The organism is Clostridium sp. BSD9I1, assembly GCF_900185645.1.
In the GTDB taxonomy this organism is placed as follows: Bacteria; Bacillota; Clostridia; order Clostridiales; family Clostridiaceae; genus Clostridium_AK.
The window spans coordinates 288,357-344,486 of the sequence record NZ_FYAM01000011.1 but is presented as its reverse complement, the minus strand read 5'-3'; the positions used below and the strand labels follow the sequence as shown (position 1 = coordinate 344,486).

The following is a 56,130-nucleotide window of genomic DNA, read 5'->3' as shown; positions in this document are numbered from 1 at the left end:
TGCCTACCTTTGTGTTACATGGAAATTTGGTGCATTTTGCTGCACATAAAAATCATATAGGATTTTATCCAGGGCCAAGCGGAATCGAGGTATTTAAAAATGAATTGTCGCAATATAAAACATCCAAAGGGGCAGCACAGTTTCCGCTAGGAAAGCCCATGCCTTATGAACTAGTAAGCAAAATAGTTAAATTTAGAGCTAATGAAAATATAAAGCAAGCAGAAGAGAAATTAAAAAAGAAGAAATAACTTCATTAAAAAATATTTATACTTATGTAAAGCGGAGGAGATATATAAATGGAAAATGTAAATAAGTTAATTGATAAGCAGTTACCGCATATAACAACCAATACAGTAGTTTTAATAATTATGGCTATTATTGCTTTTTATATTTTGATGAAAGTGATAAGCGGCGTAATAAAAATAATAGCACTAATAGCCGTTTGTTGGTTTGTATTAATGACAGTTCAAAGTACAAACATTATAAGTATTCCTATAGTGAAACAAGCTTACGTTAAAATAGAAAAAATAATTCCTTCAAAAGAATTGTGGACAAAAGCTTCTGATTATATTGAAGATGCAGGCAAACTAAAGAAAGCTATTGAAGATTTAAAGTAAGTGCCACCCACATGGCAAGTGGCAAGTAGTGTGCAAATAACAATTATACACTGCTTGTAATTAAATAATATTTTAGAAAAGACATCTGCCTATAGGTAGATGTCTTTTCTAAATTATGATTAATGATGACAGTCGTGATGATTACAACTATTGTTTACGGAAAACTCTCCTAATTTATTGCTCTTTAATAGCTCAATGTTCTTTAAAACAGTTTCACTCATAACTTTATAAGCTTTAATTCCTTGATTATTTAGTTTCATCAATGCCCCTGCACCAATTCCACCAACTAAGATAGCATCAACGTTTTCTCCTCCAAGTGCCTTTAGAGGTTGACACATTCCGTGAGAATGGTTCAAGTCTCCATTTTGAATTACCTTAATTTCTTCGTTTTCTAAATCATAGATTAAGAAAAATGGAGCAGTACCAAAGTGATTAAACGCAATACTCTCAAGTCCCTTATTTTCTTCAATAGGAATACATACTTTCATATTAATTTCTCCTTTTAATCTTTATTTTTTTGACAACATCTATTTCTATCTGATTTGCATGTTGCTCTACATTCATTAGGTATATTTATACCTAGCTTACAACCTTCCATTGTATGATCATCATTTATATTTTCAATAAAATCTACTAATTTTAAAAGTACAGGCTCTTGTATATTGTAATGAACATAATAACCAACTTTAACTCCAACAATAATACCTACATCTTTTAAAACCTTAATATGCTGAGATACTGCTGCTTCGGAAACATTTAAATGTTTTGAAAGTCCTTTGGCACATATTCTTCTTTTAGAAAGTATAATTAATATTTTTAGTCTAGTTTCATCTCCAAGAGCTTTAAATATCTGTACTGTTTGTTCCATTATTTCCTCCATTGTTTAATTAAGTATTTGCTTAACTAAATGATATTATACTTATTTGAAAGTGTCAAGTAAAAATTTTACTTTTTTTGTGGGGCCAGACCCCTGGGGGAAATTGTAAGCATTATTTTAAATAATTTTAATTAAAATGAACCTTTTACAAGGTATAATACTCGTATATATGAAAGAGGTGAGGAAGTGGAAACTATTAGGCTTATCAAAAGGGCAAAGCAGGGAGATAAGGATGCACTTATCAAACTTATAATGGATAAAAGAGAAGAATACTACAAGCTTGCTTATGTATATATGAAAAATAAAGAAGATGCATTAGATTCTATGGAAGATATGATTGTAATTTTATATAAAAATATTCACAAGTTAAAAAAAGAAGAAGCTTTTTATAGCTGGAGTAAAACTATTTTAGTGAATTGCTGTAAAAATTCCTTGAGAAAAAGCAGCAAGATAATTTATTTAGAGGATATGAAAGAAGAAGTACAATATGATAATGGACATAACGATGCTGTAGAGAATAAAGAGCAGCAGATAATTATAGAAGAGCATATGTCAAAGTTAAAAGAAAAACATCAAGAAGTCATAAGGCTTAGGTATTTTTTAGACTTAGACTATAATACCATTGCAAATATATTGAAGATTCCCATTGGGACAGTAAAATCGCGTATATCCATTGGACTTAAAAAGCTAAAAGAAAGTTTAGGAGGTGAAGAGGTTTGAATAAGATAGAAGAAATACTTAAAGATAAAAAGCTTCAAATAGAAGAGCTAGAAGTACCTAATGAATTAGAAGAAAGACTAAGAGGAGCTTTAGATAAAGTAGAGATAAAAAGGGAAAATAAATCTAAGCTTATAGTAAAAATAGCCTCTTTAATTATTGCAGTTTTACTAATAGGCTACAATGGTGACACCCTAGCATTTTACGGTAAAAAGCTAATAGGTTTTGATGAAGTTATGACCGATACTCTAAAAGATCTTAATGACATGGGAAAGGGACAGATGATAGATAAAAGCTATACTTTCAAAAATGGAGTTAAGGTCACTCTAGATGGAATAATGCTAGATGATAATCAGCTTTTAATGTTTTATACCATAAAAGATCCAAAAGGAAATGTAGATAAGATAGATATAGAGCATAACCCATATATAAAGGGACTTATAGGAACCTATCATATGGGCAGCGGAGAAGGCAGACGAAATGAAGAAAATACTGAAATAAAGTGGAAGGCACAGTATGATACGCCTTATTTCTTTGAAAAAACCTTGGACTGGAGGTTTACATTAGCAGAGGGAAATGAAAGAGAAAATGGAGAAATTAAATTTGTCTTAGACAGAAACAAGGCTATGGGCAGCAGCTTAAAGAAAACTTTAAATAAAAGCATTAAAATAGATCAAGGAGAAATAGACTTTCACTCTATTGTAGCATCTCCAACCACAACTTATATAAATGGAGAAATTCAAAGCCTATTTGAACTTGCTAAAGATGAACTTTTAGGGGAAGGTTTTAGACCGGCAGAGCTAGATATAAGACTTATAGCCAATGGGGAAGAAGTACAGATGCAAAGTGCAGGTATGAGTACAGACATGAAGGGAATAACATTTAACAATAATTTTGATGCCTTACCAAAGGAACTTAAAACTCTGCAAATTAAGCTTGTAAGTTTTGGATCAAATAGCAAGGTAGATAAAAAAATAGAACTTTCTAAAGAGAAAAATGATAAGGTAGTTCAAATTTTAGGGCAAAATGTAAAGATAAATGATGTATATGACAAGGATGGGAAGACCTATGTTACAATTACCACAGAAGAGGATGTAGTACTGTCAGAAGTGTACATGATAATTGATGAAAAAAGAGTACAGCTTAAAGAAACATCTCAAGGTAATCGTGATAAGAAGACCGATGGAACTATTAGTTATACTAGAACATTATGCTTTGAAGGAAGCGGAGATAAATTAACATTAGAAGTAAAAGGTATTAAATATAATAAGATTTATAATAAAGCCATAGATATATACAAATAGTGCCACCCACATGGCAAGTGGCAAGTTAAAAGGCATCTGCGAAATTGCAGGTGCTTTTTCTTATGTGTAGTTATTGTATTTATGAAACATGTTTTTGAAAATAGGTTATAAAAAAATATGATACAGTTGGGAAAGTATAAAATTTAAAAACATCTATAAGATAAGTATAAAAAATACTTATTGACAATTAGAATTATAATTATTAAACTATATATAGTTAGAATTCTAAGTAAGGAATTACAGGAGGGAATTATAATGACTAATTCTAGTAGTTCATTAGAAAATCCATATTCTCAGTTAATTAGGAGCATTGCACTAAAAATAAAATTTAGTGCGGACAAAAAAGTAAATAAATTAGGATTAAATTCCCAACAGGGTCGTATGATAGGTTATATATATGAACATCAGGATAGCGGCATCATTCAAAAGGATTTGGCAGATGCTTTTCAGCGTACAGGAGCAAGTACTACAAGTATGCTTCAAGGATTAGAGAAAAAAGAATACATAGAACGAAGAATTCCTAAGGGCAATGAAAGACAGAAAAACATATATGTACTGCCTAAAGGTGTAGCTTTGATAGAAGATTTTAATAAATCATTTGCCGAAGTTGAAAAAAGTATTACTGCTAATTTGACTGGAGAAGAAAAAGATACTTTATTAGCTTTATTAATAAAAGTAAATAACAGCCTATAATTTTTTTACATAATATGGTGACATATAATAAGTTATACCAATATAGTTAGAATTCTAATTATATCAAGTCTAATATTAGTCTTTTTAAGGGAGGATAAAATATGGAACAAACATTAACAAACGAATATTATTTAGAAAGTGCTCCAATTACAAAGGCAATTGCTCATCTATCTATTCCTATGATGGTTGGTATGTCTGTAGGTACAATATATAATGTTATTAACGCGTTTTTTATTGGACTACTACACAATACTGAAATGTTAACTGCTGTTACTTTAGGTTTGCCGATTTTTACAATACTAATGGCTTTTGGAAATATGTTAGGAGCTGGAGGCGGGACATTTATAACACGCCTTATTGCAAAGCAGGAGATAGAAAATGCTAAAAAGATAGCAGGATACACTTTTTATAGTAGTATTATAGTAGGAATTTTAATTGCTATAATTGCTCTATTCACACTTACTCCTATTGTTAAGATTATGGGGGCAGATACTTCTACTATTATTGATTTTACAAAACGCTATTCCTTAACTATGTTTCTTGGTGGATTTTCAATTGTACTTAACTTTGCTTTGGAGCAAGTTGTGCGAGCTGAAGGAGCGTCAAGGGAATCCATGTATGGAATGTTTATCAGTACAGTTTTAAGCCTTTTCTTTGACATTCTGTTTATATTAGTGCTGAAATTTAATGTTGTAGGGGTAGCACTGTCAATGATTTTGGGTAATATAGGTTCATGTATCTACTATGTTTATTACTTAGAAACAAAAAGTGAACATTTAAAAGGATTTATTAGGTATTTTAGTATATCTCTAAAAGATAAAATGGAGATTTATAAAATTGGAGTTTCTGAATTGATACTAACCATTTTTCTTATTATTACAACTCTTCTTTTGAATAATTTTTCAATTGGATATGGGGATAGTGTAGTAGCTGGTTTTGGTATAGCCTTAAGAATTGTGCAGATACCAGAATTTCTTTCAATGGGTCTGTCATTAGGTATTATCCCATTAATAGCATATAATTTTTCTAATAAAAATATCAAAAGGCTGCAAGAGGGTATCAAACAATCAGCCTTATGGATTTTGGGACTGTCAGGTGTCTTTATTACTTTAGTTTATATTTTCAGAAATACGATAATACGTCTGTTCTCTAATGATCCCTCGGTGTTGAGTATTGGAGTATATATTATGCTAGCTATGCTTATTTCTGCACTGTTTAACGGATTTACCACATTATTCACAGGAATTTTTCAAGCCTCAGGTCAAGGGATACCTTCTATAATTATGTCTGTTACACAAGGTATTCTTTTTATTCCTGTTATAATTATATTGCATAACTTCTTTGGATTGCATGGTATTATATGGTCCATGACTGTTACTGAAATCATTACTTGTATAATGGGAGCAGTGCTGTATATTATATTCAATTATAAAATTACAAAGCTGCAATTGAAACAAGTTAATATTTAAGAAAGAATGGAACTATTCATTTCATTTTGAAGAGAGAATGAATTATATTAGAGAAATGTTTAATCTGCCAGAAAACATTCTCCCATACTCAATTATTCCAGTGGGATACCCGAAGGAAAAAAATAAATTTATAGATAGATATGATGATAACAAAGTTCATTATGAGAGATGGTAAACTAAAGGTCTTAATTGAAGAATAGTGCCACCCACATGGCAAGTGGCAAGTTAAAAAGGCATCTGCAACATTGCAGGTGCTTTTTTAATTAAAACTTACTATTTTTCCCAGGGGTCTGGCCCTATCGTAAGTTTAAGTTTTAAAATGGAAAATACAAACATATTATAAATTAGTTATTATGTTTAAATTGAAAGGTATAAATCCCTATGAAGAATATTAATATAAAGAAGCTCTTTAAAAGTAAACGCACCGGAAATATTATGATTTTAATATTTTCAATTTTACTAGTGTATTCACTCATGTCATTATATTTTACGAAGCATTTCTTTTTTAATACAGTAATAAATGGAGTAGATATGTCGTTAAAATCACATAGTGATGCAGATGATATAATTAAAGGTTATGTCAAAGATTATAAGCTACAATTAATAGAGAGAAAGAATGAAATTGAAGAAATAAAAGGAAAAGATATAGGAATTGAGTACAATGAAAAAAATAGTATTTCTAAAGTTTATTATAATCAAAGCTCATTTAAATGGATAATTTCAGTATTAAAGGATGAAAAATATTATGTAGATGATTTGTTTATTTTTAATAAAGATGATTTAGAAAATAAAATAAATGAATTAAATTGTTTAAATAAAGAGATTATAGAACCCAAAAATGTAAGCTTTAAATATTTAAAGGATTCTTATGAAGTGATTGAAGAGGTATATGGAAATAAGATAAATAAGGATAAATTAAAGAATGATATAGAAATGAGTATATTAAAAGGAGAAACAAAATTAGATTTAAACGAAAATCTTTGTTACGAAAATCCAAAGTACACTTTAAAATCTGACAAAACCTTTGAAACTAAAAGTTTACTAGATAAGCATGTACAAAGCAAAATCACATATATATTTGGAAGTGAAAACGAAATATTAGATGGGAATATAATAAGTCAGTGGCTTAGTGTTGATGAAAATTTAGAAGTAGTAATAAATGAAAACGCAGTTACAGAATATGTGTTGGGAATGAGTAAAAAATATGATACAGTTGGAGTAACAAGAAATTTTAAAACCTCTACAGGTAAAGTAGTAGAAGTTAAAGGTGGAATTTATGGGTGGAAAATCAATCCACATGCTGAGACAAAAGCGATATTAGAAACCATAAAACTTGGTATAGCAGTTGAAAGAGAACCTATATATGGTCAAAAGGCTGTATCTAGGGATAAGAATGATATTGGTAATACTTATGTAGAAATTAATATAACAAGACAGCATTTGTGGTTTTATAAAAATGGAAGACTTATAACTCAAGGCGCTGTAGTAACAGGGAATCCCAATAGAGGTAATTCCACTAAGCTTGGAACTTATATGCTTAATTACAAACAAAAGGGGTCAACTTTAAGAGGACAAAATTATGAAGCTGAAGTAACTTATTGGATGCCTTTTTTCGGAAATATAGGAATACATGATGCAAGCTGGAGATATTCCTTTGGAGGAGAAATATATAAGAGAAATGGAACCCATGGATGTGTAAATGCCCCATTATATTTAGCTAAAACAATTTTTGATAACATAGAAGATGGTACTCCTATTATTTGTTATGAGGAATAGTGCCACCCACATGGCAAGTGGCAAGTTAAAAAAGCATCTGCAAAATCGCAGGTGCTTTTTATAATTTCAATTTTTTACAAGGGCCCTGGCCCCGTAATTAGTAGCGGTGGTTTTCTTCAGCAGCATCTGCATCTGCTTTAGTTTCATGAACTGTACCACGTGGATGCTGAGGTGGTGCATAAATAGAATATAATTTAATTGGCTTATTTCCTGTATTGATTAGATTGTGCCATGTGCCAGCAGGTATAATGAAAGCAAAATCATCATAGACTCTTGCTTGAAAATTCAAATTATCCTTTCTGCTACCCATTTTAACAATTCCTTGACCTTCTTCAATACGTATGAATTGATCAAGATCAGGATGCATTTCTAGTCCTATTTCTCCTCCAACATCGATGCTCATTAATGTAAGTTGTAGATGAGTTCCTGTCCATAAAGCGGTACGGAAGTTATCATTTTGTTTAGTTGCCTCTTCAATATTAATAACAAAGGGTTTTGGCCCATAATCCTTTAATTTAAGTAAATCATCATCCTCTGGTTCATTAGAAAAGCCTGGGTTGTAGATTGGTTGGCTATTACAGTAAGGACATTGGGTCATTTGATTACCATTTCTCATATTATAGGGGTTATACCTTGCTGCATTCATGTAATAAGGACAAGCATACATTTTACAAAAGTCACACATATTTAAAATTCCTTTCATAAGCTTTTAACATTTATATTATATGCACTATGTTTAGAAAATGTGCTTTTTTTATGGTGTAATCAGCCAAGTGACAGGTGAGAGATTGTTATCCAGTGTTTTATCAAGAATAATCATCCCCAAAAACAAATAAGATATAAGGTAATTGTGAATAGAGGGATATATGAAGGGGAACTTATTTTCATCAGCAATTAGAAACGCTATAGTAGAACGCGTAGACGAATAAAGTAAATAAATTGTTAACAAGTTTCATTATTTAATGTATACTTAATAAGTCTGTTGTCAAATTATGAGCTAATTTGGCAAAATTATTTTTTAAGGGGGAAACTATGAAAATAAACAATGAACTAATTAAAGACAATGCTAACTTAAGAATGGATGCAAGAAATCAGCTCAGAGGTAGATGGGGCACAGCGGTATTATTATGCTTTATATTGTCCATTATAACTTCATTGTTGGCAATTCCTTATACAGGAGCAATACTAAACTTCTTATTATTAGGACCACTAGTACTTGGTCTTAGCTCATGTTTTTTAAAAATAGTTAGGAATGAAGTTTTAAAAATTGAAAACATGTTTGATGGATTCAAAAACTTTGGCTCTGGATTTTTATTACAACTATTAATGTCTTTATTTATATTTCTTTGGACATTACTTTTTATAATACCTGGAATAATTGCTATCTATAGATATTCAATGGCTTTTTATATATTAAGTGATAATCCTGAGATTGGTGCAATGGCTGCATTAGATAGAAGTAAAGAAATGATGAAAGGTTTTAAGTGGAAGTTATTTTGTATGTATCTTAGTTTTATAGGATGGGCTTTACTATGTGTACTTACAGCAGGCATTGGTTTATTATGGTTAATACCCTACATTAACACTTCTATTGCGAATTTTTATGAAAATCTAAAAGAGTCTATGAGACCAGACCTTGAAATAGGAGAAATAAAGGCTTTAACTGAATAGGTATAAAAAGCATCTGTAAAATTGCAGGTGCTTCTTCTTTGAAATTTTTTCCAAAGGTGTGGCCTCTTAATAAATATATATGGTAAAATAATACATAAATGGTTTTGATAAGAGGGTGAAGGCTATAAATATTAATGATTTATTTATAAAGAGTGGGTTTGAACCTAATAAGGCTCAAGAAGAGGCTATAAAAGATATTAAGGGACCATTATATATAGTTGCAGGTCCTGGTTCAGGTAAAACTAGAGTGTTGCTGTGGAGATGTGTAAATTTAATTGTATTTCATGATATTAAGCCAGAAGAAATATTTTTAAGTACATTTACAGAAAAGGCTGCCAAGCAGCTTAAAGCTGGCTTAATTTCACTACTGGCATTAGCTACAGCTGAAACAGGAAAGCATTACGACATTTCTGATATGTATGTAGGAACAGTACATTCTCTATGTCAAAGATTTATTTTAGATAAAAGGTTTAAAAATGCTTTAAAGAAAAAGTTACCTACTCTAATGCAGGAAATAGATCAATATTTTTATATCAGCAGTAACAAGTTTTTAGGTGAAGCTATAACAACATTAGGATTGCCTGAAACATATAAAGAAGATATAAGAGAGTATATGAACCTTAAATCTACTTCGAAAAATGAAATAGTGAATTGTTTAATGTCTGTGTTTAATAGATTTTCAGAAGAATGTATAGATGCAGATGAAATTATAAGTAATAAAAAATCTGATAAAACCCTTTCAATGCTGGGAAAGTTATATAAGTTTTATCTTGAAAGCCTATATATACAACCCAGGAAAACTATAGATTTATCTCTGCTTCAGCAATATGGTTATGAGGTTCTATGTGTAAGTAGAAATAGCGGAAGTATATTTAAACACATCATTATAGATGAATATCAAGATACCAATAATATTCAAGAAAAAATATTCTTTAAGCTCTCAAAGAATTTTAAAAATATTTGTGTTGTTGGAGACGATGATCAATCCCTTTATAGATTTAGAGGGGCCACCGTTGAAAACTTTGTTCAATTCCATACTAGATGTAAAACATACATTGGTGTTGAGCCTAAGAAGATAAAATTAAACATTAATTATAGGTCTAGAAAGAAGATAGTTGAGTATTACACAAGTTTTATAGAAAAAGAAAACTGGGAAAATGAATTTATTAAAGGGCGATATTACAGAAATGTGGACAAGAATATAAAGGCTAACAGCAGTGATAATGGAGCTGCTGTTGTAACTACTGTAGGGGACAGGCCTCTTGGGGTATATAAGGAAATAGTTAAAAAAGTAAAAGAAATGATAGATAAGAAAATAGTTTCAGACCCATCCGATGTGGCAGTGTTATTTACCTATTTAAAAGGCAATGAAAATGCAGCAAAATTTAAGGCAGTCTTTGAACAGGCTGGTATAAAAGTTTATGCACCTCGCGCAGGGAGATTTTTGGATAATCCAGAACCAATTCATATGTTTGGATTAATGATTTATTTATTTGGAGTACCTGAGGTAGATGAGGAATTTAACAAAGGAAAGCAGAAGGAATTTAACGATTGGATACAAAAATGTTACTTTTCAGCAGAAGATATGATTGGTGAAGATTATAAGCTTAGAAACTTTATTGATGAAACAATTATTGAGCTGGATGATTTAAAAAGGGATTATGTTGAGATATGTAAACATATGGGCAAACTGAATATTTCCTTTGATGAGCTAGTAGGCAAGAAAAGTTTTGCTGAATTTAAGTACGGGATAACAGGTAAATTATCTGAAGCAGGGAAAAGGGAAATAAATAAAAAATCCTTGGAGAAAATTATAGATAAAAAGCTTAATGAAGGGAGTAAATTAACCTATAGATGGTTAGTTAATAGGATAAATTCTTTGGATTGGAACTTAATGGACTTATTTTATAGGTTATGCGGTTTTTACAGGTTTAAAAAGATTTTTGATAATGCTGAAGAGGGAATTGATGAAGGCCCTATTTATAATTTATCTAATATAACTAAATATATTCAATTCTTTACTCAAAATAATAATTTTGGATTAATTACGGGACAAGCATTACAGGAAGAAGCCTTTATAAAAGTATTTATAATGTCTTATATAGGAGCACTGTATAAAAGAGAAGAAGGAGATTACGAAATTAAGGATGAACCCATACCAAAGGGGAGGGTATCATTTTTAACTATACATCAATCAAAGGGATTAGAGTTTCCAGTGGTTATTTTAGGCGCAGTACCCCCAGTAAAAAATACTAAAAATAGATTGGAAACCATAGTAAGGCCTTATTTGCATGGGGAGTATGAACCATTAGACAAAATATCTTCCTTTGATAAAATGAGATCGTATTATGTTGCATTATCTAGAGCAGAAAACTTACTTGTAATACCAAACTTTAGAGGCAGGGGTCAAAACATGCATCCATATTTTAAGGAGGATATTTTAAGCATGGAATTGCCATTAATAGAAAGCTTAAATGTGAATTCAATACCTAAAGCTAAAAAGAAAAAGGATGAAGTTGTAAAAGTCTATTCCTACACCTCTGATTATTTGGCCTATAATGAGTGCCCGCGAAAATATATGATTTATAAAAAATACAACTTTGTTCCTGCGAGAAATACCACAACTTTCTTTGGAAATTTGTTGAATAAGACTTTAGAAGATATTCATAAGCATTATATAGAATTAAGTCATAATGGAGAAGAAACTAAAGAAACTAGCGAGGTAACAGTGAAGGAAATTGAGAATGAATTTTCTTTAGTCAATAGCGGCTAGGGACTATAAAGTAAGGGGGAAACTTATAGCATGAATATGGACAAGCTAAGGGAATTGTTTGAAGATAATTTTGAAGAGCTAAAATTTGAAACAGGGCGTTCTATAAATTCAAATATGAAAGAGTTTGCATGGCAGCAGGTTAAGTTATATTATGAAAAGTTAGGGGAAGTAGCTAAGGACATAACAGAAGCAGAGATTAAGCTTACACTGCCAGAGCAAGTAACACCAAAGGGTAAAAAGTACACCATAGAAGGCACTGTAAGTGTTGGGGAAAAAGAAGATAAAATAACTATGTATCAAATAAAATCCCATAGCTGCGATGAGGTTGAGAAGAATAGAGAATTGTACAGAGGGCAATTAAACTTGTATGCTCATATGTGGAAGAAGCTAAAGGGTACTGAAATAGACAATATGGCCATAATAGCAACTGCATCACCTGCAGAGCTTAGAGAGGCAATAAATAAAGGTGATGAGGTTTTGGTAAAGGCATTAATAGATAGCTGGAATCCAGTAGTAAACTTAGATTTTGATGATACAGAAGGGGAAAAGCAAATACAAAGCTTTGGTGAAACCGTTGATAAAATTGAGGAGAGGCAATTTAAGGCACCATCCTTAGCAAAATTAAAAGAGATAAAGCAAGGACAAAAGGCACCTTTTGGAACAGCTGTATGTAGACATTGCGATGCAAGATATTCATGCAGGGCATATGAGAAAAGTGCCACCCACATGGCAAGTGGCAAGTGAGGGAGGAATCTGTAGAGTATTGCAGCCTCTCTTTTGTTGAAATATCGCTTTTAAACCTAAAACCTCTCCATTTTAAATGTTAAAACTTAAGTATTATAAATATAGCTCATAAATGATATAATTAAGGTGAGATTTAAGTTAAATTGCATAGTAAATGAATAAGTTCAATCTAAAGTCTTGGATTGGTTTAGTGCAGATTTAAATATGCTTTAATAGTTGTTATAAATAATAAAGAAAATATGGAGGATTTAAAATGGGATTATTTAGCGGAATGATGGGAAATGCATCTAAGTGTGATGCAGCAGATGTAGAGAAGGAATATGGACATTTATTAGCTGAAAATGAAAGCGTTGATAAAGCTTATAAACTTATAAGAGACATGATTATCTTTACAAACAGAAGATTGATATTCATCGATGTGCAAGGTGCTACTGGCAAGAAGGTGGAATACCATTCAATACCATATAGCAAAATAAATCATTTTAGTGTGGAAACAGCAGGACACTTTGATTTAGATGCAGAGCTAAAGATATGGGTATCAGGAATGGCACAGCCAATTGAGAAAAAGTTTAATAAAACATTAGACATATATGAAGTTCAAGCAGAGTTAGCAGAGCATGTTAGCTAAGTCAATTATAAATGGAATTAATCATTTTAAGACAATTACAGCCCACAAAATACTAGTAACGAAATATTGTTTTAAAGTTGGGCTGTATAAGCAAGGCCTTCTTCATGATTTATCAAAATACTCCTGGATAGAGTTTTCTGCAGGAGTAAAATACTATATGGGGAATATGAGCCCTAATGGTATACAAAAGATGAAAGAAGGATATTCTAGAGCATGGCTTCATCATAAGGGAAGAAACAAACATCATTTTGAGTATTGGCTTGACTATGGAATAAAAATTACTGATGGATTAGTTGGAATGAAGATTCCAGTGAGCTATGTAGTGGAAATGTTTATAGATAGGATGAGTGCTTCAAAGAATTATCAAAAGCAGCAGTATACAGATAGGGCAGCCCTTGAGTATTATAATAGAGGGAAGGATTATTGTATCATACATAAGGAATCTAGGGAGTTATTAGAACTTCTGCTAAATAAACTGGCGAATGAAGGGGAAGAGGCAACCTTAGCTTTTATTAAAAATGAGATTTTATAGTGCCACCCACATGGCAAGTGGCAAGTTGCAAGGTTACAGTTAGAATATGACATTAATTATAACAAACTCATGAATGTAAAGAAGGGTGAGCATGTTTTTTCCCTTGACATCAAAAATAAAATTTAGTACAATTTCATAAACTTAATATTTTAAATAAAACTAAAGTTTCGTATAACCCCAATAATATGGTTTGGGGGTCTCTACTAGGAACCTATAATTCCTAATTACGAAGAAAATATATATTTTTTTGACATATATTTTCTTTGTGATTAGGAGTTTTTTTATAAATATATAATTAGGAGGATACTATGAGTTTTGAGAATTTGCCTAAAATTGAACTTCACTGTCATTTAGATGGAAGTCTTAGACCAGAAACAATAATTGATATAGCAAAGAAAGAGGGAATTGATATTCCTTCCTTTGATAGGAGCGAGATTAAAGGGCAGATTACTGCGCCACTAAAATGCACCTCTCTTAATGATTATTTAAAAGCATTTGCAATTCCCAATTTAGTAATGCAGTCAAAGGAAAGCTTAAGGAGAGTTACTTTTGAACTTTTTGAAGATGCGGCAGCGGAAAACGTGAAATATATGGAGGTAAGATTTGCTCCTGTGCTTCATATGTTAAAGGGATTAGAAATAGAGGAAATAATACAAAGTGTTATAGATGGGATTAGAGATGCAGAACAGAAATATGATATAAAAGGAAATGTAATATTATGCTGCATGAGACATATGTCTGCAGATAAAGCTTTTGAAGTAGTTGAAAAAGGTAAGGAGTTCCTAGGAAAAGGAGTCGTTGCAATAGATTTAGCTGGGGGAGAAGAAGAGGGATTTAGCAGAAAGTTTGTGGAACCAATAGCCTTAGCTAGAAAATATGGATATAGAGTAACAATACATGCAGGGGAAACTGGAATAGGTAAAAATGTATTAGAAGCAGTTGAACTTTTAGGAGCAGAAAGAATTGGGCATGGAGTATTTATAAAAGATTGCCCTGAAGCATATAGGATTGTCAAAGAAAAAAATATTGCCCTTGAGATATGCTTAGCAAGTAATGTGCAAACAAAAGCAGTTAATAGCTTTAGAGAGCACCCAATATATGATTTTTACAAGGATGGAATAAAAGTAACATTAAGCACAGATAACAGAACTGTATCAGATACAAATATGACCAAGGAATTTGAGATAGCATTTAAGGAATTTAATATTAGTTATGAAGATTACAAACAAATTTACTATAACAGTGTTGAAGCAAGTTTTGCTGATTTAGAAACAAAAGAAAGATTGAGGAAATTGATATAGTGCCACCCACATGGCAAGTGGCAAGTTGATACCTTGAGAAAGCATGGGTTTTATAGCCCGTGCTTATTTTTTTATTAACCTATGTAAGTTCATTGCATAAATTGCATAATATTGACACATATAACCATATTTTGTGGTAAAATCGAATGGTGAGTATAAAATATCTGCAAAATATTTAAAAGCTAGAGAGTTAGGGTAAAAACATGAAAATATTTAATTAACCCTATAGCTTTTTTTATAATTTACTATAGGAGGATAACTTACTAATGAAATCTATTCTTTTAGTTGAAGACGATATTAACCAGCGACTAAATCTTAAGAAGATGCTGCAAGAAATAGATTGTGATTTGAAGATTTATGAAGCCCAAGATAAAGATGAGGCCTTAGAAATTTTAAATAATGAGAATATAGAATTGTTTTTCATAGATATTTCATTGAAAAATTCTTCAGGATTGGATCTTGCATTAGAACTTAGAAAGATACCTAAATATGAGCTTAGTTGGATTGTTTTTTTAACTACTCATGTTCAATATATGTTTCAGGCTTTTAAGGAAATTCATTGTTATGATTATATTATAAAGCCTTATGAAAAGGATGAAGTAATTAAATTAACGAAAAAACTTATATCAGGTACATATATAAATAATATAGCTATAAATGAAAGAAAATATGTAGTTTTTGAAATCAACAAAGGAATTAGTACAAGATTATATATAGATGAGATTATCTTTATTGAGATGAGTCTTAGGACATGCATTGTACATACTAAACAAGGAAAATATGAAATAAAAAGATTAACTTTAAAAAAAGCATTAGAGTTAATTGACTCTGATGATATTATACAGTGCCATAAGTCCTTTGCAGTAAACATTAATCATATAAATGGAATTGAAAGTATATCAAGCAGATTGAGTAACATTCATTTTGATAATTATGATAAAACAGCTCTTTTGGGGTATATGTTTAAAAATATAGTTGAGGAAAGATTTAATTCAATTCAATAGGTATTACTAGATTTGAATTAAAGTTAAAAGGAGGAATAGAATAAATGTATATAGCTAAAGAGTTTATTACTACAGCCATTGAGTTAAGCGCTTTTATGATATTGTGGAAAAAGTTTAGATTAAAAGAAGAAAAAACTTTTTTAAAAGATATAATCATAATATTAATAAGCTCATTTGTAGTGGCTGTAACAAGTGACATGAAAATTTATTATAATATGATATTTAGTTTTTTAGTCTATGTTTCTTTAGTTTCATATTTTTATCGTAAAAAATTTACTGCTGCATTTTTAGAATTTTGTTTGTTTTTAACAGCAATAATGATATTACAATTAATTTCTATGTTTACTTTAAATATTCTAAGTTTAAATAAGTATTTAGAACCATTTTTATTCAATTTATGTGCAAATTTTATTGTGCTCATTATTGCGATAGTTATATATTATTTAGTTCCAGATAAAATTAATATTGCAAGAATAGATTCTAGAATTGTTTATTATTTTATAATTAATCTTGCTATATATATAGCAGCTTTTAAAATAATTTGGAATTATGATAAGAATATTATTTTAGATAATATAGTTGTAATCATTTCAATACATGCGGGACTATTTGTTTTAAATTTAATTTTATATTATTACATAATAAAGATGAATGAAGAAAAAAAGGCTATGCTTATACAAAATACATATAATCCTATCATAAACAACATTATAGAAGAAGTTAAAAGTAAGCAGCATGATTTTAAAAATCACCTAAATACTATAAATGGATTAGTAGAGTTAACAGATGAAAAAGGGGTAAAGGCTTGTGTAAAAGACTATATAAAGTCATTAAATTATTCTACTAAAAGCATGGAAGATATTTTATATATTAATAATCCCATATTAGGGGCTATAATATACAACAAATTATGCAAAGCTGAAAATACTAATATTGATTTTTTATATTTTGTGGACAATAATTTAAAAGAATTAAATATAAATGATTATGAGCTTTCAGAAGTATTAAATAACCTTTTAGATAATGCCTTTGAAGCTGTTGATAACAATAATAGGGAGGTTATATTAAGGATAACAAATGAGGATGGTAAATATATTATAGAAATTAGAAATAAGGGAACAACGATAAAACCTGAAAATATTTCTAAAATATTTAAAAGAGGTTTTTCAACTAAAGAAGGTAAAAATCGAGGATATGGACTGCATAACGTAAAAAAAATAGTTGAACACATTGGAGGGGAAATTCAACTATTTTTTGAAGATGATTATACAATTTTTAAAGTATTAATCTAATAAACTTTCAGGTATATCAGGCTCACCTATGTAACCCATAGAAGCTGTAGTAGCTATAATTTTTGATAAAGATATTAAAAATAATCCAAGGGCTTGTACCATTAATTTCTTTTTAGTTTTCATTGATTTACTCCTTTCTCATTTGTATTAGCTGCATTACTTGCAATATTATTGTAATAAAGCCGCAGTTTAAATAACTTATATCTTTTATATAAAATAATAAAATACATATCCAGAATATCGTAAAGAAGGTGGAGATAATCTTTAAAATAGACCTTCTTTTTTTATTTTTGATAGGTCTTCTTTGATTTGGATAAGGTGATTTTAATGCAACTATAAAAATGCTTAACAATCCAGCTATATAATAAATTGAAATATTGATTTTAGGTAAAATTGGAGCAATCAAGCAAGTACCTAAAAAAAGTAATGTGGAGCATAATAAACATTTAATTGTAGTATTACAGTGATAACCACCTGAAAAAATTCTGATAGAAAAGAAAATCATAACTGAAAATAAAAAATAGTTTACTTTCCCAAGTATCAAAAATAAAAGTAGTAGTGCAGCTGTTTTAAATAATTCATTAAAAATAGCTTGCAGAGAGTAATTTATTTTTTCTAAATCATCAGTACTTTTAATATCACTATTTTTTTCTATATAAGAAGTTATTTTATATGTAAATTCATTTATCATTTGTCATTCACCTATTAATATCATTATTTGAAAAATAACATAAATGTTAGCATATATCAATAGAAATGGCACGAAACGTCAAAAAATGAGCATGAAAAGAAGTTTAAATAAACTTGTTAATGTGCTCATTTATTGTTTTATTTAGTATTTTTATAATTTTTAACCCATTCATATAATGGATCAATACCGTTTTTATAATCTTCTAAAGTTTCGTCTATACGCACTTCTGGAATAGTCACTCCAAACTGTGTCAAGTCAGCTGGCTCAACAGAACAAGATAAACTTATCTTACTATTTGGAAGAGAAAAAAAGTTGTTACTATAAAATTTTAAAGATTGTCCAGGTTTTTCACCTAAAACAATTACTTCATCCGGATAGGCAGCCTTTAAATGAACTGCATTTTTAATAGCAGCTGAGAAAGTACCTGGACCAGTAAATATAAATATTTTAACTTTAGGTATATATGGACGTAAATGGTCAGTATATAACTCCTCAAGCAAATACTCTTTACCACCTGAATTCTTTCTTAAATCAATTATAAATTTATCAAATTCATTATTATATGCGGTTTCACATAACTTAGTGCCAACCTCCCCAAACTTAAGTTCTTTAAAGTTCTTTATTCCGCGAGGTTTAGCTGTCATCTCATTGTGACAAGTATTATACTGAAAATACAATATTTTGTCCTCTTTAACATAACGATACCAGTAATTGGGGTTATCTATCTCCTTTTTATACTCTAGACTAACTGATTTTTCAGGTGACAAATCTCTTAGTTTAATTAGGTTTTCATATGATAAATCTTTAACAGGATAAATATCAATACTTTGCTCCTTGTCATTACCTTTAAAAGTAAAAGTAGCTTTTTGTTTATCTGCTATTCCATAATATTTTAATACATAGTAACAGGATATTATAGCTGAATTATCATGTCCTAAACCTTGTTCATTTTCATAAGAAGATAGTTTATTTATTTTATTTAATATATTTTCCACAGAAATATCATTGATTTTTACAAGTTCCATTCCTAAAACAGATTTGAATTTTTCGTCTGCTGCTATAACTATTAATTTATCTTTAAACCATTTAAAATTCAACGGATATCTTTTTACGTATAAATTAGCCGTATCTAAACTAGTATGCAAATCTCCTAAGGTTGCTAAAACTTCTTGTAATCTTATCTCTATCTCATAATCCTTTAAGTTAGGAACATCTTTTTTTAATGTGTTAATTGATTTATCAAAAGATTCCTTTGATGTTTTTAAATACATATTAGGATGATTTTTATTTAAAGTTACTACAACATAATCAATGTCTTCTATCCATTTCTTTGTTTTTATATTTTGGTATATTATTTCATAAGTAAAAGTGACTAAAATACATAATATAACTACAATAAAAAATCTTCTTTGTTTTATAATATTCATTAATTTGCTCCTTAAATTTAATCTATTCATAATCTATTTTATATACTAAAAAGATAAATACAAACTTAATGGCATGAAACGTCAAAAAATGAGCATGAAAAGAATTTTTATTCCGTTTATGCCCAAATTTTTACGTTTCGTGCCAAATGGATTAACATTTTTGCTTATATATGCTAATTTAATTATGTACAAGGCTATAATTTAAATATAAAAGAAGTTGTATTTGAGTAATTTCAGGCAAGAGGTAAACATATGAGATCGCTTAAAGCAATTAAATTTGCAACTAAATATACTATTACGTTTTTTTTATCAATTTATATATCTTATGTTGTGGGTAAAAGAGTAGATAAGTTCTTAGGAAAATACAATTTACCAAAACCTATTCATAATATTTTATTTGTTATTTTTCTTATAATTTATATAATCTTAGTAGGTTACATATTAAAACCCATATAGTTCTAAATATTTTAGATTCCATTAGAATTCTTATATATAATATCTAATAAGAAGTATCTTCATTTTAACTCCTTACAGTGTAAAGCATGTGATCACATGTTAAAAAATATAATATAATCTAAAACGCTAATAATTAAAATGAAGAAGAATAAATCAAAGGAAGGAAGTGTTAGAAAGGAAAGTAGGGTATTAAGGTTTTTATTAATGGGATAAACTAAAATAATATAAAATGCGGTAAATAAAAGCTAATCTAAGTTTAGATTAGCTTTTATTTATAGGCAAATTGTGAACCATACACTAGCCCCAAACTTATTAAATTATTCCGTTTATGCTCAAATTTTTACGTTTCGTGCCAAATGGATTAACATTTTTATTTGTATATGTTAATTTAATCATGTCAGCAATAGTATTCACAAGGAGTGAGTAATGGTTGTGAGAAAATATTTTATTTGAGGGGAATTAATATGTCAAAGAAATTGATAATGATTATTTTTAGCTTATTTATTCTTGTATTCTTTGTAGGATGTAATAATGCAGAGATTGAAGTTAAGTCAAAAGGTGGATTAAAAATTTATAACTGGAGTTCAGCATTAGGGAGTGTTAATCAAAATAATTTGTATAAGACAAAGTATTCTTATTCTATTAATCTAATTAATGAAGATGAAAAAACTATTTTTATAAAATCTGTACAACCGTCAGTTAACGAGATAATAAAGAATAAAATAATGAGCAAAGAAATGATTGTCGACGTAAATAAAAATTTAAGACCTAATGAAATAATTAAAATTAATGGAGAAATAATTATTGATACCAAAGGGTTGGGGAAATCAGATATAGTAGCACTTGACCCACTTATTACAAATATAGATGTTTCAACAGAGGAAGCTGTAAGTCTAAAAGAACGGATCTTAATCAAACTACTATTAAGGGGTTCTCATCCTGGGAATCAATGGTAGAATAGGATGTGAAGAAGTAATAAGGGAGATAGACTATGAATAACAAAATTCAATACATACGAAAATAAATTAGTTTATATTGGAGGAATTGATTAATGAATAATGAAAAATTCATTCGGAGGTGGGAGAAAACTAGACAAAAGGGTGATGGGAGATATGTATTAACTAATGGAATAGCCATGGGTATAGGCATGTGTATAGGTGCTATAATTAATAGATTAATAATCCATAAAAACTCATTTGATTTCTATATGTATTTTGAATATTTTATAGCAGGTTTTATAGGTGGAATAATTTCAGCAATTATAAGCTGGTCCAAAAATGAAAAAAGATATAATGAGTTAGTGAATAGTAATTTAGACAAGTAGTAATTCTATTAAAAATAGAGTGGGGACTATTGTGCAAAATATAGGTATTATAGTTGAAAAGATCAAATTAGTTTGCAATATATTTAGGTTTACTCCAATTAAAGGCATAATAGTATTAAATTATGAATTAGCTTATATTTAATAAAAGGGTGTAAGGAAATGAAGATAAAAAAAAGAGTGCATGTAGCTAAATTATGTATAGCAGTAATAATTATTGGATTTGTAATATGTTTATTCAATAGAATTGGATATGTACCTATTATAGGAAATATGATTGCCGAAAAAAAGTTAAGTGAATACTCCAGTGTAGTAAAGGAAAGTGATCAGAAGGTTGAAACGGAGTATGATTTGTATAATAATAAATATCAGTCCATTAGCGGAAACCTTAGCTATAGACTACAAGATGATACAATTTATGATGAAGAAGCTGCTAAACAGGTGAATTCAGCAGCAAAAGAACAATATACCAGAATAAAGGAAGAGTTTTCAGAAAATCTGAAATTTCCTTCTGGAATTAGTGTTTGGACAGAACTCAATGCAGACGATTATTCAATAAAATGTCAAAGACTTTATCTTTTGGGTATCTATAATGTGGAAAGTATATCAGAAGAAGAGAGTCAAAATATGCCTGCAACTATTGCACAGGAGTTCATAAATCTTATGGGTAAAAATTATAATTTTACAGGAATACAACTCATTTACTTCGATAAAAATGGTGGCTACACAATTGAAATTTCTGCTGATACTTTTAAGAAGTTAGAATATCAGGATATGCTCAAGAAAACAAGAAAGATGCAAGAAAAAGAACTTTCAGAAGATTATTTTGAGTGGTTAGGTGAATAATATTTAGCATGAATGGAAACATCGAATAAAACCAAATTTTTAAAATTGCTTTGGTAGCAGTGAATTATTATGAAATGAAGGTGGAAGTTATTAAAGAAAACTCTTTTTTAAAAGTACATCTTAAAAAAATTTACTTTATCATCATAACATTACTTGCTTTAGCGTTGTGCCTAATATCTAAAAGTGCTTGTGCAATACTTTTTATCGTGTCATTTACAGATGATGCTATATATATTATAAGTCCCGATTATACTAAAAAAATATACGAAAAAGATTTGTATATAAAAGCAGCTTTACTAGGGACATTGTTGGGATTTATAGTAGAAAATAAGGAGGCTTTTTCTAGTTATTTTATTTCGTAAGATTTTTTAAGGATGCAATAATAGTAAATTTTTATAAAGAAGAAAATGCAGATATAAGGAGATTTTTATGGGACTTGAGCATGAATTTTTTTTAGTAACATACGATGAGTATGAAGAAATTGGGTATGACGGATATCATTTTTTAAATAGAGGTTTAAATAATGTTGTATTAATTCATGATGATATAATTGAATATATACAGGATACTTTGAACTGGATACCGTCAATTAATCCAGCAATGAATTATGAAAAGGGATTTGGATTAAACAATTATGGAATCACATTGTTTGATAAAGAAGGAGCGGAAGTTATTCTAAGTTTAGCAGGGGCATGGGCTGACTTATTTTCAAGGGGTCCATCTACTTTAAAACTTACTGGAAATTACTGTTTTACAGGAAGTGATACGTATATGCCAGAAGGAAGCTATGAAATAATTGAAATATCTAGAGATAAGCTTGTTGAGAGGCTTAGACAATTACAATTGTTTTCAGAGAGGGTTATATCTAATAAATACCTCATTCTTCATTATGGTATATAGGAGTTATAAGATTAGGAAATAACTTTTATATTTTGCAGATTAAAATTAGAGTATTACAAAATAAATATCATGGGGGAGTATGATCTTGAGAGAAAGTGATGATAGAAAAAATATAACGGATGGCATATGATTCATTAACTATTTTTAGTTGATGATGTACTATACAAAAGAAAGGTAGAAGTTATGGAAATATCAACTCAGCAAGAAGGAATATCTATAAAAGAAAGTATAAAACTATTTTTCAAAATCAATATATTATTAGTACTATTTGAAATTGCTTTTAATATAGTACTAATATTTTTTTGGGGTGCATTATCTGTATATTCTGAAGATAAAAATGTGAATGTAATTATTTTATATATCAGAGGATTAGTTAGCATACTATCATATGTTTGGGTTATTAGAAAAATAATTAAGGAAATTAATCTAAAAGAAAACTTCAAATTAAAAATTCAATACAAGCCCAAATTAAAGGAATATATGTATATAATTTTAGCGGTAATAGGATTTAGGATTGTTTATGAAAATACCTTAGGATTATTAATGTCAAATATTCCAATGAGTCCATGGCTGGAAAGTGCTTTAGAAAATGCTGTTAATGAAAATATTAGCTATTCTATCCCGTTGTTTATTATTTCAGTTATTGTGGTTGCCCCAGTTTTTGAGGAAATAATTTATAGAGGAATAATATTAGAACAACTATATAAGAGATATGGAAGTTTAAAGGCTATAAGTATTTCCTCACTGTTATTTGCAATAATGCATTTAAATATTCACCAAGGAGTAAATGGGCTTTTCTTAGGAATAATATTGGGATTTATATATATCAAAACCAATTCATTATTACTTAGTATGTTTTTACATTTTGCAAATAATTTCCTGGTGATAATATCAATATATCTTCCGTTTTTAGATGCTGACAGCCTTAAATTTAACATAGTTGAGCTAGTATGCGGAGTATTGCTGCTATTAGTTGCATACAAATTTTTTAATAATATAAAAATGGACGAAGGTAGAAAATTCAATTTGAATATTAATTCTAAAATTAAGAGTGATAAGGTTTTAGATGTGAATTATAATTCGGAATCTAAATAGTACCATATATTTATACAAGCGTCATAACAGTAGAATAATGTGAACGATGAAGGTGGATATGTTATGGAACTAGGCTGGGCACTTGGAATTCTTATAATTGTATTCGTATATGAGAAAGTACGAAGACCTATTGTTTGTAAAAGAAAGATATATAGCCATATCAATAATATTGGTGGAAAAATAAATAGCATAGAAAAATTAACTCTCAGAGATGAAGTTTATAGTGTTTACTACACTGTTGACGGTCAGTCTAGTCATTTAACTGTGAAGTTTAATATTTTTTATGAATCTATATGGACATAGCTTTATAAGATTTATATTAAAAAGAATTCTTAATATACAATAGTTATAACATATGTTGAATTCCATAGAAATAAATAGGGGGAATATAAAATGTTTAAATTGGGAAGCTATTTACTATTTATAACGTTTACTCAATTGATAGTTGCAATATCATTTACTCAATTATTGCCAGGTGTTGGCTCAACTTATGCATTTGAGCACGTACATCCTCTGGTAAAGATTATAATACTAATTGAGTTGATTTTTTCAGGATTTCTTATATATGAAGGTTATTCTAAAATTGATAAAAAGAATTAACCAGTATATATACTTTAGTAATATAATGGGAATTTTAAAAGTTGATGAAATGTGAGGATGTGATATAATGCGTTGCCCTTATTGTAATGAAGAGATGAATAACGGAGTTATTCATAGAGATAGATACGCAATTAAATGGGTGCCAAAGGACAAAGACAGAGGATCGTTATTACAATGGTTTTCAAGGGGTATAATTCTTGCAGGCATGGGTGAAAGTGTTGAAGATGTATTTTATTGCGAAAAATGCGAGAAGATTATAATCGATACAAAAGGAAAAATAGATACAAGAAAAAAATAATAATTCAAGATGACATATTGTATAGTTTTTTTATTTGTATGATAAAAGTAATATATCGTGAGTATGATTAAGCATTTACAATTTCATAGGGGGATAAAAAATGGATATAAGTGTAATTTTACTTTGCTCTACTATGCTTTTGGTTATAATATTCATAGCTGTTAGGTTAGCAATTAATCCATTGTTAAATAAACAAGATAAAATCATTTCAGAAAGCAAGGATTTTGGATTAGTTAAATTACGGGATATAGAGGTACTCAGTAATTTTGAGCTTGAAGAAGTAATAGAGCTTTATCAAAATAAGGGCGTTAAAAAGAAGGATTATGAGCAGTATGAAAAATATGCAAGGGTACTAAGAGAATTGAAAGAGATGGGTTATTTTTCTGATGAACAGTATTCCAGCAAAATGAACAGACTTAATAATTATTTTAATGTTGATTAGTGTTTATAGGCATTTTTATTATAAAAAGAACATTATTTAATTCAGAAGTTGTAGTGGAGATTATTTATATAACTTTATGAATCTATATCTTTAGAATAGAAACAGAGTTATCTAACCACAAATAGGGGGGAAAGAATGACAGCGGAGACATTAAAACTTAAATTAACACAAATTAAAAGAGATAATTATGTGATTAACTGTGAGAATTTATATTATTCTTACGCATTGGATATGCTTAAACACATTGGAACAACGGATAAAACCCTGCGTGATGATTTAATTTATGATGTTTTTGCAAAATGGATTAATCAAAATCGGTTTACTACTCAACAGATTCAAACTTTTTTGGCAATCTGTATAGATAACCAGCATTTGATGAAGTGTGTTGGTGCTGAAAATGATGATACAGTTTTCACTCGTACCTTTTCTGCACTTATTATAGCTTTGATACTATATTCCCACAATCAAAAAAAATTTTTACCTCATAATGTAATTGTCGAAACCAAAAACCTCATAATCGAGTACTATACTAAAGAAATGGATTTAAGAGGGTACATAGACAATAAAGGGTGGGCTCATTCAGCAGCACATGGAGCTGACGTAATTGATGAATTGGCACAATGTACTGTTCTCTGTAAAGAAGATTTGCAAAGGCTACTTATGATATTGCAGTTAAAAATATGCCAGGGAAAGTACGTATACATTGATGGAGAACCTGACCGGATAAGCGTTGCCGTGAGAAGTATTTTCATGAGAAACGAAATTGATGAATATGATATAGTGTTATGGTTGGAAAGTTTTAAAAAGTACAACTCTACGAGTAACTCGTCAATCGAATGGTATCATCAAAAAATTAATATTACAAATTTTTTAAAGAGTTTATATTTTACTTTGAAGGTTTGTATTCAAGATTTTATCATAGTTGATAAAATTCAGGATTTAATTACTACTCTATATGGAGGTGTTTTATAAAGAGGAATTAATTAAAATTTTAAATCAACCTATAAAAAATTTTAATTTGCATCTTCCAATTCTATGTCATGGTTATGCTAGTACATTAAGTATAAGAGTTATGTCATATCCTGGAAAAAGAGATAACGATTTTTAAAAAATATTGAAAATGAACTTATAAAATAAAAACAAGCATTTACAAATTTTAAACTATTGGAGTGAAATTAAAGTGAAATTAGAAACAACCGTAAATTTAGAAAGGATATCAACTACAGTAGGTGGAATTATTTTATTAAAGTATGCAATTGAGATTTTAGTTTATAAAGCTAATATGGCGATTCATATAGTTCCAAAATACTTATCTACAACTATAAGTTACTTAATAAGTTACAGTTTTCTTTTTATATTCATTTATTTCATATTTAAGATAAGAGCTAAAGAAGTGTTTTATCAACATGAAAAAAAATTAACAGGAATTAAGGCTAGTTTAGCTCTATCTTTATTACTGATATCTATATCGACTTTTTTTAGTATTTCATTTAACTATTTTTCTGGCATTGGCAATATATTATCTACAGTATCTGCTAATCGTGTTGAAGAAATAAATTCCTTTAGAATGGATACCTTATTGGCTGGATGTATGGCAGCTATGTTTGAAGAAATGTTATATAGAGGAATTATTTTACAAAGACTAAAAAATCATGGTAATGTTTTTGCAATAATAGTATCAGCAGTTTTATTTGGATTTATGCATGGTATTCGCTTTATTGATACATTTGTAGTTGGAATAATGCTGGGATTTGTTTATGTTATAACAGGAAATTTAATATATCCTATTTTTATGCATTTTTATGTAAATGTGATACTTGCAATCATTGGGTATATAACATTATTCTTATTTCCAGCTATGAGTAACATTCAATTTATATTTATTCGTCTAGGGATTTTAATGATTATAATCCTTACAACTTATGTTATATGCAAATATCTAAATGTGTTTGATAGATTGCATATTAGGAGTAAATTCATATATATAAAATTTTTAATAAAAAATGAAAAAAGTAAATATAAAACCTTTTTTTATTCACCAACAATAGTAATGTTAATTATTAGAGAGATTTGGATAATAGTTAATGGTATAGGAGTGCTTTTGGGGAATATTTAAATTTTAACATATATAATTATATGCATGCTAATTAGGACATAAAAATATTTATGAAGATTCTATTTGTTTCACCCTTTTCGTTTCTATGCCAGTTTATTTTACTTTTAGGAGTTATATGGGGCATATAGCATTTGCCACTAAACCTGTTTATAGTCCAACGACGCCTTTTCTTATTTTGTGGCGCAAGAGTATTATAATCCGAGCTCATATATTATTAAAGTGGATGGGGGAAAAGTTTTATGCTAAGGATTATACTTGGTGTAGTTTATATTATTAGTGCAATTTATGTAGGAATTTACACATTTAATAATAGCTACAATATGCCTTCTTTAGTACGTGGATTAAATGAAGAAAACTACGAAGTTACTGATAAAACAACGTTTAATAAAATCATGATTATTAGAAATACATTGGAATGTATTTGGATTTTCTTCTCAGGAGTTTTATGCATAATTTATAATAGTCCATCTGCTGTTGCTTTACCATCTCTCTATTTTATTATAGATATTATTTTTTCTAAAATAGCAAAAAAGTACATTAATATTAAATAGAAGAGTGTATTGTTATAAATTAGGAGGTATATTATGAATTCTTCATCTTTTGCATATGTTTATTTAGTATTAGGAGGTATATCTATTATTTTAGAACTACTTCCAGAAAATATTTATAAAAAAATGATTATCAGTTCTCATAGAGTTAAAGATACAGAAGAATATATTAAAAGAAGTAAGATTATAGGTATATTAACAGGTGTATTAGCAATACTTACAGGAAATGTAATATTAGTTAAAGGGTTTAAATACTCCCCGATATTTAATTCGATAATGTTATTAACCATTTCAATAGGTGGCTATTTTAGAAATAAACTATTGATAAAGTAATTTCGTTATTTTATTATAAAGTGCTGCAGGGCCACATGGTTATGGAAATATCATCATGACTGGAATGACTATTTTCAGTGCAGTAAAGGTAACAAGATATCTATGTTGTGACTGCGGATATTCTGAAGAATGGATTGATGATAAGAAAGATATAGAAAAAATTATTTATATGATAAAATGGTGAAATTAAATATTTAGAAATCATTCTTTATATGGATGGTATTATAGTATTATTCAAAGTGGTACAGGCGTTAAACATATATATTGATAAAAATTTAAGATAGTACATTATAAATAAAGATTATTTATGTAATTGGTATACGGGGAGTGATATTTATGAAAAAGCCAAAACCATTAGCAAAAGGAGACAAAGTTGCAGTTATAAGTATTTCGAGTGGTATGCTTGGTGAAGATTTTGCAAAACATGAATTGGATTTGGGACTAAAGAGAATAAAAGAGTTTGGATTAGTACCTGTTATAATGCCAAACGCATTAAGGGGAATAGAGTATTTGAAAAACCATCCAGAAGCTAGAGCACAGGATTTAAAAGATGCTTTTTATGATACATCCATAAAAGGCATTATTTGTGCAATTGGAGGAGACGATACATATAGAACATTACCATATTTATTAGATGATAATGGTTTTATTAATGCTGTTCATAATAATCCTAAATTATTTACAGGATTTTCAGATACAACAATTAATCATTTGATGTTTTACAAACTTGGAATAGGTACTTTCTATGGGCCTAATTTCATTTGCGATTTAGCTGAATTGGATGAAGAAATGTTGCCATATACAAGGAAAACATTTTTGAAGTATTTTGAAAGTCATAAGGAAGATTATATAGAATCAAGTAATGTATGGTATGAGGAGCGTACAGATTTTTCTATGGATGCTGTAGGTACAAGCAGAGTAGAGCACCTGGAGGAAAGAGGATATGAAGTTCTACAGGGAAAAGGGAAATGTAATGGAAGACTTTTAGGTGGCTGTCTCGAAAGTTTATATGATATATTAACTGATACAAGATACGACGATCAAAAAGCCATATGTGAGAAGTACGGGTTGTTTCCAACATTAAATGAATGGAAAAATAAAATATTGTTTATTGAAACTTGTGAAGAAAAACCCAAACTAGAAGTATTTGAAAAAGAATTGATTGCTTTAAAAGATACAGGAATATTTAATGCTATCAACGGAATTATTGTTGGAAAGCCTCAGGATGAACAATATTACGAGGAATATAAAGAAATGTATTATAAGATTATCAAAAATAAAGATCTACCAATTATCTATAATGTGAATTTTGGTCATGCATATCCGAGATGTATAATTCCATATGGAATTGAGGTAGAGATTGATTTGGATATAAAGGCTATTAAGTTAAAGGAATCTATATTTGCATGATTTCAGGTTGATTATTATAAACAGTAAATTTATGAGGGAGAATGTATATTATGAAGAAATCAACCATTACAGCGGCATTTAAAACAGATATTAAAAAGTATGGGAAGTAGTTACAAATAACAATAAATATGAGTGGCGGAGCGATTTAAGTAAAATTGATGTTTCAGTAGATGGGAACTCTTTTGCAGAATATACAAAAAATAATTTTTCTACTATATTTAATATTACTTAAAAAAAACCTTATGATCTATATGAATTCGATATGAGCAATAAAAATATGAAGGGTCATTGGATTGGAGTTTTTAGTCCTATTACTAATAATGGTACGCAGATTGAATTTATAGAAGAAGTATCAGTAAATAATCCTATAATGAATTTATTTGTAGGTGTGTATCTAAAAAAACAGCAATCACTTTATATAGCAGATTTAAAAAAAAGAACTGGGAGAATAAATTTTAATTTTTTGGAGGAGATAAGATATGGCTTCTAGTCAAGAATATTTAGATTTTATTATTGGACAGTTAGATATACTGAACAATATTTCTTATAGAAAAATGATGGGAGAATATATTTTATACTTTCAAGGAAAGATTTTTGGAGGAATATATGATGACCGTTTTTTGGTTAAGATAACCAAAGCCAGCAGACAGTTGATGCTAGAGACAACTGAGGAATTGCCTTATGATGGTGCAAAACCAATGCTTTTGGTTGAGGATGTTGATAACAAAGAGTTCTTATATCGATTAATTACAGAGATGTATGAAGAACTTCCTACTCCAAAAGTAAAAAAGAAAAAGTAATTTCTAAAGCCCAGATAAAAAACATTAAGGACTGATGAAACATTAAAGGGAAACTATGACGCAATTATAGTATTTTGTGGGGCAAGAGTATTATAATCCGAGCTCATATATGATTAAAGTGAATAAAGACATAGGCAGACGTGTTTGTAGAGAAGTCTATATCTAATAAATATCATGGGGGAGTATGATCTTCAGAGAAAGTGATGAAAGAAAAAATATAACGGATGGCATATCATTTTTTACTGAAGGTGATTTATTTAAGAAAAAAGAAAATAGATTTTTGTTACAGGTTTTTGGATTATCAATTCTATTGTTTGTCATTGTAAGTAGAATTTTACCAAGTGACAGCGGTATTTCATATTTTCTATCATTAATATCTTCAGTGTTAATTACTAATGGATATAACAAAGCTAAAAAGGAAGATAGGTAGTAGAAATATTATACAACATTAGAATATGACGACTAAACCCTAAATTATCAGTTAATAACATTTATTAGTGTGATTAAAACTATTCTGTAATAAAGTCTTAATTTTTAATTTAACTTTTTGATATTATATATACAAGCTAAAGTTAATACAATAAAGAAAATAATATAGTGAAAAATGGACTTTCCTTGTTTCTCACTTCTAGAATCCTTACATCTAAGATAAATTAACGTTAAAAGAAGTAGTGCTGTTGTACTTAATATAAGCCTAATTACTTCGCATAATAATTTATATTGTTCAATAGTAATCATAAAGGATATACAAAATACAATAATGTATAAAAAGTAGTATCCTTTTTCATCAAATATATCTTCTTTCAAATTCTTAAAAAATATAATTGCATGTAAACTTTGAATTGTAAAGATTGGAGTATTTATTACGTTTTAAACGGAAATTCTAATGTCCTTATAATACATAATATAAATGGAAGAATGCTCTTTTATTTATAAGTATTGTGTTATGACATTAAATAATTTAAGAGGAGGGTGTTTAATTTGCTTATTCAGAGATGTAAGAATTGCGCAAATGAATTCAAATGGAAAACTATTGTGAAATCAATTTCTGAAGGATATATAACTATAGAATGTAATAATTGTAGAACTAAGCATCATATATATTTTATTTATCGTTTAATAAATTCTGCTTTAATTATACTTCCTGTATTATTTCAAAAAACTCTTTTAGATTTATTCGACGTATTTTTTATTATTGCTTATTTTGCCTGGTTTTTTATAGTATTAGGTATATCACCATTTTATGTAAGATACTATATAAAAAATAGATAAAACCTAGTATTTTATTAAGTTTTTTTGCATTTCCTTTAGGTTGTCTCTTACGCTATGTATACTTTAATACACTGCCTTCTTATGGAAGTGCAGAAATGGCATTATTGTCTATAGTTATCTCTTTAAATATTATCTCTCTTATTATGGCGTTGAATGCTATAAATAAAATAAAATAGAGGAGTGTAAATTATGAGTTTTATCCCTTGGATTTTTACGATTGTACCAATTATCCTATGGATAGTATTTGCAGGGGCTGGTCTATATACTTTGTATTTAGTTATTAAAGCCTTAAAAATTTATATTGAAAAGAATTCTTAATACACAATAGTTAACATATGGTAAATTAAATAAGTTTAATCTATATAAAGTACACTTTATAAGTCACTTGTGAAAATTTGTATTGATATATTATGAAGGAGGAAATCTAATGGAACTCATTGACTATGTTATAAAGTGTGTTGATAACTATGTGGAGGTGACTCAAGGACAAAATCGTAATCTTAGAGTTTTTATAGATTGTAGCAAAGATTTAGGATATGGTTTTGTTCAAATAGGTGGAATCATTTATATACCTAATAGCAATGATGCTCCATTCAATGGGGTTTTTATGAGGTCATCGGATTTAGTTGATGGTTGGGAAGAATTTGACGAGGCTGGATTAGTGATCCCATTTGTAAAGGAGATTGTAGTAAGAAGAAAGGGATAAAATGAAACTTTAATAATCTATTTAACCTTAGTTTACGTTCATAAAATATATGATTGGAGGATTAGAAGTTGAATAAGAATACGGGAAGGGCTACAAAAGGCAGCCGATATTGTTTGCAAAATTATATGATTAAAGATTCAGGCATTTTGGGAAATTTAATATTTGCATCATCACCTAGTTTACTTTCCTTTACTAATGGTCAGATTGAATGGGTATCACCTAACACGAAGAATGATTTTTATGAGTATAGGGATGATTTTTTAGCGGGATTATGTTTAGAAAGTATTGATTTAACAGATGCAGAAACAAAATTAAGAAAATTTTGGCCTAAAAATGGGCCACAGTGGGATGGTATTGCTATTGTGAAGAGCAGAGAAGGTAAAAAAGGTGTTTTACTTATAGAAGCAAAAGCACATCCAGAGGAAACAAAGTCAGATTTGAAGGCTACTAATCAAGGTAGTATTGACATGATAGAGAACTCCTTGAAGTATGTACAAGGATACATGAGCGTAGCACCGTGTGATTGGACAAGAAATTACTATCAGTTAGCAAATAGAATTGCTTTCTTATTTTTTATGAATAAGACTTTGAAAATTCCAACATGGTTGGTACTTGCCAATTTTCTTAATGACAAATCATATAAGGAAACAAGTCTTAATGAGTGGTTAAACTATTATAATGAAACATTTATGAATATGGGTATACATCAAAATTGTAAACTCCTAGATAGGATTATTCAGATTTTTCCTGAAAGTTTGATATAATAGTTGATTGTGGTAACTACCCATTATGTAAAGCATAATCTAATAATAGATTTACAAAGGTTTGAAGATATAAAAAATATATATAGGATAGAAATTGGTACACATTCTTCTTTTAAGACCCATCAAGGACTTACTTTTAAAAGTAAGTCCCATTTAAAAAATCTGTATCAATTACAACACACTTCTATCTAAAACATTTGATCTATAGATTTAGTTTTAGTATCTCATCAAGCTCTAATCCGGTACCGCAACCTAGATCTAATAATTCATAAACAAAAATGAGCCACCTAAAAACAAATTAGGTAGCACATTCTATGTTAATGCATTTTCTCTTCTCTGAAACAATTTTTTGTATAGTCTTGGGTGACAGATAATACTTCTCTGAAAGTAATTGTGTAGACATTCCTTTTGGATAATCTTCATATATACTTGTATTCCTCTTTAAAAGTTCAATTTTACTCTTGGTTAGTTCACCCCATGCAATCTTATTTTCCTCTTTCTTCGGTATATAAATGTATTCACCGTCCACGTAGTTTTTTAATCTTTGTTTTTCTACACAACTATATAGGATACTATTTATAAGTTTTCGAATAAAAAGGGTGACATCTATTAAATAACCTAAAACTACTATAAATTATAGTGGCTTGTATTCTTTAGTTTCCCTTTTAAGAAAAAAACTAATAGGCAGTATAAGTATTAAAATAAAAAAGCTGATAAGATAAACATCATTTATACCCATTACGAATCCTTTATTCTGAATTAACTCTGTTGCTACTCTATTTTTCGAATTTGCAACTAAATAATTAACATGTGTTATAGTACGTGACGTAAGTACGGATGTAAATACACCCATAGATAACGAAGCTATTGCTCTACTTGTCCAATTATTAATTGAAGATCCATGTCCAGATTCTATTTTAGGAAGGACGGACATCCCACAATAAGTTGCTGGAAGTGTGCTAAAAGACATTCCAACATTTCGAACTATCATCCAGATTATTATATAACTATGAGTTGTATCAACTGTTAAATGTGCCATTTTCCAAGAACCAACTGCCATAAATAAGATTCCAATCATAATTAATATGCTAGGATCAATATATTTGTATAATTTACCTATAATGGGCATTAATAATGCCATTATAAGAGAAGCTGGCAACAAAACTATTCCTGTATCTAATGCTGAGAGATGTTGAATATTTTGAAGCAAAAGTGGGGTCAAAAGAATACCTGCGTATGTGATAATCATAATACTACAATAAACTATAATGCTTAAGGAATACTTCGGATATTTAAAGACACGAAGATTAAGTACAGGGGAGTCTATACTTAGCTCCCTCCAAATAAATAATCCTATAGAGATAAATCCTATAATTATTAAGCTTATTATTATCCATGAATTCCAACCTAAACTTGCACCTTCGCTAAAGGCAAATAATAAAAACAAGCTTCCTATTAAAACAAATATAAAGCCAGGTATATCAAAATATTTAGGAACACCCAATTTTAAATAAGGCATGGATTTAACACCTAAAACAAAAATAATAATTCCTATCGGAACATTTATTAAAAATATAGACCGCCAGTTAAGATATTGAATTAAAAATCCACTTAAGGTTGGTCCAACTGCTGGAGCAAGCATTGATGCCGTACTCCAAATACTTACTGCTGTTACCTGTTTCTCTTCAGGAATAACTTGATAAATCATAGCCATAGTTGCAGGCATAACAAATCCACAAAATATTCCTTGTAGGATACGAAAAGTTATTAATGAACTCATATTCCATGATACTGCACATAGAATTGATGCTAGGGTAAAACCAGCCATTGAAAATAAGTATACATTTTTATAACTAAATCTTTCTCCAAGGCACGCCGACAATGGAGTTGCTGTACCCATTGACAATAAAAATCCTGTAAGAGTCCACTTTGCTACATCTAAGCTTGTATTAAAATTTTTTATGAAAAATGGAATTGCTAAATTTATAGTACTGCTGCTTAACATTACAATAAACGCCCCTAGAAAAACTGTTATCATCATTAGTCTAAATGAGATTTTTTGTTTAAATTTAATATCATTCATATTTTAACTCCTCATATCAAGCCTTTAATTAATTTTTGTAGCAAACTACTTAACATATTATTTTCTTCTTCGCTTAACACTGAAGTTATTCTTTTTCTAACCTCAAGCACCATTGGTAACAAATTTTCAACTAGTTTACGTCCATTGATTGTAAGGAATATTAAGAATTCCCTTCTATCATTCGATGATTTTTCTCTTTTTATAATATCTCTTCTTTCTAGAATATCTAAGCTCCTTGTTAAGGCAGCTGTATCTTTAAAACATCTCTTAGCTAATTCCTTTTGATTGATTCCTTCATCATTATATAATTCAATTAAAATAGCCCACTGTTCAGCAGTAATATCATAATTATTTAATTCCTTTTGTAAAATGTTTCTAAGAATTATATTTGATTGATGTATTAATATATTTAATGGTTTTTCAAAATTGTTCATTACAACATATCCTTTCTTTATATAATATATAATCATTGTACATATCAAATATTGATATGTCAATTATTTTCTTAATCATATTCGAGTCAATCTAAATTGTTTTTATAGTGTATATTTAGCACGCCATTATTATTATCACTAATCACCCATTATAGTGCAGTAATAGCGTAGATCATGAGTTTTTTGAATCTGCAAAGTTACACTAAATTTTAGGAATGTGAGGTTTCCAAATCTAATAAAGAATAAACCTCCTTGTGTTTGTTAACTTTGATTTAAAATTACACAGAGAGGTTTTATGCATATATTCTTGAGAATCATTTATTGATAAATCTACTGATTTTTTCTTAGTGAAAATTCAGCCATCGTAATATAATTTTTAAGTGTAAGCGTAAAAAATTAAGTATCTAGATAATACGTACCCACATTGATAAAATCAAAATTTAAGACTATAAAACAAAGCAACTATTTTTAAAACCATATTGTTAAAACCCTTGAAAAACCTTTATTTTCAGGGGTTTTTGTGATGTAATTAATGTGTTGAATATATGCAAAAGAGGTAATTATGAATCACGAAATTTTGACAAATGAGCTTGATGAAACGACAAAATCATTAATTGAGAAAGTTGAAAAAATGGAAAATGAAATTAATGGAAAAGGAATTACTTAACCTAAAACCAGGTTATAATGTTCAGCATGGAGTAGATTCTGAATATGTAGTATGGGTTACTGTTGGCGATCGGCCTATGGACACAGCAACATTGATTCCATTTATAAAAAGCATGGAGAACTTCTTGTACGTTAAGTATTTTAAAATTGCTGCGGACGCAGGTTACGAGAGTGAAGAAAATTATGTTTTTATTAAACAGAGTGGACAGTTATCATATATTAAACCAGCAAATTATGAAATATCAAAAACAAGGAAATATAAAAATGATATAAGCAGAATAGAAAACATGGATTACACTGAATTGGGTGATTATTATACTTGTGAAAATAATAAGAAGCTAACAATGAATAAAATAGTAAAAAGAAAAGGCAAGACAGGATATATAAGTGAAAAAGCGATTTATATTACTAGAATTCTATTTTTAAAAGTATAGATATATATAATTGCGAAACATTATAATCTATAAAACATTATAATTACAAAACCCATATTTTTTATCTTTAAGATATATCATGATATAATATTATTAATGATTTAATTGGCATTTGTAAATAAATGCTACATATTAATGGTGTGAACAACTTAATAAATATGAATTTGTAGGGGTGATTGAAAATGATTGAAATCAAAAGAATTACTGAAGCTACTAAGAATGATATTAATATTCCTAATGAACCTTTTACCTTGTGGGGAAAAATGATACCAACCTACAATGGTAACAAATGGGCTTATACAACCGAGAAATTTGAGGAAAGTAAAATCAGCGAGATGGTATTTCCTGATGAAAACTACGATTTTGATGCACGAAAAAAAGAGTGCTTCTTTGTTGGAGCCTATAATGAGTGTGGAAAGTGTGTAGGACTTGCTATTTACAGGCATGATTGGCTTAAATACTTATATCTTGATGACTTAAAAGTATGTAAGGAGTATCGAGGCCACGGAATAGGTAAGCTATTGCTGGATGAGGGTAAGAAAATTGCTTCTGAAAACGGTTATCGAGGGATTTATACAATCGGTCAAGACAACAATCTTTCTGCGTGTTTATTTTATATAAAATCCGGATTTACAATAGGCGGATTTAACACACACCAATATGGAGGAACCAATCAAGCCGATAAGAGTAACATTTACTTTTACTTAGATGTCTAAATTTTGCATTGCTTAAATACAGCGACAAATTCCAATTTGTAGAGTTGATGTAACATAATTTTAGATTCAATTATGTCATATATTTCTTTTAAGACCCATCAAGGACTTACTTTTAAAAGTAAGTCCTATCTATAGAAAAGTCTTCTACATTCACTCCTTAAACGAAAACTTATATATCGTGCTCCCTCCATTATATCCAGTAAAATATAAAAGTTTCTTCCCATCCTTGCTCCATTTTAAACTATTTCCATACCTAGCGTTGCCGTAAACCGTAGTGTCTGCCTCTATTTTATCCTTATTAAAAAGTGCTACGTGCAGCTCAGAAACCCCATTATTATTAGAAATATCATAGGCAATTTTTTTATTATCTTCTGTTACTTCCATGTTATATATATTTCCTTGCTTTAAATTCTTATAGCTTTTGCCTTTAACATTATATATGAAAATTCCATCAGTTCCTTGGATGTTGCCAATAAATATAAAATTACCATCATTTAGAGGTATAAGATTATATACAGTTCCCTCTAGTATTTCTTCTGAGATCTCTTTATTTTGCAAGTTCACTTTTAGTATCCTTGATTTTGTTTCAGTAGTAATAGGTTTAATTCCTTGGTATATGAGATAAACTGTATTTCCATCTTGTGATAATTTTAAAGTGTACATTTCTTTAGCCTTTGGTACACTAGCCTGTGGAATACCCTTTATGGTGGAAGAGGCCAAATTATTTACTTCACCAGTATTCAAATCCTTCATAAATAAACTACTATCATTAACACCAATGTACTTATTGTTATTTAAAATTAAATTAGCATAGGAGCCATCAGTAATAACTTCAGTATTTTGTTTTGTATTAACATCATATAAATATGTTTTCCAATTATTTTTTTCTCTTATAAAGTCGGAGTATATAATTTTCTTTCCGTCTCCTGATATAGCTAAATGATTAAAACCACCGCTGCTTTTTTTATAAATTTCGGTAAGTTTGTTATTATCAATATCCAACGTGGATATTTTTTCATTGTCATTCTTATCTAAGGTTTTAAACATAATAGTATCGTTATCTAATACAGTAACATTAAAAAATATATAATTTGTATCTAGCTTTGACACACTTTCAATTCGAAGCTCCTCTGTTTTACCATTTGGTTGATTATTATTAAATAGACTTTTTTCTAATACAATAGTTCTATTTTTTCTGCTATTTAAGGTATAAATATAGCTTAGAAAATAGAAAGATAGTATAAAAATCACCAAAATTAAAATAACGTAGTAAATACTATGTGTTTTAAATTTATCTTTCATAAGCCTCACCTTTAAATTTAACAATAACTTCTGTACCTTCATTGATATTGCTTTTTATATCTATACATCCATTATGTTTTTCAACTATATTTTTTACTATAGAAAGTCCTAGCCCTGCACTTCCTTTTTCTCTTGCTTCCTTTTGGGAAATTCTATAAAAGGGTTGAAATAAGTTATTTAAATGTTCTTTTTCTATTCCAATTCCCTTATCCTTAACCTTTAAATATGTATATTTATCTTCATTGTAGGCTTCTACATCTACTGTAGAGTTAACATTTCCGTATTTTATAGAATTATCAATTAAGTTAACTAGCACTTCTCTTAATTTATCATTATCACCCTTTATAAAGATATTTTCTTGAACCTTAGGCTGTACTTTTATATTATACTTTCTTGCCTTTATATTCATCTCTTCACAGGTTCTTAAAATAAGCTTTGATAGGTCTACTTTTTCCATGTTATAGCTTATATCCTTTGAAGAAGCTGTAGATAAATCCAGTATTTCAACTACCATATCATTTAACCTCTTGCTTTCATTAATAATATAAGAAGTTCCTTTATCAAAAAATTCCTTATCAGTAAAACCATTTTCTTTTATTATTTGAGCATAACCTAATATTGTAGTTAAAGGGGTTTTAAGTTCGTGGGTTGCATTATCAAAAAAAGTTTTATTTTGCTTTTGCGCTTCCTTTAAATTATCTCTATCTCTATTTATTATTGCTATCTGTTCCTTAATTCTATCTACCATTATTTTAAACCTATTTGAAAGTTCACCAATCTCATCTCTAGAATTTATATTTATATTTAAATCAAAATCTCCTCTAGATACCTGTTCTGAGCCTTTAGTGAGCTGGATTATAGGCTTTGCTATTTGCCGTGAAATAATTATAGATCCAATAAACACAATGATAAATATTCCTGCTGCAAAAATATTAATTACATACTTAAATCTATTGCTGTACACATAGAGATCTGAATAATCCTTATTGTATCTAATAATGCCAATAGCATTATTGTTTACTTCTATAGGATAGGAAAGACTAACTATTACTTTTTTCCCTCTATAGTTTAAGGTATAAGATATTTGACCGTTAATTGCTCTTGAAAGGTCATCACTATGTATACTTTCTGGGCTTAAAAAGTTTGAAATCTTTTCCCCATCAGAATTATAAATTTCTACAGTATTTCCAATTTGAAAGCTCAATTCTCTTGATAGGGCATCTGCATCTTCTAAAAGATTAGCTTCATTAAACTCCTTATTATTAATTAAGAAGTGTTGTTTTAAATATAAATCTAAGTTTTTCTTCACTGTTATCATGTCATTTTCTATTATATGAGCAGTGTTTTGCTCCGTTATTTTATAAGAAACAATAAGTAGCGAAGATAATCCCACAAAAATTATTATAGAAAACCAAATTAGTATTTTATTTTGTATTGAATATCTCATAATTTCACCTTTGTTATATAAGCTTATAGCCGATTCCAAAAACTGTTTCTATAAAAGATGTACCTTTATTCTCATCTAGCTTTTTTCTTAACCTTTGAACATGAATATCTACTGTTCTAGTATCACCTACAAATTCAAAGCCCCATACTTTATCTAAGAGCTCCGACCTTGAAAAAACTCTTCCTTTATTTTCTGCTAAAAATAATAATAAATCATATTCTTTATTAGTGAGTTCAACTCTTGAGTTGTTTTTAAATACTTCTCTTTTTTCTTTATATACATCAATATAATTGGAAACCTTAATCGACTCAAATTCCTCTGTTTCTATTGCTTCAGAGATCAATTCTATTCTTCTAAAAATGGCTTTTATTCTAACAATTACTTCTCTCATATCAAAAGGTTTTGTAATATAATCATCTGCTCCTAGTTCTATTCCAAGGATTTTATCAATTGTGTCTGACTTTGCAGTGATCATAACAATAGGTATAGTATATTCCTTTGAAACCTTTTTACATATTTCAAAGCCGCTTATGTCCGGCAGCATTAAATCTAGTATCAGCAAATCAGGTTTAAAATCCTGTACTAGTTCTAACCCCTTTTCTCCATTTGAAGCTACTTTGGTTATAAACCCTTCTTTTTTCAGTGAATAGGATAGTAAATCTAATATATAATCTTCATCTTCAATAATAAGAATTTTTTTCTGTTTCATGGCTCGCCTCCCCCTTTATAATAACTTATTTTATGTAATTAAATAATATAAATCCATAGATTTTACAACTTAGATACAACTGCTATAATCTACGAAACATTTGGATTTTATAATAAATATATAAGGTTATTCTTAGTGTTACAGATATAGGAGGGGATTATAATTAAAGTTTTAAACTAAGATACCTTAAAATTATGTAATTTAATTGATAATAAAAGGAGATTGATTTTATGAAAAAGACATTTATTACAGTTGCTGTTGCAATATCACTTTTAACTACTTCCATAGGTGTTTATGCTGCATCAAACACTAACTCAAATCCAAGTACCAAACCTCAAGTAGAAAGTAAAACTACTGAATTATCTGAAATAGCAAAGGACCCAACAAATAGTCAAGGACGCATAGAGTATAGTAAGGTGGCTACATTAAGAGATGACGGCAGCGAAGGTTTAGTTTTTGAAAGCTGGACTAATCCTAAGACCTTTGATTCAAGAATGGATAACATAATGAAAAGAGATGGAAAAGTAGAAGCTTATAACAGCACATATACAAAGGATAGTGGTAGAACTATAGTTATGCTTCAAAGAGATGAAAATGGTAAAGCAATAAGCGGTGAATTTGAAGCTGTTAACCAAAAGGGAGCTGACTATAATAATTCCTTATTTAATAAGTACAATTCTTTTACAGCTTTGAGAGCAACATATGCATCCTCAGAATGGACTGCTGATGGAACTGTTAAGTCTGAAGATGGAAAAACACTTAACAAGGTTTATAGAACTTATAAATCTATACCAACTAAAAATGCTGGCAAATTATCTAAAGCAGAACTTTTGGCTCAGCCTAAGGTAACTATAAAAGAAGTTGCTTATATTGATGCGGCTACAGGACTTCCAACTAAAATAGAAAAATATGAAGAAGCTAACGGAACTATGGACTTAATAAATACCAATGTATATGAGTTTAAATATGTAACTTCTCCTGAAAATCTATTTGACACAAATGGAGTAAATTTAAAACAACTTCCTGACTTTAATTACGACGAAAACGCAGAAGGTTAATAGTTAATGGTGCCACCCACATGGCAAGTGGCAAGTGATACATAGATAAAGCATGAGTTTTATAGCTCATGCTTTATATGATATACTGAACCGTACTGCTTCGTTCTGGTACGGTTTTATAATAAATTGTTAGAATCTATCCTTTCAATTAATTTTCGGATATGCAATTCTTAGTACAAGCATATTGACAAGCTCCACAGTCAACACATGCAGATTCATTGATTAATCTTTTTCTATCATCTTCTTGTGTTATACACCCAACAATACATACTCTTTGGCAGGTTCCGCAACCAACGCAATCCGATTTATTAATTCTTCTAGGCATAGCTCTCTCCTTTAATTAAAGTGTTTGTTTACAGGAACTCACTGTAACTTCTAATACTCTTGTTAGGAATGAGTATTTTTCTCTCATCATATTAAAGTGATCTCCATCTTTTAAAAACTTAGCAGTTCCTTCAAGTAAAAATCCAGTTCCCATATAGTTATAGCCCATTACTTCTTTACTACCAATTGTTAATTTAACTTTAGGATTAACATTAACATTTTCTTCTGTCTTAATCATAGCAGCTGCAGGAATTAAAATTTTATTTTCATCCACAATAACTAAATAGCTATTCCATGTATTACACACATGGGCCTCATTGTTTGAGCAAGATACTATTGAAACTACACCTTCGTTTTTTAAGACATCATAAAATTTTTCTGTAAACATTTTATATTCCTCCTCAAATTATGGATAGATATTATCGTCGACAAATATTGTCTATAATTATAATATAATGTTTTTTTATTATTGTCAATAAGAATATTTTAAAAAAAAGTATACCTTTGATGCTGTATGATTATCTTGAATGACAGTAAATAATAGGATATTATTAATAAAAGACTATAATATATCAAAGGAGTGCGAAAATGAAATTTTCAGTAGGAGTAGAATATGCAATACATTGCTTATTATATATGGTAAACCTAGAAGAAGGTAAATCTGTGGGAATAAGAGATTTAGCCACATTTCAAGGTATCTCGGAAACTTATTTATCAAAAGTATATGCAAAATTAAGTAAGTCAGGAATTATAAAATCTATTCCAGGCGTAAAAGGTGGTTATGCACTAGCTCGTAGTGCAGAAGAAATAACATTTTGGGATGTCGTTGAAGCAGTAGAGGGAAGTGAACCATTTTTCCAATGTGCAGAAATTAGACAAAACAATATATTATTAGATAAGGATAATTTACCAGATACACATACTAAATGTCCTTGTTTAATAAAAGTCGTAATGTTAGAAGCAGAAGATGAAATGAGAAAATATTTAAGTAATAAGTCATTGGCGTGGCTATATGATGAGGTATATAATAAAAAGCTTCCAAAGGATGTGGAAAAAGCTACAATTGAATGGTTTAATAATACTAAATCAAGGTAAGTTTAAGATTTTAAAGTAATGTTTAATACTAGAAGTACTAGGAGCATCAGATACTGAAAAAGAAATTTGGAAGTTAGTTCATAGTAAGAACAAATATGTGTTTTCAAAAACGTCTACTAAGGAGTATTCATGGGCCAATCTAATAAGCTGCAATATAGTGCCACCCACATGGCAAGTGGCAAGTCATATATGGATAAAGCATGAGTTTTATAGCTCATGCTTATTTTTTAATTCCATTCTTATCAAACATTTTTCTTAACGCTATTTCTGTTAATGGTATTACCAAAAGTAATATTATAAGTTGAACGTAAATCAATGCAACTATAAGCTCGCTATAGTTATTTGAATTTTGTAAAGTAAGTGTCAAAACAACTGATACTACTCCATTGATAACACCACTTCTAATCCACACTTTTCCTGAATACTTATGTGCAAACTCCCAGGTGTCTCTATTTTTTGTTGACATTTGTGAGCGGTAACCAATTATAGAATTTATTTCTTTAGGTGGTTTTTTACTTAATAAGAACCCAAATACTATCATAGTTAGAGACATTATTGCTGTAATAATTAAAGAAATATTTAGCATGGTATCTCCTCCCCATATAATGCAAATGATATTCACCCATATAATCTATAAGTTTTTATTACATTATAGTCCTGCTATATATAAATTATAATAGTTACTTCAATAAAGTTCCACAGTCAAATATTCATATTTTTTTCTTTGAAATCAGATATTTTTGAATAAGCATCACTTGTACCTGCTACGGAAGCTCTTAGAAATCACCCTTGGTTTTTCTGCAAGAGTTAGATCATAAATTAATTTATTACATTTATACGATTTTATATGTTACAATGTATATATAGGTAAGAACTTGAATCTAGTCATAAAGTATACCTACTATATAATTCAAAGGATAATGCAACAAAAGCTTTTTTGTTTTTTGCATTAATAAATAGGAGGGAATAAAATGTTTCAAGATAAGACTCTTTCTGAATTGAACGAGATTGCAAAAGAATTAGCTTCAAATAATCAATGGGATGATACTGCTATTAATGTAAATAAGAGGATCATAAGTAAAAAATCCAATAGCAATGCAGCATACACAAGAATAGCAAAGTGTTTATTGCTTAAAGGGGATCGTGAAGGTGCTTATGATATATATAAAAAAGTACTTGAATTTGATCCAAACAATACAATTTCATCGAACTTTGTTAATGCTGAAGATTTTTCCGCAAGACAAGAACAGGCAAAATTAGAAAAAGAGCAGAAAGCAGCTAGTAAGAAAGTAGCAAAACGTCAAAAGAAATAAAAAAATAGATTTATAAATTATGAGTTTAGTAACTAAAAAGAATATAAAAACAAAAGTATTTTGAATGAATAAATATTGCAGGGCTAAAGCCGTGCTTTTTTATTTATCCTTTTTCAGTATAGTGCCACCCACATGGCAAGTGGCAAGTTACTCCATTCTTTAAAGAAAGGCTTATAAAGATAGGAAATAAGCTTTAGGGAATTTTGCTTGGGGCATACTATAATATTTATATCGGAAGTTTATTGAAGGAATTTGAAATGTTTTCTCGAATATTGAAACTACGAAGAAATTTTGGTGAATTATGTTGTAAGTCCAGTTATTGATGAAAAATAGTATGCAGATTCAGAAAACCCTATATAACGCCACCAAAACTATTGCTGCATCCTCTAAGGAAATACCGGCTTCAAGCCAGGTATTATCGATAAATGCCTAGAGCCTTTGACAAAGTATTGCATTGCGGAGGAAAGAAGCGAGAATTCAATTGTGATAATCGTTAACGAAATGAAAAATTGAGAAAAGGGATGTTGAAGGAGAATGAAGTATGATAAATTGTGGTAGGCAAATAAGTGATTCGACAAAAATTATGATTGTTGACGATACGCTACTTAATCTGAAGCTGTTGGCAGATCTGCTTTCTGAGCATGGCTATCAAGTGCAACCAGTGTCTAGCGGCGTAAAGGCGCTTAAATCAGTGGTCATTGAAAAGCCGGATTTGATTATACTGGATGTAATAATGCCGGAGATGGATGGTTATGAGGTATGCAGGCAGTTGAAGCTGGACGAGCACAGCCGTGACATTCCAGTGATATTTATTAGCGCTCTTGACGAGGCGGCCAACAAGGTCATAGGTTTTAAAGCAGGTGGTGTGGATTACATTACCAAACCTTTTCAAAAAGAAGAAGTATTAATCAGGGTGGAGACGCACTTGTCATTGTCCCGTCTGCAACATCAATTACAGGCGCGTAATGTTCAGCTTGAAGAGGAAATTGTCCAGCGTAAAAGAGCGGAGGAAGAACTGCTAAAGGCTCATGAAGAAAGAAGAAGACTAGATGATCTTATGGAGCATGATAGAGTTAAAACGGAGTTTTTCGCAAATATTTCTCATGAATTAAGGACTCCAATTAATGTTATTTTTTCTTCACTTCAGTTATATGAATCCAATTTAAAGGGATGTTTGGACCGTAATATATATTCAAATTGCCATAAATACATAAATATAATGAAACAAAATTGTTACCGGCTTTTAAGATTAACCAATAATTTAATTGATATAACAAAGATTGATGTAGGTTATTTTGAAATATATAAAACAAATATTAATATAATAAATCTCATAGAAGACATAACACTGTCTGTTGCTGATTATATAGAGAGCAAGGGGTTATCAATTATATTTGATACAGATATAGAGGAAAAAATTATCGCTTGTGACCCTGATAAAATAGAGAGAATTATTTTGAATTTGTTATCAAATGCAGTAAAGTTTACCCAGCCGGGTGGTGAAATCATGGTTAGTATAGAAAATAGTGTGGAAAATATTTGTATTAGGGTAAAGGACACAGGAAGAGGTATTCCTGAAGAAAAGCTAAATTTAATATTTGAACGTTTTGTGCAAGTTGACAGATCTCTTACAAGGGATCATGAAGGAAGTGGAATAGGACTTTCTATTGTCAAGGCCTTGGTAGAATTGCATGGTGGAACAATATATGTAAATAGTGAGATTGCGCATGGTACTGAGATTATTATGCATCTTCCATGTAAATTAGTAGAAAAAGCGGACAATTTACATCCAATGAGTAATTCAACAGAAAAAAATAATGTTGAGAAAATTAATATAGAATTCTCAGATATATATAAATAAAGAAGAGGCGAGGACCCGGAGGAATGATATGGGAAATACAGTGTTTTTAGTGATATAATAAAGAAAATTACATAAGCGAGGATATATCATGACCAAACATAATATCTATAAAATGAGTGTAGCAAGTGTTTATCCCCTTTATGTTACGAAGGCGGAGAAAAAAGGACGTACGAAAACAGAAGTGGATGAAATCATCCGTTGGTTGACAGGATATAGCCAGGAAGAGTTAGAAGCTCAACTGGAAAAACAGACAGCTTTTGAGACCTTCTTTGCGGAAGCTCCTAAACTGAATCCTTTGAGAGCCTTGATTAAAGGTGTGGTATGCGGTGTCCGAGTGGAAGACATTGAAGAACCAACCATGCAGGAAATTCGCTATTTGGATAAGCTGATTGATGAGTTGGCAAAGGGAAAAGCCATGGATAAGATTTTACGGAAATAATAATTAAAAACGAAGAAACACTGATTCCATATGTAAAATATAAAAGAATCGGTGTTTTTTTGTTGGATGGTAAGCCGTATTATAACGTATATTATAAGTAGTATAACTTTTTATAGTAAATTTCATCATAAGACTTTAGAAGCAGGACATTTTACATGAAATGCTAACAAAATAAAAAGCATTTTTTAGGGGAGGATGAATGTAATGTTCAATAGTGGAAGTGATAGAAAAATAATTTTAGATTTAGCAGTGACATTAGATGGATTTATCGAGGGACCAAAGGGTGAAGTAGATTGGTGTATTATGGATCCAGATATGAAGTTTGTTGATTTCCTAAATAGCATTGATACAATTTTATATGGGCGTAAAAGCTATGATTTATGGGGACAATACATTCCTGGAGATGAAATATCAGATGCTGAAAAAGAGGTTTGGAGCTTAGTTCATAGTAAGAAGAAATATGTGTTTTCAAAAACCTCTGGCAAGGAGTACCCAGGGGCTAATTTAATAAGCAGCAATATAGTAGAGGAAGTAAAGAAAATAAAGAATGAGCCAGGTAAAGGAATTTGGCTTTATGGGGGATCAAGTCTTATAACAACTTTTTTAAATCTAGGGCTTATTGATGAATATAGATTATCTATTCATCCTATCATCTTAGGACAGGGCAAACCTCTGTTCATTGATATAAAAGAGAGGGTAGGTCTCAAGCTTGTTGATACTAAGACATTTTCTTCAGGGGTTGTTCAGCTCTGCTATCATCCTGCAGGGGATTAATATACGAAGAATCTTAGAAGTGGGAGCAATCTCACTTCTTCTTTAGTTGTTAAAAATATAAAAACCCACCTGTAAGATTATATTTATATAAAAATCATATCTAAAATTTTATTATAAAAATATAAAAAAAATGGCAACTATATCGTAATATCTGAATATAGTGATAATATGATATTAATATAAAGAGGAGATAATAGGTATGAATTCAAAATGGTCTTGGGTAAAGGGGGGCATTTCTTTAGGAATCCTAAATATTCTTATATTTTTAAGCGGAAATCATTTAGGAACGACTACCGCATATGCCCAAACAACTGGTTATGTAACACAGTTTTTTTTCATCACAGCTTATACCCGTCAGTACATGGACAGCAGGTACCTGCGGAACAACAGGAACCCTTGAAGTAAGTTGGCAGTGGATGCTTGTATTAGGTATCTTTCTAGGAGGATTTTTGGGGAAGCGTATCCATCCAAAGAGCATATCTACTGACAAAATTGATGAAACAGAGATACCTTCTCTTTGGGCTGAAAGATTTGGTAACAATCCTAGACTTAGAATGATACATGCTTTCTTTGGAGGAGTTTTACTTTTATTTGGATCAAGACTTGCAGGTGGATGTACCAGCTCGCACATTATAAGTGGAATGAGTCAAATGGCTTTAAGCGGGATTCTTTTTGCTGTAGCAGTTTTTGCATCTGGCATTCCAACAGCTATCTTGTTATTTAGAAGGAGGAAAATATGATGAGCTTATTATTAGCTTTATTATTTGGAATAGGGTTCGGATATATACTCCAAAGGGTTGAGGCCCTTGAATATAAAAATATAATAAACGCGTTAAGGCTTAAAGATTTAACAATACCTAAGTTTATGTTATTTAGTGTAGCAATAACTTGTGTAGGAATATTTAGTTTGAGAACCGCAGGATTAGTTTCCTTAGATTTAATAACAACCAATGTTGTAGGAAACATTATAGGAGGTTTAATCTTTGGCGTAGGCTTTGCATTTTCAGGATATTGCCCTGGAACAAGTATAGGAGCCATGGGAGAAGGAAAAAGAGATGCAAAATATACAGTTATTGGGGGAGTTTTTGGAGTGCTGCTTTACACCCTTATCCAGCAGTATACTAATTTTTCAATAGCTAAGTTTGATATTGGAAAGATAAGTCTAGTAGATATAGTACAAATAAATCCTTTTTCACTAGCAGTTATGTTTAGCTCTATATTAGTTATAATCATTTATGCAATAGACTATTTAGAAAAAAAGAAAATTCAAGGTTAGGGGGAATAAATATGTTTAAAGGTAATGGTGAAAAATCAATTTTAACATTTACAATAGTTGTATTAGTTTTTTTAGTTGTTACTACTATTATTGGTGGATGGCCAAAGGCTGGCTCATCTAGTAATTCTAAAGCAACCGTAGATGCTGTTGTAGCATATTACGAACGTATGCCAGAGGACATATATAAAATACCGGAAGCCCAATTAAAACAATTAGTAGATTTAAATAATAAGGACATTTATATCCTTGATATAAGGGAAACTAAAGACTTTGCAAAAGGTCATATATCGGGAGCGCATAATATTCCATTTAAAAAAGTTGGGGAAAGTTTAGATAAGCTTCCTAAGGATAAGACAATTATTGTTTACTGTTATACCGGCCAAACTGGAGGGCAAACAACTGCTGCTCTAAATATAGCTGGATTTAAGGCAAAATCCTTAAATGGTGGAATGAATAATGGTTGGTTAAAGGTATCTTATCCTGTAGTAGCAGGTAATTGATAATATAAATGTTATAAATTATTTTGATAAATGTAAAAAAGTATATATTGAAAACTACTACAGTTTTATATTTTAAAATTTTTAGCATGGGCTTTTGTGGCGCATGCTTGCTTTTATGTAAGGCGCGTAAAATTTAAGCTCAATGAATAACCCATTGCTTGAATTATATACCTTATTGTGTGATAATTATTTAAATTACAATAGAAGGGGAGATATACTATGCACATTAAACATATAACTTTAAATGTGAACAACTTAGAAGAATCTATCGAATTTTATGAGACAATTACAGAACTTACTATTTCCCGCCGCTTTAAAGCAGGAGATGCAGAACTTGCATTTTTAACAAATGGCAGTGGAGAAACTGAAATTGAACTTCTATACAGGCCGCAAGGTCAAAAGTTTGAAGGCAAGGGTATGTTCATTTGCTTTGAGACGGATAAACTTGATGAAATGCATAAGCTTGTTCAGGACAAAGGGCTTAACCCTTCCCCTATACAAAATCCTGGAGATGGAACTCGTTACTTCTATGTTTATGATCCAAATGGGGTATCTGTACAGTTACGAGTTTTCCCAAATTAAAAATTAGGTGCCACCCACGTGGCAAGTGGCAAGTTGATACTTTGATAAAGCATGAGTTCTATAGCTTGTGCTTATTTTTTATTGAAATTATATTAATTTGATAAAAAGGAGATACTTAAGATAAATTGAGTAATTAACTATTAGGGAGATGATAACATGCCTTCATTTTTTAGGGAAGATAGAGTAAAATCAGTAGATGTAAATGATTTGGAAGAGTCACTAGGAAAAATAAGTTTAATAGATATAAGGGAATCTGACCAATATGAAGAGGGGCACCTGCCAACGGCTAAAAACATTCCAATGTATGAAGTACTAAGAAATCCAGATGAATATTTAAACAAGGATAAAGAGTACCATATAATTTGCAGGTCCGGAAGAAAAAGCAGTTTTACCTGTAATGAACTTATGTTAAAGGGCTTTAAGGTGATAAATGTATCTGGTGGAACCATTGACTATAGAGGAAAGTTAGAAAAGGAATAAGATAGTTATAAATATAAGGTGCAGAGCTAAAGTTCTGTGCTTTATTTGTTTTTCAGAGACTTTTTATTTTGATATAATTACATGAAGGAATTAATGAAATATAAATGAGGATATTTTATGGAGGGCACAATGAAGATTTTAAATAAAGACGGATATGAATTTATTAGTTATTCAAATTCAAATGCAGAGTTTGTTTTTTCTACAGCAAAGAACGATCTTAATTTAAGTAAAAATTCTAAAGAGGGTATTAATAACTTAGAAAATTTAAAAGAGTGGTTTGAATTAAAAGAAGTTGGATATCTTAATCAAACCCATAGTGATTATATATATGTTTATGATGGTGAAATTCATGAAGGAGATGCAATAATTACAAAGGAAAGGAATATTGCAGTAGGAGTTTTTACTGCAGATTGTGTTCCGATTTTGATGTATGATAAAACAAATAATGTAATTGCAGCAGTACACAGTGGATGGAAGGGAACTGAAATGGGTATTGCTTCTAAAACTATAGATAAGCTAATTAAAAACTATGGAACAAAAGCTGAGGACTTAGTTGTGTGTATTGGACCCCATATTGGCGGGTGTTGTTATGAGGTAAGTGAAGAACTAATAGAGCTCTTTAAGAATAATAGCATGTATAAAGATATAGATTTCCATGATGGAAGAAAGCTTAATTTGAAGAAGTGCATTATGCACCAATTAAGATGTAAAGGAGTTTTGGAAGATAATATTCATGATGTGAATATTTGTACCTTTTGTAACAAGGAATATGAAACCTATTCATATAGAAGGAATGATAAAGAATCTAGATTGTTTTCATTTATCTTTTTAAAGTAGTAAGCGTGGTGCCACCCACATGGCAAGTGGCAAGTGATACTGAGATGAAGCATGGTTTTAGAGACCATGCTTATTTTTGTAAAATTTATTATATATTAGCTGATAATAATGATATAATACTTACAAAGTACTAATTTCAAGGTAGGTAAAACTATGATTCAAAAAGATTTATGTGAAGTTAAAGATATACTTGAAAATAATTTAGAGACACTAATAGATAGTTATGGAATAAAATTAATTTATATATTTGGATCTTATGCAAAGGGGACAAATGGCAAAGACAGCGATTTAGACATAGCTGTGCTTTTGGAGGATAACTATAATCCCTTAGATAAGCTAGCATTAATAGGTGAGTTTATTGATGTTTTTAAAAGAAATGATATAGATTTAGTTATATTAAATAATGCTAATTCTGTATTAAAGCATCAAGTTATTAAGTATGGAAAACTTGTTTATATGGAAAATGAAGATGCTAAGGTGAATTTTGAGGTTAGAGTCCTTAAAGAATATATGGATATGGAGCCTTTTAGAAGAACTCAAATGAAATATATAAAAGAGTGGGCAAAAAAAGAAGCGGGGGATATATAATTATTTCAGTATTAGATATAGAGAAACCAGACACATATAGGGAAGTTATTTTAAGCTTAGGACAGAACAAGGTCTTACCGCAAAAGTTTTCCAAGGAAATAGCTAACATGATATCCTTTAGAAATATTCTTGTCCATGATTATATGAGAGTTGATGAAAAAATAATAATAGATATATTACACAACCATTTAGATGACTTTTCTAAGTTTGTAAATTATATAAATCAATGGATTGAAGAAAACTATAGATAATATGGTGCCACCCACGTGACAAGTGGCAAGTTAGTTGTTAATCATGATCCAAACTGTTAAAATAACTGTATATGTAATATTTATTTTAGATTTGTAGGATTTTTATATGGAGGTAATATTATGAGTGAGTATGTTCAAAATAGTGAAGTGATTAGCAAGTTGCTATCAGACAGTACTTTATCTAGATATGATGAAAATGTAATTTCTTTAACGTTATTTGGTAGTTATAATACAAGATTTTGGAATAAGGAAAGAAGTGACATTGATATCTTAGTTTTAGTTAAGCATTCGGATTTTGACTTGGAATGTAAATTAGAAGACTATTATTATCCACTTCTAAAAGAATATTTTGAATATGACAATATTCATTTCACCTTTATAGCTTTAAATAACTTCGATACAGTATTTGCAGATATTTATATAGATTTTACAGATAAAATTATTTTTGACATGGAGCTTCATTACGACTTTTTATTATATATTAGTAAGTTTAATAGAGTTAATGAAAGGCTAATTAGTCTAATTAGAAGGGATTGGGAATCAAAGTATGGTGTATTATAAATATAAAAAAGAAAGATTAAATGATAAATTTAACAGTGCATATGCCTTCCTAATTAAAATTAGGAAGGCTGTTGAGCTGTATTGTGAATCTCCAAATGAAATAGTGGCAAGAGGCATGACCGGATATTTCTCAGACTTTACAGAGTACATCATAGATATTTGTGAAACTTACTTAGTAATCAATGATAGATACAATACTAGATTAAGCGGAGTTGATTTAATTAAATCTGCCGCAATGTACGGGTTAATGGATGATTTTCTTTCTAATTTTATGGTTAAGTGCGTAGTTCTTAGAAATAGATTCACTCATGATTACTATAAAAGGGATGTTGCAGAACAGGACATTATTAAATTTTGTCATTCAGAAATAATATATCTAGACATATTTTTAGAAGCATCTAACGAGATAGTAAAGTTAAATTATAAGTTTAAAGCATAATATAAGAGACAATAAAATCATCTCATATATATGATTTAGAGATATAAAAAGGATTGGTTATAATGATAAAAAATATAGAGACATTTGTAGAAGATCTAGCATTAATAGAGGCCATGCCCAATGTATGCAATCAATACTCCTATGAACATGAGGAGAACTCTATAAGAAGAGAGAATTTGATGATTTATTTAAAGCAGATGTATAAATTGAAGCCCAAGATAATACTTGTTGGAGAAGCACCAGGATATAGAGGATGCCGTCTTACTGGTGTACCTTTTACTAGTGAGCATTTGCTTATGAATAATATAAATGGCCTAGAGATATTTGGTAGGGAAAATGGATATAGGTTGGCTCTAGAAAAGGACAAGCTCCTTAAAGAGGCAACAGCTACAATAATATGGACCACTCTTGTAGAATATGACATGATGGTGCTGTCTTGGAATGCGTTTCCCTTTCACCCATATAAAAGGGACAATGGGGAAAGCAATAGAACACCTTTAAAAAAGGAACTATTAATAGGTGAGAAGCCACTGCTTCAGATGATTGAAATGTTTAATATTGAAAAGGTAGTTGCCATGGGAAATAAAGCAGAGGAAAGCCTCAATAAACTAGGTATTAGCTGTGAAAAAGTGAGACATCCTGCACAAGGTGGGAAGAATGAATTTGTTGAAGGTATAAGGATGATAAAAGAAAAATTAAAATAAGGCTCACGGGTGCATAATTTAAAAAGATAGCTTGAATAGAAAAAATAGTCAGCTATCTTTTTGCTATTTATTAAAGTTGTTATAGATATTAGAAATAAAAAAGAACTTTCATAAATGTAAGTTAGTCTTCATATAAAAATGTTACAATAATTATAGAAATATCAAATAAAAAGGATGAAGAATATGAAGTTTGGAATGAGAAAGCCTTCACTAAAGAAAAGCATAAAGGCAAGAACAACTGGAAAGCTAAAAAGAAGAGTTAAAAAAGCAATTATTCCTGGGTATGGAAAAAAGGGCATGGGGTGGATTAAGGATCCTAAAAGGGCCGCATATAATAAAGTTTATAATAAAACAACCTTTGGAGTTAATGATATTATAAAAGCTGCCAGCAGTACTAAAGGTAGTTTAAAAGCTAGGCCTAGAAACAATTCTAAAAATAATCAAAGATATAACTCTAATTTATGGCAAGGTGTAAAAGAATTGCAAAATGAATTAAGAATAAATACAAAGGCAAAAAACAAACCAGCTTATTATATTTATGGAGGACTGCTTTGCATAATCATAGGTTTTGGAATGCCACTATTATTACTAATTGGATTTGTATTAGAGATTTTAGGTGTTGTAGAAATGCGTAAAAAAAGTTATTGGGATGCCTACAGGTGGCACAAGGCTACGGAAATGTACAAAAGAGGTAATTATGCAAAGTGCAAAGTATACTTAGATAAGTTATCTGACCTAGAAAAAGAAAGTGATGCATATAGGAAAATGATGGATTTACTTAGTGATAACAAGGAAAATTAAAATTTTTAGAGGAATATAAGGGTATTCAAATAAATATACTAAACTTTAATTATATTGATAGTAAAAAATTTCATACCACATATCATTTGTATGAAGATGAAGAAAAGAATATACTCACACATATACTAGAGGTGCCACCCACATGACAAGTGGCAAGTTGTACTTAAATAAAGCATGGGGCTGTTGAGGCACATGCTTATTTTTGTAAAGTTATAGGTAATCGAATTAAAAGAAGGTTTTTTCTGTAAATTCATAGACAATATTAATGGGTAATTTTTAAAAACTATAATATATAGCAAATCAATAATTTGAGTTACATGTAATATTGTGTTAAATTAAAAAGGTAATATTAAAAAGGGAAAGGAACTATAATATGCCAAATATTTTTGATGGGTTAGAAAAATTAGATGATAATGTAATAATAGATAACATTGCAATGCTTCAAGCTGTAAATATGGAGAATGTTATTAAAGGATATGGAACTACAGTTGCTAATAAAAGTACGAAGGCTATTAACAACATTGGTAAATTTTTTGGTAAAGATCCTGGAGTTAAGATAATTGAAGAAAAGAAAATAGAAGATTATATTCTTGAAGAGAAAAATAAAATTATAAATTTAAGTAGAAGCCAATTAGATGATAAATTAATGAACTTATTAAAAGAAAAAGCCAATATGGTTGGAGAACAATCAAAGGATGCTATATCAGTATGTATTATTAATTTAGTAGCGGATCATTTTAATATAGATAAAAATCTTACAACTGCGCAAAAGGCAGACGGGATTTATAGAAGATATTTTGAAAAGGTATTATCAAGTATTCAAAAAGAGCTTAATACACAGAATCAAGAAGAAGCTGAAAAAACTATAAAAGAGATAGAGAAGAATATTGAGAATATCAGTGAACATGATAGAGAAAAATTAAAAGAGGTTCTAGGAATTCAAAATCTTACTGGTAAAGAAATAAGAAAAGTATTAATGAAAACAGGAACACCAGCTCTCATAATTGGAACAATGTCAGCGACAGGATTTGGA

73 protein-coding genes and 1 riboswitch (2 of these 74 running past the window's edge) are annotated in these 56,130 nt (G+C 29.6%); of the genes, 58 read left to right on the top strand and 15 right to left on the bottom strand.

All coding sequences use genetic code 11. From position 1 onward, the window contains the following. Together BSD9I1_RS07075 and BSD9I1_RS07070 are read left to right on the top strand one after the other, a co-directional pair. On the top strand, positions 1–248 hold the 3' portion of the coding sequence (locus BSD9I1_RS07075) for an iron chaperone (RefSeq protein WP_186429749.1). It extends 142 nt beyond the left edge of the window; 248 of the gene's 390 nt are visible here — the last part of the coding sequence; its start codon lies beyond the left edge, outside the window; the stop codon is at positions 246–248. A 48-nt stretch (positions 249–296) separates the two neighbouring features. Then, positions 297–617, top strand: a complete 321-nt coding sequence (locus BSD9I1_RS07070; protein WP_035311234.1) for a hypothetical protein — start codon at positions 297–299, stop codon at positions 615–617. Positions 618–736: 119 nt separating this feature from the next. On the opposite strand, the gene BSD9I1_RS07065 is transcribed toward BSD9I1_RS07070, so the two are convergent. Beyond that, positions 737–1,105 (bottom strand): NifB/NifX family molybdenum-iron cluster-binding protein, encoded by a 369-nt coding sequence (locus tag BSD9I1_RS07065; RefSeq protein WP_186429748.1) that lies wholly within the window; start codon positions 1,103–1,105, stop codon positions 737–739. Positions 1,106–1,119: 14 nt separating this feature from the next. Further along, complete coding sequence (locus tag BSD9I1_RS07060) at positions 1,120–1,485, bottom strand: helix-turn-helix transcriptional regulator (RefSeq protein WP_186429747.1); 366 nt, start codon at positions 1,483–1,485, stop codon at positions 1,120–1,122. Between the two features lie 195 nt (positions 1,486–1,680). Here BSD9I1_RS07060 and BSD9I1_RS07055 point away from each other — a divergent pair, with 195 nt between their 5' ends. From BSD9I1_RS07055 to BSD9I1_RS07035, 5 genes are all read left to right on the top strand, one after another. Further along, positions 1,681–2,214 (top strand): RNA polymerase sigma factor, encoded by a 534-nt coding sequence (locus tag BSD9I1_RS07055; RefSeq protein WP_186429746.1) that lies wholly within the window; start codon positions 1,681–1,683, stop codon positions 2,212–2,214. A gap of 104 nt (positions 2,215–2,318) precedes the next feature. Further along, positions 2,319–3,515: a DUF4179 domain-containing protein gene (locus BSD9I1_RS07050; protein ID WP_373419346.1), complete on the top strand. Its 1,197-nt coding sequence runs from the start codon at positions 2,319–2,321 to the stop codon at positions 3,513–3,515. A 255-nt stretch (positions 3,516–3,770) separates the two neighbouring features. Next, positions 3,771–4,208: a MarR family winged helix-turn-helix transcriptional regulator gene (locus tag BSD9I1_RS07045; protein WP_186429744.1), complete on the top strand. Its 438-nt coding sequence runs from the start codon at positions 3,771–3,773 to the stop codon at positions 4,206–4,208. Positions 4,209–4,309: 101 nt separating this feature from the next. Beyond that, complete coding sequence (locus BSD9I1_RS07040) at positions 4,310–5,677, top strand: MATE family efflux transporter (protein ID WP_186429743.1); 1,368 nt, start codon at positions 4,310–4,312, stop codon at positions 5,675–5,677. Between the two features lie 531 nt (positions 5,678–6,208). Next, complete coding sequence (locus BSD9I1_RS07035) at positions 6,209–7,453, top strand: peptidoglycan binding domain-containing protein (RefSeq protein WP_373419345.1); 1,245 nt, start codon at positions 6,209–6,211, stop codon at positions 7,451–7,453. Positions 7,454–7,550: 97 nt separating this feature from the next. On the opposite strand, the gene BSD9I1_RS07030 is transcribed toward BSD9I1_RS07035, so the two are convergent. After that, entirely contained in the window at positions 7,551–8,138 is a 588-nt protein-coding gene (locus BSD9I1_RS07030) for a cupin domain-containing protein (RefSeq protein ID WP_186429741.1), read from the bottom strand. Positions 8,139–8,485: 347 nt separating this feature from the next. Between BSD9I1_RS07030 and BSD9I1_RS07025 the strand changes: the two genes are divergently transcribed. The 8 genes from BSD9I1_RS07025 (at position 8,486) to BSD9I1_RS06990 (ending at position 17,398) form a co-directional block, all read left to right on the top strand. Then, the gene (locus BSD9I1_RS07025) at positions 8,486–9,124 is read left to right on the top strand and encodes a DUF975 family protein (protein WP_186429740.1); all 639 of its coding nucleotides are present in this window, start codon (positions 8,486–8,488) and stop codon (positions 9,122–9,124) included. Positions 9,125–9,239: 115 nt separating this feature from the next. Then, positions 9,240–11,897 (top strand): UvrD-helicase domain-containing protein, encoded by a 2,658-nt coding sequence (locus BSD9I1_RS07020; protein WP_186429739.1) that lies wholly within the window; start codon positions 9,240–9,242, stop codon positions 11,895–11,897. Positions 11,898–11,927: 30 nt separating this feature from the next. Next, complete coding sequence (locus tag BSD9I1_RS07015) at positions 11,928–12,641, top strand: PD-(D/E)XK nuclease family protein (protein ID WP_186429738.1); 714 nt, start codon at positions 11,928–11,930, stop codon at positions 12,639–12,641. Positions 12,642–12,894: 253 nt separating this feature from the next. Beyond that, on the top strand, positions 12,895–13,269 hold the full coding sequence (locus BSD9I1_RS07010) for a PH domain-containing protein (protein WP_035311216.1): 375 nt from the start codon (positions 12,895–12,897) through the stop codon (positions 13,267–13,269). Positions 13,270–13,276: 7 nt separating this feature from the next. Continuing rightward, positions 13,277–13,801: a DUF5662 family protein gene (locus BSD9I1_RS07005; protein ID WP_186429773.1), complete on the top strand. Its 525-nt coding sequence runs from the start codon at positions 13,277–13,279 to the stop codon at positions 13,799–13,801. Between the two features lie 147 nt (positions 13,802–13,948). After that, positions 13,949–14,048, top strand: a riboswitch (purine riboswitch). Between the two features lie 61 nt (positions 14,049–14,109). Next, positions 14,110–15,102 carry an adenosine deaminase gene (gene add, locus BSD9I1_RS07000; RefSeq protein ID WP_186429737.1) on the top strand — a complete coding sequence of 331 codons (993 nt, stop codon included), beginning with the start codon at positions 14,110–14,112 and terminating at the stop codon, positions 15,100–15,102. A 266-nt stretch (positions 15,103–15,368) separates the two neighbouring features. Next, the gene (locus tag BSD9I1_RS06995; protein ID WP_186429736.1) at positions 15,369–16,106 is read left to right on the top strand and encodes a LytTR family DNA-binding domain-containing protein; all 738 of its coding nucleotides are present in this window, start codon (positions 15,369–15,371) and stop codon (positions 16,104–16,106) included. Positions 16,107–16,150: 44 nt separating this feature from the next. Then, the gene (locus tag BSD9I1_RS06990; protein WP_186429735.1) at positions 16,151–17,398 is read left to right on the top strand and encodes a sensor histidine kinase; all 1,248 of its coding nucleotides are present in this window, start codon (positions 16,151–16,153) and stop codon (positions 17,396–17,398) included. Here the strand turns inward: BSD9I1_RS06990 and BSD9I1_RS06985 are convergent. The 3 genes from BSD9I1_RS06985 to BSD9I1_RS06975 all read right to left on the bottom strand — a co-directional run bounded on the left by BSD9I1_RS06985 (position 17,390) and on the right by BSD9I1_RS06975 (position 19,516). After that, positions 17,390–17,521 carry a cyclic lactone autoinducer peptide gene (locus BSD9I1_RS06985; RefSeq protein WP_186429734.1) on the bottom strand — a complete coding sequence of 44 codons (132 nt, stop codon included), beginning with the start codon at positions 17,519–17,521 and terminating at the stop codon, positions 17,390–17,392. The two genes, BSD9I1_RS06990 and BSD9I1_RS06985, sit on opposite strands and share 9 nt — an antisense overlap. A gap of 4 nt (positions 17,522–17,525) precedes the next feature. Further along, positions 17,526–18,089, bottom strand: a complete 564-nt coding sequence (locus BSD9I1_RS06980; RefSeq protein WP_186429733.1) for an accessory gene regulator ArgB-like protein — start codon at positions 18,087–18,089, stop codon at positions 17,526–17,528. A 137-nt stretch (positions 18,090–18,226) separates the two neighbouring features. Continuing rightward, positions 18,227–19,516 (bottom strand): hypothetical protein, encoded by a 1,290-nt coding sequence (locus tag BSD9I1_RS06975; RefSeq protein ID WP_186429732.1) that lies wholly within the window; start codon positions 19,514–19,516, stop codon positions 18,227–18,229. Between the two features lie 920 nt (positions 19,517–20,436). On the opposite strand from BSD9I1_RS06975, the gene BSD9I1_RS06970 reads away from it, so the two are divergent. From BSD9I1_RS06970 to BSD9I1_RS06870, 22 genes are all read left to right on the top strand, one after another. Next, positions 20,437–20,928, top strand: a complete 492-nt coding sequence (locus BSD9I1_RS06970; protein WP_186429731.1) for a hypothetical protein — start codon at positions 20,437–20,439, stop codon at positions 20,926–20,928. Between the two features lie 95 nt (positions 20,929–21,023). Continuing rightward, positions 21,024–21,296, top strand: coding sequence for a hypothetical protein (locus BSD9I1_RS06965; protein ID WP_186429730.1), 273 nt, complete (start codon positions 21,024–21,026; stop codon positions 21,294–21,296). Between the two features lie 159 nt (positions 21,297–21,455). Beyond that, positions 21,456–22,139 (top strand): hypothetical protein, encoded by a 684-nt coding sequence (locus BSD9I1_RS06960; protein ID WP_186429729.1) that lies wholly within the window; start codon positions 21,456–21,458, stop codon positions 22,137–22,139. 74 nt (positions 22,140–22,213) lie between these two features. Then, positions 22,214–22,501 (top strand): hypothetical protein, encoded by a 288-nt coding sequence (locus tag BSD9I1_RS06955; RefSeq protein WP_186429728.1) that lies wholly within the window; start codon positions 22,214–22,216, stop codon positions 22,499–22,501. 67 nt (positions 22,502–22,568) lie between these two features. Beyond that, on the top strand, positions 22,569–23,039 hold the full coding sequence (locus BSD9I1_RS06950) for a hypothetical protein (RefSeq protein ID WP_186429727.1): 471 nt from the start codon (positions 22,569–22,571) through the stop codon (positions 23,037–23,039). A gap of 183 nt (positions 23,040–23,222) precedes the next feature. Continuing rightward, positions 23,223–24,134: a CPBP family intramembrane glutamic endopeptidase gene (locus BSD9I1_RS06945; protein WP_186429726.1), complete on the top strand. Its 912-nt coding sequence runs from the start codon at positions 23,223–23,225 to the stop codon at positions 24,132–24,134. Between the two features lie 63 nt (positions 24,135–24,197). Further along, positions 24,198–24,437, top strand: coding sequence for a hypothetical protein (locus BSD9I1_RS06940; protein WP_186429725.1), 240 nt, complete (start codon positions 24,198–24,200; stop codon positions 24,435–24,437). A 90-nt stretch (positions 24,438–24,527) separates the two neighbouring features. Then, the gene (locus BSD9I1_RS06935; protein ID WP_186429724.1) at positions 24,528–24,734 is read left to right on the top strand and encodes a hypothetical protein; all 207 of its coding nucleotides are present in this window, start codon (positions 24,528–24,530) and stop codon (positions 24,732–24,734) included. Between the two features lie 67 nt (positions 24,735–24,801). Beyond that, positions 24,802–25,032 (top strand): PF20097 family protein, encoded by a 231-nt coding sequence (locus BSD9I1_RS06930; RefSeq protein ID WP_186429723.1) that lies wholly within the window; start codon positions 24,802–24,804, stop codon positions 25,030–25,032. Between the two features lie 100 nt (positions 25,033–25,132). Then, a complete protein-coding gene (locus tag BSD9I1_RS06925) occupies positions 25,133–25,474 on the top strand; it encodes a hypothetical protein (RefSeq protein ID WP_186429722.1) in 342 nt (113 codons plus the stop codon). A 135-nt stretch (positions 25,475–25,609) separates the two neighbouring features. Further along, positions 25,610–26,446 carry a DUF2785 domain-containing protein gene (locus BSD9I1_RS06920; protein WP_186429721.1) on the top strand — a complete coding sequence of 279 codons (837 nt, stop codon included), beginning with the start codon at positions 25,610–25,612 and terminating at the stop codon, positions 26,444–26,446. A gap of 208 nt (positions 26,447–26,654) precedes the next feature. Then, on the top strand, positions 26,655–27,590 hold the full coding sequence (locus BSD9I1_RS06915) for a CPBP family intramembrane glutamic endopeptidase (RefSeq protein ID WP_186429720.1): 936 nt from the start codon (positions 26,655–26,657) through the stop codon (positions 27,588–27,590). A 239-nt stretch (positions 27,591–27,829) separates the two neighbouring features. Then, a complete protein-coding gene (locus BSD9I1_RS06910) occupies positions 27,830–28,141 on the top strand; it encodes a hypothetical protein (RefSeq protein ID WP_186429719.1) in 312 nt (103 codons plus the stop codon). Positions 28,142–28,174: 33 nt separating this feature from the next. Then, positions 28,175–28,471 carry a hypothetical protein gene (locus BSD9I1_RS06905; RefSeq protein WP_186429718.1) on the top strand — a complete coding sequence of 99 codons (297 nt, stop codon included), beginning with the start codon at positions 28,175–28,177 and terminating at the stop codon, positions 28,469–28,471. Positions 28,472–28,526: 55 nt separating this feature from the next. Further along, on the top strand, positions 28,527–28,655 hold the full coding sequence (locus BSD9I1_RS18990; protein WP_278281159.1) for a hypothetical protein: 129 nt from the start codon (positions 28,527–28,529) through the stop codon (positions 28,653–28,655). Positions 28,656–28,807: 152 nt separating this feature from the next. Continuing rightward, complete coding sequence (locus BSD9I1_RS06900) at positions 28,808–29,881, top strand: S66 peptidase family protein (protein WP_186429717.1); 1,074 nt, start codon at positions 28,808–28,810, stop codon at positions 29,879–29,881. Positions 29,882–30,158: 277 nt separating this feature from the next. After that, complete coding sequence (locus BSD9I1_RS19090) at positions 30,159–30,371, top strand: hypothetical protein (protein ID WP_373419344.1); 213 nt, start codon at positions 30,159–30,161, stop codon at positions 30,369–30,371. Next, positions 30,361–30,681: a TfoX/Sxy family protein gene (locus tag BSD9I1_RS06890; protein ID WP_186429716.1), complete on the top strand. Its 321-nt coding sequence runs from the start codon at positions 30,361–30,363 to the stop codon at positions 30,679–30,681. The genes BSD9I1_RS19090 and BSD9I1_RS06890 overlap by 11 nt, the downstream gene beginning before the upstream one ends. A 184-nt stretch (positions 30,682–30,865) precedes the next feature. Further along, positions 30,866–31,111: a hypothetical protein gene (locus tag BSD9I1_RS06885; RefSeq protein WP_186429715.1), complete on the top strand. Its 246-nt coding sequence runs from the start codon at positions 30,866–30,868 to the stop codon at positions 31,109–31,111. 551 nt (positions 31,112–31,662) lie between these two features. Continuing rightward, a complete protein-coding gene (locus BSD9I1_RS06880; protein ID WP_186429714.1) occupies positions 31,663–31,953 on the top strand; it encodes a TIGR04104 family putative zinc finger protein in 291 nt (96 codons plus the stop codon). 427 nt (positions 31,954–32,380) lie between these two features. After that, positions 32,381–32,659, top strand: a complete 279-nt coding sequence (locus tag BSD9I1_RS06875; RefSeq protein WP_186429713.1) for a hypothetical protein — start codon at positions 32,381–32,383, stop codon at positions 32,657–32,659. Between the two features lie 68 nt (positions 32,660–32,727). Beyond that, a complete protein-coding gene (locus BSD9I1_RS06870; protein ID WP_186429712.1) occupies positions 32,728–33,423 on the top strand; it encodes a hypothetical protein in 696 nt (231 codons plus the stop codon). 298 nt (positions 33,424–33,721) lie between these two features. Here the strand turns inward: BSD9I1_RS06870 and BSD9I1_RS18870 are convergent, their stop codons facing one another. The 3 genes from BSD9I1_RS18870 to BSD9I1_RS06860 are packed head-to-tail and all read right to left on the bottom strand — an operon-like array spanning position 33,722 to position 35,940. Next, positions 33,722–34,015, bottom strand: coding sequence for a CD3324 family protein (locus tag BSD9I1_RS18870; protein ID WP_242966438.1), 294 nt, complete (start codon positions 34,013–34,015; stop codon positions 33,722–33,724). 42 nt (positions 34,016–34,057) lie between these two features. Beyond that, the gene (locus tag BSD9I1_RS06865; RefSeq protein WP_186429711.1) at positions 34,058–35,506 is read right to left on the bottom strand and encodes an MDR family MFS transporter; all 1,449 of its coding nucleotides are present in this window, start codon (positions 35,504–35,506) and stop codon (positions 34,058–34,060) included. An 11-nt stretch (positions 35,507–35,517) separates the two neighbouring features. Continuing rightward, the gene (locus tag BSD9I1_RS06860; protein ID WP_186429710.1) at positions 35,518–35,940 is read right to left on the bottom strand and encodes a MarR family winged helix-turn-helix transcriptional regulator; all 423 of its coding nucleotides are present in this window, start codon (positions 35,938–35,940) and stop codon (positions 35,518–35,520) included. Between the two features lie 647 nt (positions 35,941–36,587). Between BSD9I1_RS06860 and BSD9I1_RS06855 the strand changes: the two genes are divergently transcribed. Both BSD9I1_RS06855 and BSD9I1_RS06850 read left to right on the top strand, forming a co-directional pair. Then, entirely contained in the window at positions 36,588–37,040 is a 453-nt protein-coding gene (locus BSD9I1_RS06855; RefSeq protein WP_373419343.1) for a hypothetical protein, read from the top strand. 182 nt (positions 37,041–37,222) lie between these two features. Beyond that, complete coding sequence (locus BSD9I1_RS06850; protein ID WP_186429709.1) at positions 37,223–37,756, top strand: GNAT family N-acetyltransferase; 534 nt, start codon at positions 37,223–37,225, stop codon at positions 37,754–37,756. A 150-nt stretch (positions 37,757–37,906) separates the two neighbouring features. Here BSD9I1_RS06850 and BSD9I1_RS06845 read toward each other — a convergent pair whose 3' ends face one another. From BSD9I1_RS06845 to BSD9I1_RS06835, 3 genes are read right to left on the bottom strand one after another with little or no spacing between them, the layout of a single operon-like run. Further along, positions 37,907–39,058, bottom strand: a complete 1,152-nt coding sequence (locus BSD9I1_RS06845) for a hypothetical protein (RefSeq protein ID WP_186429708.1) — start codon at positions 39,056–39,058, stop codon at positions 37,907–37,909. Next, the gene (locus BSD9I1_RS06840) at positions 39,048–40,505 is read right to left on the bottom strand and encodes a cell wall metabolism sensor histidine kinase WalK (protein WP_186429707.1); all 1,458 of its coding nucleotides are present in this window, start codon (positions 40,503–40,505) and stop codon (positions 39,048–39,050) included. Before BSD9I1_RS06840 ends, BSD9I1_RS06845 begins: the two co-directional genes overlap by 11 nt. Before the next feature lie 13 nt (positions 40,506–40,518). Then, entirely contained in the window at positions 40,519–41,214 is a 696-nt protein-coding gene (locus BSD9I1_RS06835) for a response regulator transcription factor (RefSeq protein WP_186429706.1), read from the bottom strand. A gap of 230 nt (positions 41,215–41,444) precedes the next feature. On the opposite strand from BSD9I1_RS06835, the gene BSD9I1_RS06830 reads away from it, so the two are divergent. Next, a complete protein-coding gene (locus tag BSD9I1_RS06830) occupies positions 41,445–42,272 on the top strand; it encodes a hypothetical protein (RefSeq protein ID WP_186429705.1) in 828 nt (275 codons plus the stop codon). A gap of 148 nt (positions 42,273–42,420) precedes the next feature. Here the strand turns inward: BSD9I1_RS06830 and BSD9I1_RS06825 are convergent, their stop codons facing one another. Continuing rightward, on the bottom strand, positions 42,421–42,597 hold the full coding sequence (locus BSD9I1_RS06825; protein WP_035310354.1) for an ATP-binding protein: 177 nt from the start codon (positions 42,595–42,597) through the stop codon (positions 42,421–42,423). 15 nt (positions 42,598–42,612) lie between these two features. Beyond that, positions 42,613–42,984 (bottom strand): pyridoxamine 5'-phosphate oxidase family protein, encoded by a 372-nt coding sequence (locus BSD9I1_RS06820; RefSeq protein ID WP_035310352.1) that lies wholly within the window; start codon positions 42,982–42,984, stop codon positions 42,613–42,615. A gap of 200 nt (positions 42,985–43,184) precedes the next feature. Between BSD9I1_RS06820 and BSD9I1_RS06815 the strand changes: the two genes are divergently transcribed. Beyond that, entirely contained in the window at positions 43,185–43,691 is a 507-nt protein-coding gene (locus BSD9I1_RS06815) for an Rrf2 family transcriptional regulator (RefSeq protein WP_035310350.1), read from the top strand. Between the two features lie 220 nt (positions 43,692–43,911). On the opposite strand, the gene BSD9I1_RS06810 is transcribed toward BSD9I1_RS06815, so the two are convergent. Beyond that, on the bottom strand, positions 43,912–44,277 hold the full coding sequence (locus BSD9I1_RS06810; protein WP_186429704.1) for an SdpI family protein: 366 nt from the start codon (positions 44,275–44,277) through the stop codon (positions 43,912–43,914). A 385-nt stretch (positions 44,278–44,662) separates the two neighbouring features. On the opposite strand from BSD9I1_RS06810, the gene BSD9I1_RS06805 reads away from it, so the two are divergent. The 17 genes from BSD9I1_RS06805 to BSD9I1_RS06720 all read left to right on the top strand — a co-directional run. Beyond that, positions 44,663–45,004, top strand: a complete 342-nt coding sequence (locus tag BSD9I1_RS06805) for a tetratricopeptide repeat protein (RefSeq protein ID WP_186429703.1) — start codon at positions 44,663–44,665, stop codon at positions 45,002–45,004. Positions 45,005–45,545: 541 nt separating this feature from the next. Further along, positions 45,546–46,865: a hybrid sensor histidine kinase/response regulator gene (locus tag BSD9I1_RS06800; protein ID WP_186429702.1), complete on the top strand. Its 1,320-nt coding sequence runs from the start codon at positions 45,546–45,548 to the stop codon at positions 46,863–46,865. An 88-nt stretch (positions 46,866–46,953) separates the two neighbouring features. Beyond that, positions 46,954–47,304 carry a DUF2200 domain-containing protein gene (locus BSD9I1_RS06795; protein ID WP_186429701.1) on the top strand — a complete coding sequence of 117 codons (351 nt, stop codon included), beginning with the start codon at positions 46,954–46,956 and terminating at the stop codon, positions 47,302–47,304. A gap of 204 nt (positions 47,305–47,508) precedes the next feature. Further along, positions 47,509–48,078, top strand: a complete 570-nt coding sequence (locus tag BSD9I1_RS06790) for a dihydrofolate reductase family protein (protein ID WP_186429700.1) — start codon at positions 47,509–47,511, stop codon at positions 48,076–48,078. 347 nt (positions 48,079–48,425) lie between these two features. Beyond that, positions 48,426–48,818, top strand: coding sequence for a YeeE/YedE thiosulfate transporter family protein (locus BSD9I1_RS06785; RefSeq protein WP_278281160.1), 393 nt, complete (start codon positions 48,426–48,428; stop codon positions 48,816–48,818). Then, positions 48,818–49,354: a YeeE/YedE thiosulfate transporter family protein gene (locus BSD9I1_RS06780; RefSeq protein WP_186429698.1), complete on the top strand. Its 537-nt coding sequence runs from the start codon at positions 48,818–48,820 to the stop codon at positions 49,352–49,354. The genes BSD9I1_RS06785 and BSD9I1_RS06780 overlap by 1 nt, the downstream gene beginning before the upstream one ends. A gap of 11 nt (positions 49,355–49,365) precedes the next feature. Continuing rightward, on the top strand, positions 49,366–49,854 hold the full coding sequence (locus BSD9I1_RS06775; RefSeq protein ID WP_186429697.1) for a rhodanese-like domain-containing protein: 489 nt from the start codon (positions 49,366–49,368) through the stop codon (positions 49,852–49,854). 219 nt (positions 49,855–50,073) lie between these two features. Next, complete coding sequence (locus BSD9I1_RS06770; RefSeq protein ID WP_186429696.1) at positions 50,074–50,436, top strand: VOC family protein; 363 nt, start codon at positions 50,074–50,076, stop codon at positions 50,434–50,436. 156 nt (positions 50,437–50,592) lie between these two features. Continuing rightward, complete coding sequence (locus tag BSD9I1_RS06765) at positions 50,593–50,916, top strand: rhodanese-like domain-containing protein (RefSeq protein ID WP_186429695.1); 324 nt, start codon at positions 50,593–50,595, stop codon at positions 50,914–50,916. Between the two features lie 129 nt (positions 50,917–51,045). Then, on the top strand, positions 51,046–51,753 hold the full coding sequence (gene pgeF / locus BSD9I1_RS06760) for a peptidoglycan editing factor PgeF (RefSeq protein ID WP_186429694.1): 708 nt from the start codon (positions 51,046–51,048) through the stop codon (positions 51,751–51,753). Positions 51,754–51,906: 153 nt separating this feature from the next. After that, a complete protein-coding gene (locus BSD9I1_RS06755; protein ID WP_186429693.1) occupies positions 51,907–52,341 on the top strand; it encodes a nucleotidyltransferase domain-containing protein in 435 nt (144 codons plus the stop codon). After that, positions 52,311–52,592 (top strand): DUF86 domain-containing protein, encoded by a 282-nt coding sequence (locus tag BSD9I1_RS06750; RefSeq protein WP_242966435.1) that lies wholly within the window; start codon positions 52,311–52,313, stop codon positions 52,590–52,592. The genes BSD9I1_RS06755 and BSD9I1_RS06750 overlap by 31 nt, the downstream gene beginning before the upstream one ends. A gap of 120 nt (positions 52,593–52,712) precedes the next feature. Beyond that, entirely contained in the window at positions 52,713–53,153 is a 441-nt protein-coding gene (locus BSD9I1_RS06745) for a nucleotidyltransferase domain-containing protein (RefSeq protein WP_186429692.1), read from the top strand. Next, positions 53,140–53,592, top strand: a complete 453-nt coding sequence (locus BSD9I1_RS06740) for a hypothetical protein (protein ID WP_242966434.1) — start codon at positions 53,140–53,142, stop codon at positions 53,590–53,592. Before BSD9I1_RS06745 ends, BSD9I1_RS06740 begins: the two co-directional genes overlap by 14 nt. Before the next feature lie 62 nt (positions 53,593–53,654). Next, complete coding sequence (locus BSD9I1_RS06735; RefSeq protein ID WP_207653889.1) at positions 53,655–54,296, top strand: uracil-DNA glycosylase; 642 nt, start codon at positions 53,655–53,657, stop codon at positions 54,294–54,296. Positions 54,297–54,479: 183 nt separating this feature from the next. Then, the gene (locus BSD9I1_RS18830) at positions 54,480–55,097 is read left to right on the top strand and encodes a hypothetical protein (RefSeq protein ID WP_207653893.1); all 618 of its coding nucleotides are present in this window, start codon (positions 54,480–54,482) and stop codon (positions 55,095–55,097) included. Between the two features lie 373 nt (positions 55,098–55,470). Further along, positions 55,471–56,130: the 5' end (the start) of a hypothetical protein gene (locus BSD9I1_RS06720; protein ID WP_186429691.1), read on the top strand. It continues 1,137 nt past the right edge of the window; the window shows 660 of its 1,797 coding nt (coding positions 1–660); it begins with the start codon at positions 55,471–55,473; its stop codon lies beyond the right edge, outside the window.

Excerpts from the sequence above, each read along its gene's own strand:
- BSD9I1_RS07070 (WP_035311234.1), top strand. The coding sequence starts at position 297 with ATGGAAAATGTAAATAAGTTAATTGATAAGCAGTTACCGCATATAACA.
- BSD9I1_RS07065 (WP_186429748.1), bottom strand. The coding sequence starts at position 1,105 with ATGAAAGTATGTATTCCTATTGAAGAAAATAAGGGACTTGAGAGTATT.
- BSD9I1_RS07060 (WP_186429747.1), bottom strand. The coding sequence starts at position 1,485 with ATGGAACAAACAGTACAGATATTTAAAGCTCTTGGAGATGAAACTAGA.
- BSD9I1_RS07045 (WP_186429744.1), top strand. The coding sequence starts at position 3,771 with ATGACTAATTCTAGTAGTTCATTAGAAAATCCATATTCTCAGTTAATT.
- BSD9I1_RS07040 (WP_186429743.1), top strand. The coding sequence starts at position 4,310 with ATGGAACAAACATTAACAAACGAATATTATTTAGAAAGTGCTCCAATT.
- BSD9I1_RS07035 (WP_373419345.1), top strand. The coding sequence starts at position 6,209 with ATGTCGTTAAAATCACATAGTGATGCAGATGATATAATTAAAGGTTAT.
- BSD9I1_RS07030 (WP_186429741.1), bottom strand. The coding sequence starts at position 8,138 with ATGTGTGACTTTTGTAAAATGTATGCTTGTCCTTATTACATGAATGCA.
- BSD9I1_RS07025 (WP_186429740.1), top strand. The coding sequence starts at position 8,486 with ATGAAAATAAACAATGAACTAATTAAAGACAATGCTAACTTAAGAATG.
- BSD9I1_RS07015 (WP_186429738.1), top strand. The coding sequence starts at position 11,928 with ATGAATATGGACAAGCTAAGGGAATTGTTTGAAGATAATTTTGAAGAG.
- BSD9I1_RS07010 (WP_035311216.1), top strand. The coding sequence starts at position 12,895 with ATGGGATTATTTAGCGGAATGATGGGAAATGCATCTAAGTGTGATGCA.
- add (WP_186429737.1), top strand. The coding sequence starts at position 14,110 with ATGAGTTTTGAGAATTTGCCTAAAATTGAACTTCACTGTCATTTAGAT.
- BSD9I1_RS06995 (WP_186429736.1), top strand. The coding sequence starts at position 15,369 with ATGAAATCTATTCTTTTAGTTGAAGACGATATTAACCAGCGACTAAAT.
- BSD9I1_RS06990 (WP_186429735.1), top strand. The coding sequence starts at position 16,151 with ATGTATATAGCTAAAGAGTTTATTACTACAGCCATTGAGTTAAGCGCT.
- BSD9I1_RS06985 (WP_186429734.1), bottom strand. The coding sequence starts at position 17,521 with ATGAAAACTAAAAAGAAATTAATGGTACAAGCCCTTGGATTATTTTTA.
- BSD9I1_RS06980 (WP_186429733.1), bottom strand. The coding sequence starts at position 18,089 with ATGATAAATGAATTTACATATAAAATAACTTCTTATATAGAAAAAAAT.
- BSD9I1_RS06975 (WP_186429732.1), bottom strand. The coding sequence starts at position 19,516 with ATGAATATTATAAAACAAAGAAGATTTTTTATTGTAGTTATATTATGT.
- BSD9I1_RS06970 (WP_186429731.1), top strand. The coding sequence starts at position 20,437 with ATGTCAAAGAAATTGATAATGATTATTTTTAGCTTATTTATTCTTGTA.
- BSD9I1_RS06965 (WP_186429730.1), top strand. The coding sequence starts at position 21,024 with ATGAATAATGAAAAATTCATTCGGAGGTGGGAGAAAACTAGACAAAAG.
- BSD9I1_RS06960 (WP_186429729.1), top strand. The coding sequence starts at position 21,456 with ATGAAGATAAAAAAAAGAGTGCATGTAGCTAAATTATGTATAGCAGTA.
- BSD9I1_RS06955 (WP_186429728.1), top strand. The coding sequence starts at position 22,214 with ATGAAGGTGGAAGTTATTAAAGAAAACTCTTTTTTAAAAGTACATCTT.
- BSD9I1_RS06950 (WP_186429727.1), top strand. The coding sequence starts at position 22,569 with ATGGGACTTGAGCATGAATTTTTTTTAGTAACATACGATGAGTATGAA.
- BSD9I1_RS06945 (WP_186429726.1), top strand. The coding sequence starts at position 23,223 with ATGGAAATATCAACTCAGCAAGAAGGAATATCTATAAAAGAAAGTATA.
- BSD9I1_RS06940 (WP_186429725.1), top strand. The coding sequence starts at position 24,198 with ATGGAACTAGGCTGGGCACTTGGAATTCTTATAATTGTATTCGTATAT.
- BSD9I1_RS06935 (WP_186429724.1), top strand. The coding sequence starts at position 24,528 with ATGTTTAAATTGGGAAGCTATTTACTATTTATAACGTTTACTCAATTG.
- BSD9I1_RS06930 (WP_186429723.1), top strand. The coding sequence starts at position 24,802 with ATGCGTTGCCCTTATTGTAATGAAGAGATGAATAACGGAGTTATTCAT.
- BSD9I1_RS06925 (WP_186429722.1), top strand. The coding sequence starts at position 25,133 with ATGGATATAAGTGTAATTTTACTTTGCTCTACTATGCTTTTGGTTATA.
- BSD9I1_RS06920 (WP_186429721.1), top strand. The coding sequence starts at position 25,610 with ATGACAGCGGAGACATTAAAACTTAAATTAACACAAATTAAAAGAGAT.
- BSD9I1_RS06910 (WP_186429719.1), top strand. The coding sequence starts at position 27,830 with ATGCTAAGGATTATACTTGGTGTAGTTTATATTATTAGTGCAATTTAT.
- BSD9I1_RS06905 (WP_186429718.1), top strand. The coding sequence starts at position 28,175 with ATGAATTCTTCATCTTTTGCATATGTTTATTTAGTATTAGGAGGTATA.
- BSD9I1_RS18990 (WP_278281159.1), top strand. The coding sequence starts at position 28,527 with ATGACTGGAATGACTATTTTCAGTGCAGTAAAGGTAACAAGATATCTA.
- BSD9I1_RS06900 (WP_186429717.1), top strand. The coding sequence starts at position 28,808 with ATGAAAAAGCCAAAACCATTAGCAAAAGGAGACAAAGTTGCAGTTATA.
- BSD9I1_RS19090 (WP_373419344.1), top strand. The coding sequence starts at position 30,159 with ATGAAGGGTCATTGGATTGGAGTTTTTAGTCCTATTACTAATAATGGT.
- BSD9I1_RS06890 (WP_186429716.1), top strand. The coding sequence starts at position 30,361 with ATGGCTTCTAGTCAAGAATATTTAGATTTTATTATTGGACAGTTAGAT.
- BSD9I1_RS06885 (WP_186429715.1), top strand. The coding sequence starts at position 30,866 with ATGATCTTCAGAGAAAGTGATGAAAGAAAAAATATAACGGATGGCATA.
- BSD9I1_RS06875 (WP_186429713.1), top strand. The coding sequence starts at position 32,381 with ATGGAACTCATTGACTATGTTATAAAGTGTGTTGATAACTATGTGGAG.
- BSD9I1_RS06865 (WP_186429711.1), bottom strand. The coding sequence starts at position 35,506 with ATGAATGATATTAAATTTAAACAAAAAATCTCATTTAGACTAATGATG.
- BSD9I1_RS06860 (WP_186429710.1), bottom strand. The coding sequence starts at position 35,940 with ATGAACAATTTTGAAAAACCATTAAATATATTAATACATCAATCAAAT.
- BSD9I1_RS06855 (WP_373419343.1), top strand. The coding sequence starts at position 36,588 with ATGGAAAAGGAATTACTTAACCTAAAACCAGGTTATAATGTTCAGCAT.
- BSD9I1_RS06850 (WP_186429709.1), top strand. The coding sequence starts at position 37,223 with ATGATTGAAATCAAAAGAATTACTGAAGCTACTAAGAATGATATTAAT.
- BSD9I1_RS06845 (WP_186429708.1), bottom strand. The coding sequence starts at position 39,058 with ATGAAAGATAAATTTAAAACACATAGTATTTACTACGTTATTTTAATT.
- BSD9I1_RS06840 (WP_186429707.1), bottom strand. The coding sequence starts at position 40,505 with ATGAGATATTCAATACAAAATAAAATACTAATTTGGTTTTCTATAATA.
- BSD9I1_RS06835 (WP_186429706.1), bottom strand. The coding sequence starts at position 41,214 with ATGAAACAGAAAAAAATTCTTATTATTGAAGATGAAGATTATATATTA.
- BSD9I1_RS06830 (WP_186429705.1), top strand. The coding sequence starts at position 41,445 with ATGAAAAAGACATTTATTACAGTTGCTGTTGCAATATCACTTTTAACT.
- BSD9I1_RS06825 (WP_035310354.1), bottom strand. The coding sequence starts at position 42,597 with ATGCCTAGAAGAATTAATAAATCGGATTGCGTTGGTTGCGGAACCTGC.
- BSD9I1_RS06820 (WP_035310352.1), bottom strand. The coding sequence starts at position 42,984 with ATGTTTACAGAAAAATTTTATGATGTCTTAAAAAACGAAGGTGTAGTT.
- BSD9I1_RS06815 (WP_035310350.1), top strand. The coding sequence starts at position 43,185 with ATGAAATTTTCAGTAGGAGTAGAATATGCAATACATTGCTTATTATAT.
- BSD9I1_RS06810 (WP_186429704.1), bottom strand. The coding sequence starts at position 44,277 with ATGCTAAATATTTCTTTAATTATTACAGCAATAATGTCTCTAACTATG.
- BSD9I1_RS06805 (WP_186429703.1), top strand. The coding sequence starts at position 44,663 with ATGTTTCAAGATAAGACTCTTTCTGAATTGAACGAGATTGCAAAAGAA.
- BSD9I1_RS06800 (WP_186429702.1), top strand. The coding sequence starts at position 45,546 with ATGATAAATTGTGGTAGGCAAATAAGTGATTCGACAAAAATTATGATT.
- BSD9I1_RS06795 (WP_186429701.1), top strand. The coding sequence starts at position 46,954 with ATGACCAAACATAATATCTATAAAATGAGTGTAGCAAGTGTTTATCCC.
- BSD9I1_RS06790 (WP_186429700.1), top strand. The coding sequence starts at position 47,509 with ATGTTCAATAGTGGAAGTGATAGAAAAATAATTTTAGATTTAGCAGTG.
- BSD9I1_RS06780 (WP_186429698.1), top strand. The coding sequence starts at position 48,818 with ATGAGCTTATTATTAGCTTTATTATTTGGAATAGGGTTCGGATATATA.
- BSD9I1_RS06775 (WP_186429697.1), top strand. The coding sequence starts at position 49,366 with ATGTTTAAAGGTAATGGTGAAAAATCAATTTTAACATTTACAATAGTT.
- BSD9I1_RS06770 (WP_186429696.1), top strand. The coding sequence starts at position 50,074 with ATGCACATTAAACATATAACTTTAAATGTGAACAACTTAGAAGAATCT.
- BSD9I1_RS06765 (WP_186429695.1), top strand. The coding sequence starts at position 50,593 with ATGCCTTCATTTTTTAGGGAAGATAGAGTAAAATCAGTAGATGTAAAT.
- pgeF (WP_186429694.1), top strand. The coding sequence starts at position 51,046 with ATGAAGATTTTAAATAAAGACGGATATGAATTTATTAGTTATTCAAAT.
- BSD9I1_RS06755 (WP_186429693.1), top strand. The coding sequence starts at position 51,907 with ATGATTCAAAAAGATTTATGTGAAGTTAAAGATATACTTGAAAATAAT.
- BSD9I1_RS06745 (WP_186429692.1), top strand. The coding sequence starts at position 52,713 with ATGAGTGAGTATGTTCAAAATAGTGAAGTGATTAGCAAGTTGCTATCA.
- BSD9I1_RS06740 (WP_242966434.1), top strand. The coding sequence starts at position 53,140 with ATGGTGTATTATAAATATAAAAAAGAAAGATTAAATGATAAATTTAAC.
- BSD9I1_RS06735 (WP_207653889.1), top strand. The coding sequence starts at position 53,655 with ATGATAAAAAATATAGAGACATTTGTAGAAGATCTAGCATTAATAGAG.
- BSD9I1_RS18830 (WP_207653893.1), top strand. The coding sequence starts at position 54,480 with ATGAAGTTTGGAATGAGAAAGCCTTCACTAAAGAAAAGCATAAAGGCA.